51 protein-coding genes (1 of these 51 running past the window's edge) are annotated in these 57,671 nt (G+C 42.2%); 24 read left to right on the top strand and 27 right to left on the bottom strand.

The genetic code is table 11. The features are described 5' to 3' along the window. The 3 genes from M917_RS09855 to M917_RS09845 form a co-directional block, all read left to right on the top strand. Positions 1-322 carry the 3' end of a HesA/MoeB/ThiF family protein gene (locus M917_RS09855; RefSeq protein WP_040642690.1) on the top strand. The gene continues 473 nt to the left of window position 1, outside the view, so the window shows 322 of its 795 coding nt (coding positions 474-795); its start codon lies beyond the left edge, outside the window; the stop codon is at positions 320-322. Between the two features lie 76 nt (positions 323-398). Then, positions 399-1,751, top strand: a complete 1,353-nt coding sequence (locus M917_RS09850; protein WP_021814681.1) for an ABC1 kinase family protein — start codon at positions 399-401, stop codon at positions 1,749-1,751. A gap of 131 nt (positions 1,752-1,882) precedes the next feature. Continuing rightward, entirely contained in the window at positions 1,883-3,133 is a 1,251-nt protein-coding gene (locus M917_RS09845; RefSeq protein WP_021814680.1) for a YbfB/YjiJ family MFS transporter, read from the top strand. Positions 3,134-3,138: 5 nt separating this feature from the next. On the opposite strand, the gene M917_RS09840 is transcribed toward M917_RS09845, so the two are convergent. Next, positions 3,139-3,627, bottom strand: coding sequence for an Lrp/AsnC family transcriptional regulator (locus tag M917_RS09840; protein WP_021814679.1), 489 nt, complete (start codon positions 3,625-3,627; stop codon positions 3,139-3,141). Between the two features lie 218 nt (positions 3,628-3,845). Here M917_RS09840 and leuA point away from each other — a divergent pair, with 218 nt between their 5' ends. Both leuA and M917_RS09830 read left to right on the top strand, forming a co-directional pair. After that, the gene (gene leuA / locus M917_RS09835; protein ID WP_021814678.1) at positions 3,846-5,630 is read left to right on the top strand and encodes a 2-isopropylmalate synthase; all 1,785 of its coding nucleotides are present in this window, start codon (positions 3,846-3,848) and stop codon (positions 5,628-5,630) included. 328 nt (positions 5,631-5,958) lie between these two features. Beyond that, the gene (locus M917_RS09830) at positions 5,959-6,585 is read left to right on the top strand and encodes a hypothetical protein (RefSeq protein ID WP_021814677.1); all 627 of its coding nucleotides are present in this window, start codon (positions 5,959-5,961) and stop codon (positions 6,583-6,585) included. Positions 6,586-6,831: 246 nt separating this feature from the next. Here the strand turns inward: M917_RS09830 and accC are convergent, their stop codons facing one another. The 4 genes from accC to M917_RS09810 all read right to left on the bottom strand — a co-directional run bounded on the left by accC (position 6,832) and on the right by M917_RS09810 (position 11,186). Then, positions 6,832-8,193 carry an acetyl-CoA carboxylase biotin carboxylase subunit gene (accC, locus tag M917_RS09825; RefSeq protein ID WP_021814676.1) on the bottom strand — a complete coding sequence of 454 codons (1,362 nt, stop codon included), beginning with the start codon at positions 8,191-8,193 and terminating at the stop codon, positions 6,832-6,834. A 127-nt stretch (positions 8,194-8,320) separates the two neighbouring features. Next, positions 8,321-8,749 carry an acetyl-CoA carboxylase biotin carboxyl carrier protein gene (gene accB / locus M917_RS09820; RefSeq protein ID WP_021814675.1) on the bottom strand — a complete coding sequence of 143 codons (429 nt, stop codon included), beginning with the start codon at positions 8,747-8,749 and terminating at the stop codon, positions 8,321-8,323. Positions 8,750-8,991: 242 nt separating this feature from the next. Further along, complete coding sequence (locus M917_RS09815; RefSeq protein WP_021814674.1) at positions 8,992-10,359, bottom strand: MATE family efflux transporter; 1,368 nt, start codon at positions 10,357-10,359, stop codon at positions 8,992-8,994. A 335-nt stretch (positions 10,360-10,694) separates the two neighbouring features. Further along, the gene (locus M917_RS09810; RefSeq protein WP_021814673.1) at positions 10,695-11,186 is read right to left on the bottom strand and encodes an EVE domain-containing protein; all 492 of its coding nucleotides are present in this window, start codon (positions 11,184-11,186) and stop codon (positions 10,695-10,697) included. A gap of 350 nt (positions 11,187-11,536) precedes the next feature. On the opposite strand from M917_RS09810, the gene hemW reads away from it, so the two are divergent. Further along, complete coding sequence (gene hemW / locus M917_RS09805; protein ID WP_040642688.1) at positions 11,537-12,856, top strand: radical SAM family heme chaperone HemW; 1,320 nt, start codon at positions 11,537-11,539, stop codon at positions 12,854-12,856. 84 nt (positions 12,857-12,940) lie between these two features. On the opposite strand, the gene M917_RS09800 is transcribed toward hemW, so the two are convergent. After that, positions 12,941-13,081, bottom strand: a complete 141-nt coding sequence (locus M917_RS09800; RefSeq protein ID WP_021814670.1) for an entericidin A/B family lipoprotein — start codon at positions 13,079-13,081, stop codon at positions 12,941-12,943. A gap of 256 nt (positions 13,082-13,337) precedes the next feature. Between M917_RS09800 and M917_RS09795 the strand changes: the two genes are divergently transcribed. Further along, on the top strand, positions 13,338-13,898 hold the full coding sequence (locus M917_RS09795; protein WP_021814669.1) for a tRNA (cytidine(34)-2'-O)-methyltransferase: 561 nt from the start codon (positions 13,338-13,340) through the stop codon (positions 13,896-13,898). A 69-nt stretch (positions 13,899-13,967) separates the two neighbouring features. Here the strand turns inward: M917_RS09795 and M917_RS09790 are convergent, their stop codons facing one another. The 4 genes from M917_RS09790 to tusD all read right to left on the bottom strand — a co-directional run bounded on the left by M917_RS09790 (position 13,968) and on the right by tusD (position 15,575). After that, positions 13,968-14,282 carry a TusE/DsrC/DsvC family sulfur relay protein gene (locus M917_RS09790; RefSeq protein WP_040642686.1) on the bottom strand — a complete coding sequence of 105 codons (315 nt, stop codon included), beginning with the start codon at positions 14,280-14,282 and terminating at the stop codon, positions 13,968-13,970. Positions 14,283-14,332: 50 nt separating this feature from the next. Beyond that, entirely contained in the window at positions 14,333-14,662 is a 330-nt protein-coding gene (locus M917_RS09785) for a hypothetical protein (protein WP_021814667.1), read from the bottom strand. Between the two features lie 104 nt (positions 14,663-14,766). Further along, on the bottom strand, positions 14,767-15,090 hold the full coding sequence (locus M917_RS09780; RefSeq protein WP_021814666.1) for a hypothetical protein: 324 nt from the start codon (positions 15,088-15,090) through the stop codon (positions 14,767-14,769). 71 nt (positions 15,091-15,161) lie between these two features. Then, positions 15,162-15,575, bottom strand: a complete 414-nt coding sequence (tusD, locus tag M917_RS09775) for a sulfurtransferase complex subunit TusD (protein WP_021814665.1) — start codon at positions 15,573-15,575, stop codon at positions 15,162-15,164. A 216-nt stretch (positions 15,576-15,791) separates the two neighbouring features. On the opposite strand from tusD, the gene glnE reads away from it, so the two are divergent. From glnE to M917_RS09750, 5 genes are all read left to right on the top strand, one after another. Then, positions 15,792-18,659 (top strand): bifunctional [glutamate--ammonia ligase]-adenylyl-L-tyrosine phosphorylase/[glutamate--ammonia-ligase] adenylyltransferase, encoded by a 2,868-nt coding sequence (gene glnE / locus M917_RS09770; protein WP_021814664.1) that lies wholly within the window; start codon positions 15,792-15,794, stop codon positions 18,657-18,659. A gap of 235 nt (positions 18,660-18,894) precedes the next feature. After that, positions 18,895-19,824 carry a branched-chain amino acid transaminase gene (locus M917_RS09765; RefSeq protein ID WP_021814663.1) on the top strand — a complete coding sequence of 310 codons (930 nt, stop codon included), beginning with the start codon at positions 18,895-18,897 and terminating at the stop codon, positions 19,822-19,824. 104 nt (positions 19,825-19,928) lie between these two features. Further along, entirely contained in the window at positions 19,929-20,765 is an 837-nt protein-coding gene (locus M917_RS09760) for a hypothetical protein (protein WP_021814662.1), read from the top strand. Positions 20,766-20,892: 127 nt separating this feature from the next. After that, on the top strand, positions 20,893-21,759 hold the full coding sequence (locus M917_RS09755) for a glycosyltransferase (RefSeq protein WP_021814661.1): 867 nt from the start codon (positions 20,893-20,895) through the stop codon (positions 21,757-21,759). A 67-nt stretch (positions 21,760-21,826) separates the two neighbouring features. After that, positions 21,827-22,909, top strand: a complete 1,083-nt coding sequence (locus M917_RS09750; RefSeq protein ID WP_021814660.1) for a glycosyltransferase — start codon at positions 21,827-21,829, stop codon at positions 22,907-22,909. A gap of 14 nt (positions 22,910-22,923) precedes the next feature. Here M917_RS09750 and M917_RS09745 read toward each other — a convergent pair whose 3' ends face one another. From M917_RS09745 to M917_RS09735, 4 genes are all read right to left on the bottom strand, one after another. Beyond that, positions 22,924-23,691 (bottom strand): hypothetical protein, encoded by a 768-nt coding sequence (locus tag M917_RS09745; RefSeq protein WP_021814659.1) that lies wholly within the window; start codon positions 23,689-23,691, stop codon positions 22,924-22,926. Positions 23,692-23,804: 113 nt separating this feature from the next. Further along, a complete protein-coding gene (locus M917_RS14540; RefSeq protein ID WP_264629462.1) occupies positions 23,805-23,936 on the bottom strand; it encodes a hypothetical protein in 132 nt (43 codons plus the stop codon). Between the two features lie 75 nt (positions 23,937-24,011). Continuing rightward, on the bottom strand, positions 24,012-25,178 hold the full coding sequence (locus M917_RS09740) for a nucleotide sugar dehydrogenase (RefSeq protein WP_021814656.1): 1,167 nt from the start codon (positions 25,176-25,178) through the stop codon (positions 24,012-24,014). A gap of 96 nt (positions 25,179-25,274) precedes the next feature. Continuing rightward, positions 25,275-26,282, bottom strand: a complete 1,008-nt coding sequence (locus M917_RS09735) for a glycosyl transferase (RefSeq protein ID WP_021814655.1) — start codon at positions 26,280-26,282, stop codon at positions 25,275-25,277. 282 nt (positions 26,283-26,564) lie between these two features. Here M917_RS09735 and M917_RS09730 point away from each other — a divergent pair, with 282 nt between their 5' ends. Further along, a complete protein-coding gene (locus tag M917_RS09730) occupies positions 26,565-27,698 on the top strand; it encodes a glycosyltransferase (RefSeq protein ID WP_021814654.1) in 1,134 nt (377 codons plus the stop codon). Here the strand turns inward: M917_RS09730 and M917_RS09725 are convergent. The 4 genes from M917_RS09725 to aspS form a co-directional block, all read right to left on the bottom strand. Continuing rightward, positions 27,695-28,552 carry an LPS glycosyltransferase gene (locus M917_RS09725; RefSeq protein ID WP_021814653.1) on the bottom strand — a complete coding sequence of 286 codons (858 nt, stop codon included), beginning with the start codon at positions 28,550-28,552 and terminating at the stop codon, positions 27,695-27,697. The genes M917_RS09730 and M917_RS09725 overlap by 4 nt on opposite strands. A gap of 141 nt (positions 28,553-28,693) precedes the next feature. Beyond that, complete coding sequence (locus M917_RS09720; RefSeq protein WP_021814652.1) at positions 28,694-29,488, bottom strand: hypothetical protein; 795 nt, start codon at positions 29,486-29,488, stop codon at positions 28,694-28,696. Between the two features lie 133 nt (positions 29,489-29,621). Then, positions 29,622-30,581 (bottom strand): lysophospholipid acyltransferase family protein, encoded by a 960-nt coding sequence (locus tag M917_RS09715; protein ID WP_040642571.1) that lies wholly within the window; start codon positions 30,579-30,581, stop codon positions 29,622-29,624. Between the two features lie 67 nt (positions 30,582-30,648). Beyond that, entirely contained in the window at positions 30,649-32,475 is a 1,827-nt protein-coding gene (gene aspS, locus M917_RS09710) for an aspartate--tRNA ligase (RefSeq protein ID WP_021814650.1), read from the bottom strand. Between the two features lie 357 nt (positions 32,476-32,832). On the opposite strand from aspS, the gene sohB reads away from it, so the two are divergent. The 5 genes from sohB to M917_RS09685 all read left to right on the top strand — a co-directional run bounded on the left by sohB (position 32,833) and on the right by M917_RS09685 (position 38,952). After that, complete coding sequence (gene sohB / locus M917_RS09705) at positions 32,833-33,813, top strand: protease SohB (RefSeq protein ID WP_021814649.1); 981 nt, start codon at positions 32,833-32,835, stop codon at positions 33,811-33,813. A 383-nt stretch (positions 33,814-34,196) separates the two neighbouring features. Then, positions 34,197-35,447: an acyl-CoA dehydrogenase family protein gene (locus M917_RS09700; RefSeq protein ID WP_040642680.1), complete on the top strand. Its 1,251-nt coding sequence runs from the start codon at positions 34,197-34,199 to the stop codon at positions 35,445-35,447. 201 nt (positions 35,448-35,648) lie between these two features. Continuing rightward, positions 35,649-36,944 carry a phosphotransferase family protein gene (locus M917_RS09695; protein WP_021814647.1) on the top strand — a complete coding sequence of 432 codons (1,296 nt, stop codon included), beginning with the start codon at positions 35,649-35,651 and terminating at the stop codon, positions 36,942-36,944. A gap of 55 nt (positions 36,945-36,999) precedes the next feature. Beyond that, a complete protein-coding gene (locus M917_RS09690) occupies positions 37,000-37,755 on the top strand; it encodes a histidine phosphatase family protein (RefSeq protein WP_021814646.1) in 756 nt (251 codons plus the stop codon). Between the two features lie 327 nt (positions 37,756-38,082). Beyond that, positions 38,083-38,952, top strand: coding sequence for an SDR family oxidoreductase (locus tag M917_RS09685; protein ID WP_084606227.1), 870 nt, complete (start codon positions 38,083-38,085; stop codon positions 38,950-38,952). Between the two features lie 99 nt (positions 38,953-39,051). On the opposite strand, the gene M917_RS09680 is transcribed toward M917_RS09685, so the two are convergent. The 5 genes from M917_RS09680 to M917_RS09660 form a co-directional block, all read right to left on the bottom strand. After that, positions 39,052-40,752, bottom strand: coding sequence for a long-chain-fatty-acid--CoA ligase (locus M917_RS09680; RefSeq protein WP_021814644.1), 1,701 nt, complete (start codon positions 40,750-40,752; stop codon positions 39,052-39,054). A 533-nt stretch (positions 40,753-41,285) separates the two neighbouring features. Continuing rightward, positions 41,286-42,977 (bottom strand): long-chain-fatty-acid--CoA ligase, encoded by a 1,692-nt coding sequence (locus M917_RS09675; RefSeq protein WP_021814643.1) that lies wholly within the window; start codon positions 42,975-42,977, stop codon positions 41,286-41,288. A gap of 518 nt (positions 42,978-43,495) precedes the next feature. Then, entirely contained in the window at positions 43,496-44,290 is a 795-nt protein-coding gene (locus M917_RS09670) for an ABC transporter permease (RefSeq protein ID WP_021814641.1), read from the bottom strand. A gap of 73 nt (positions 44,291-44,363) precedes the next feature. After that, entirely contained in the window at positions 44,364-45,185 is an 822-nt protein-coding gene (locus tag M917_RS09665; protein ID WP_051354268.1) for an ABC transporter ATP-binding protein, read from the bottom strand. Between the two features lie 66 nt (positions 45,186-45,251). Continuing rightward, positions 45,252-45,869 (bottom strand): acyl-CoA thioesterase, encoded by a 618-nt coding sequence (locus tag M917_RS09660; protein ID WP_227500832.1) that lies wholly within the window; start codon positions 45,867-45,869, stop codon positions 45,252-45,254. Between the two features lie 173 nt (positions 45,870-46,042). Between M917_RS09660 and xthA the strand changes: the two genes are divergently transcribed. The 3 genes from xthA to M917_RS09645 all read left to right on the top strand — a co-directional run bounded on the left by xthA (position 46,043) and on the right by M917_RS09645 (position 49,138). Then, positions 46,043-46,867, top strand: a complete 825-nt coding sequence (xthA, locus tag M917_RS09655) for an exodeoxyribonuclease III (protein ID WP_021814637.1) — start codon at positions 46,043-46,045, stop codon at positions 46,865-46,867. Positions 46,868-47,073: 206 nt separating this feature from the next. Further along, entirely contained in the window at positions 47,074-48,297 is a 1,224-nt protein-coding gene (argJ, locus tag M917_RS09650; protein ID WP_021814636.1) for a bifunctional glutamate N-acetyltransferase/amino-acid acetyltransferase ArgJ, read from the top strand. Between the two features lie 442 nt (positions 48,298-48,739). Beyond that, on the top strand, positions 48,740-49,138 hold the full coding sequence (locus M917_RS09645) for a DUF4377 domain-containing protein (protein ID WP_021814635.1): 399 nt from the start codon (positions 48,740-48,742) through the stop codon (positions 49,136-49,138). A gap of 144 nt (positions 49,139-49,282) precedes the next feature. On the opposite strand, the gene M917_RS09640 is transcribed toward M917_RS09645, so the two are convergent. Continuing rightward, on the bottom strand, positions 49,283-50,716 hold the full coding sequence (locus M917_RS09640; protein WP_021814634.1) for an L-serine ammonia-lyase: 1,434 nt from the start codon (positions 50,714-50,716) through the stop codon (positions 49,283-49,285). 526 nt (positions 50,717-51,242) lie between these two features. Between M917_RS09640 and M917_RS09635 the strand changes: the two genes are divergently transcribed. Further along, complete coding sequence (locus M917_RS09635; RefSeq protein ID WP_021814633.1) at positions 51,243-52,691, top strand: solute carrier family 23 protein; 1,449 nt, start codon at positions 51,243-51,245, stop codon at positions 52,689-52,691. A gap of 230 nt (positions 52,692-52,921) precedes the next feature. Here M917_RS09635 and M917_RS09630 read toward each other — a convergent pair whose 3' ends face one another. Continuing rightward, positions 52,922-53,854, bottom strand: a complete 933-nt coding sequence (locus tag M917_RS09630) for a DMT family transporter (RefSeq protein WP_021814632.1) — start codon at positions 53,852-53,854, stop codon at positions 52,922-52,924. A 471-nt stretch (positions 53,855-54,325) separates the two neighbouring features. On the opposite strand from M917_RS09630, the gene M917_RS09625 reads away from it, so the two are divergent. Continuing rightward, positions 54,326-55,330: a WG repeat-containing protein gene (locus M917_RS09625; protein WP_021814631.1), complete on the top strand. Its 1,005-nt coding sequence runs from the start codon at positions 54,326-54,328 to the stop codon at positions 55,328-55,330. Positions 55,331-55,454: 124 nt separating this feature from the next. On the opposite strand, the gene M917_RS09620 is transcribed toward M917_RS09625, so the two are convergent. Beyond that, complete coding sequence (locus M917_RS09620; RefSeq protein WP_021814630.1) at positions 55,455-56,516, bottom strand: alpha/beta fold hydrolase; 1,062 nt, start codon at positions 56,514-56,516, stop codon at positions 55,455-55,457. A 27-nt stretch (positions 56,517-56,543) separates the two neighbouring features. Next, positions 56,544-56,708, bottom strand: a complete 165-nt coding sequence (locus M917_RS09615; protein WP_021814629.1) for a rubredoxin — start codon at positions 56,706-56,708, stop codon at positions 56,544-56,546. A 361-nt stretch (positions 56,709-57,069) separates the two neighbouring features. Here M917_RS09615 and M917_RS09610 point away from each other — a divergent pair, with 361 nt between their 5' ends. Then, a complete protein-coding gene (locus M917_RS09610) occupies positions 57,070-57,636 on the top strand; it encodes an adenine phosphoribosyltransferase (protein ID WP_021814628.1) in 567 nt (188 codons plus the stop codon). Positions 57,637-57,671 lie beyond the last annotated feature (35 nt).

Below are 57,671 nucleotides of genomic sequence, written 5' to 3'. Positions count from 1 at the left end.
ATTATTGTCGGCATCGGCAATTGCGATGCAAGGTCAATTAGCATTGTTTGAACCCCATCTAAATACGGGATGTTATCACTGTGTGTTTGGCTCAGTAGTCATTGACGAAGCAGCAGATGAGCGCACTTGTGCCAATTCAGGTGTGCTTGCCAGCACTACCGCAGTCATGGGTAATCTACAAGCCAATGCCGCTTTGCAGTATTTGGGATTAACCAAAAATCCACTGACAAACAAGCTGCTATTATGGGATGGTAAGCAGATGCAGCAACGGCTAATGGGCTATCGCAAAGATCCCCAGTGTCCTGTCTGTAATGGTCATTGATCTTTATTAGTCCCTGACTGTTTAACGCATTTTTAGCTATTCCCAACCTTCCTTTTTATTACCATAGTTGTTTTTTATGAAGATTCATCGTCCGCATTTATTAAAGCATACATTTAATGTTGTCAATCGTGTTCGCCAAACGGCTAGCGTTGCTGGTCTCTCGGCACTAAGAGTCGCAAGAGGTGAAAAGCCTGATGCGATACTGCTCAAAGAGACTTTTGAGCAATTAGGGACGACTTATATCAAAATTGGTCAGTTTATAGCCAGTACGCCGTCACTGTTTCCGCGTGATTATGTTACCGCATTCCAGAGCTGTTTGGATCAAACCACACCATTATCTTACGCTTATATTGAGCAAGTATTAACAGAAGAGTTGGCGATTGATGGCATGACGCTTGATGATGTGTTTGCGCATATCGACTCAAAACCGCTAGCATCGGCCTCTATCGCCCAAGTTCATGCGGCACGTCTACACAACGGTGATGAGATTGTGCTAAAAGTGCAGAAGCCTGGTGTCGAGACCATCATGCAGACGGATTTGGGCGTATTGCATGGCGTCACTAAATTGCTTGAGCTGTTGATGCCATCGATGAAGTTTGCCAGTATTGCACCGATTATTGATGAGATTCGTCTGCGTATGCTTGCGGAAACGGACTTTATCGCTGAGGCACAAAATATTCGTGATTTTCAGCAGTTTTTGGCCGTATCAGGCAACACTCGTGTGGTGGCACCAGAAGTATATGAGGCGCTAACGACGAAGCGGGTTTTAACGATGAGTCGCTTATACGGTGTCTCTATGGTAGATGAGTCGTCGATGCGTCAGTACTGTGCTGATCCGGCTCAAGTCATGGCCGATACTCTGAATACATGGTTTGCCAGTCTCATGCTGTGCAATAGTTTTCACGCCGATTTGCACGCTGGTAATTTAATGCTGCTCACCGATGGCCGTATTGGTTTTTTAGACTTTGGTATTGTCGGTAAATTAAAAGCAGAAAGCTGGCGCGCGTGTATGGGTATGATGCAAGCGATGCAAGATAATGACTATCAAGCGATGGCGCGTCACATGGTTGATATGGAAATGACCCATGGTGGAAATCATGTCGATGTGGTGGCGTTGGGAAATGATTTGCAGCGTATGATGAAGACCATCATGGCAGAAGACAAAGCCTTTACCAGCGGTGTGCCTTTTAATAGCAAAGAGCAAGCCGATGAGCTTAATACCATGATGCTCGAAATTGTCGATGTTGGTAAGCGTCATGGTATTCATTTTCCACGTGATTTTGCTTTATTGACCAAGCAGATGTTATATTTTGATCGGTTCATGCGTACGCTTGCACCTGATATGGATATGTTCAGCGATCAGCGCGTTCAAATGCTCGGACAAACAGAGGCTGAGACGAATACAGCGCGAACGTTGCATGTTTCCTAATTTTTAATAATGTTTTAAATGATCTACTTGTTATTGCTTTCGACTGTTTTAACACAAAGGATTGTGTGCTAGGGGGTGTCAGCAATGTGCTAATTGATGGCACCCCCTAACTGCCACAAAATGGCTCTGTCATGATGACTGCTTTCAAAAGCCGTGCGCTTCCTACTATTACCAACGAAGTTGCGATTGCTTGTATAGGTCTTTACTGCATGGCAGTGGTCATGGGCTATGGGCGCTTTTTGTTTACCGCTACCTTGCCTGACATTATGGTGCAACTGTCGCTTTCGACGACGATTGCAGGCTGGCTCGCTTCGATCAACTATATTGGTTATTTTATCGGCGCACTCATTGCTATGTTCGTGCCTCAGCGCTCGACATGGCAAGCAATGATGCTGTGGACGATAGTGAGTGTCGTAACAACGATGCTGCTGGTTGTGCCCGATATGTCATTAAATGTGTGGTATGTTATTCGTCTGCTGGCAGGTATTGCAAGCGGGGTGGCGATGATTTTAAGTTCATCCTTTGTCATTCAAAGCTTAAGTCCTGCTCGCCGATCTGTGCTCTCAGCAGTACACTATGCCGGTATCGGTGTTGGGATCAGTGCCTCTGCTATCTTGACTTGGTGGCTGCTGGTATTAGGCTATCATTTCGATGTTATCTGGCTGGTGGCAGGGCTAAGTAGTCTACCGCTTTTATGGTTACTCTGGGCTATAAAGCCAAAAGATCCTTATCTTGCTGATTCAAATCATCCCAGCCCGCGCCTATCAATATATCAAACCTATCTGAGCTTTAAACAGGCCTTATATGAAGCCATAGCGGGTCATTATAAAGCCATTGCTTTGTTGTCAGCGAGTTATGTGCTGGCAGGTTTTGGTTATATTACGTCGGCGACTTTTTTGCCAGTCATGGCAGCCCAGCGGCTCACGATGCAGACTTATGCTGGGTTAATAATTTGGTTGGTTGTTGGTATTTTTGCGACGCTCTCTAATCCTTTGTGGGGCGCTCTTGCCAAACGAATTGGTGAAATAAAAACCTTAATGGGCTTGACCGTATTACAAGCATTGGGGATGTGCTTGCCTATATGGTTCGATGGTGCTGTAGGCCTATACGGCAATGCCGCCATATTAGGACTGACTTTCGTTGGTATGGTATCAATGACTCTGACCTTGATCAAAAATATCAATCCCGCTTACTCGAACTTGCTGATGGGACTTGCCACATTGGCCTATGCGTTAGGGCAGTTTTTGGGGCCATTGGTAACAGTGGCATTAGCAGGGGAGGACGGCAATTTTAATGCAGGGCTATTGGTTGCTGCTATTGGATTAATTATTGGTTTAATATTACTGTTACTATTTCGGCGACAATCAACGACAACTGCTTAACCTGCCTAAATCACACTACGACTGAACACTTCTCGCAACTCAAAGCTGGTATGTACTTGCGCGACGCCTTCGATACGATTTAGTCTGTGTAATAAAAACTCCTCATAATGCGCCATATCGCGCACCCGCACTTTAATGAGATAGTCTTCTGTGCGACCAGTGACAATACTACAGCTCACGACTTCATCAAAGCTTTGAACCTTTGTTTCAAATTGTTCAAAACGCTCGGCAGTGTGACGATCCATACTAATAGCAATAAATACTGCCAATGGGTAGCCCAGTTTTTGTGCATCCGTTTTGGTATGGTAGCCGGTGATAATGCCTGCATCTTCTAAACGCTTAATGCGGCGCGCGCAAGGAGTGGCTGACAGATTAACGCGTTCGGCAAGCTCGGTAATACTCATACGCGCCTGCGTTTGTAATAAACGTAATAACTGTCTATCGGTCTCATCTATATCGGCTAAAGATGCGCTATCAAAATGACCGCTGGACATGATTTGTTATCTTATTGGTGAATTCATCTAATTATAGTTGTTTATGCAAGTTTTTTCACTAAAATAATGTTAAATTTAATGGAATAAAGCTGATTTCTCTACTATAAACTTTGCTATTATAATGGTATAAACATGGGTTATCTCGTATGATAAATAGATGATCTAATCGCCCGCCACCAGCTAAAAATATAAATTCTCATATCATCTAAGGATTGATTATGTCTGACCAAGCCACAAGCCCTGTAGCCGCAACGACGGCAAAGATGACACCAAAAAGTGCCGCTTTTGATTTCCGTAAGTATCGCCCATTTGCATTTGCGCCATCGCTGCCAGATCGCACTTGGCCGAGCAAAACGATTGAGAAGTCGCCAATATGGGCAAGTGTGGATCTGCGTGATGGCAATCAGGCGCTGATTGATCCGATGACTATTGAACAAAAGATGCGTTTTTTTAACACTTTGGTAGACGTAGGTTTTAAAGAGATTGAAATTGGCTTTCCATCAGCAGCACAAGTTGAATTTGACTTTGCTCGTAAACTTATTGAAGAAAACCATGTGCCTGATGATGTAACTTTGCAAGTTTTGGTACAAGCTCGTGAGCATTTGATCGCCCGTACCTTTGAGTCATTAAAAGGCGTAAAACGTGCGGTTGTCCATGTCTATAATTCAACCAGCCGTGTACAACGTGAAAAGGTCTATGCGAAAGACAAAGCTGAAATTAAAGAAATCGCAATCACTGGTGCCAAGCTGTTACAGCAGTATGCAGCAAAATACCCTGAGACCGATTGGGTGTTTCAATATTCGCCCGAAAGCTTTAGCCAAACAGAAACGGATTATGCCGTAGAAGTCTGTGATGCAGTTTGTGAGGTATGGCAACCGCAGCAGGGGCAAGAGGTGATTCTGAACTTACCAGCGACTGTTGAAGCCTCTATGCCCAATGTGTTTGCTGATCAGGTTGAGTATTTCTGCCGCAATCTTGCCCACCGTGAGCATGTGATTATCAGCTTACATACACATAATGACCGCGGCTGTGCCGTGGCTGCCGCTGAACTTGGTGTGCTTGCTGGTGCTGATCGTATCGAAGGTACGTTATTGGGTAATGGTGAACGTACGGGCAACATGGATATTATGGTCATGGCCATGAATCTGTTTAGTCAAGGTATCGATCCTGAACTTGATTTTAGTAACATGAGCGAAATTGTACAGGTGGTGAGTGAATGCAATAATCTACCTTTGCATCCGCGTCATCCTTATGTGGGCGAGTTGGTCTTTACCGCCTTTAGTGGCTCGCATCAAGATGCCATCAAAAAATCGCTCGACTATAATGAGAAGCATCAAGACGAGACTGACAATGTGTGGGATGTGGCATATCTACCAATTGATCCGGCGCACATTGGTCGTAGCTATCAAGATGTGGTACGGATCAATAGCCAATCCGGTAAAGGTGGCGTCGCTTATATTTTGCAGCGCAATTATGGTTTTAACTTACCGCGCTGGATGCAGATCGACTTTAGCGGTGTGGTACAGAAGCAAGCGGAAACGGCTGCACGTGAATTGCAGAATGATGAAATTTTACAGACCTTTGAGACTACCTATCTACAGCAAGGCAAGTTTGAGCTATTAGATTATAGTGTCAATAATAAAGGCGGTGACGTCTATTTTAATGGGCAGGTGCAAATGCATGGTGACATCATCGATATTGATGGTACGGGCAATGGGCCGTTATCATCGTTTATCGATGGTCTTGCGCAGCATACCGGTAAGTCATTACACGTTATTAACTATGCTGAGCATGCGATTAATCCGCATCATAACAGCGGTAACGGTATCGATGATGATACCAATAATGATAACAAAACCAATGCTAACGCAGCGGCTTACATTCAGTTGAATATTGATGGTGAGGTCTACTCAGGTATTGGTACTTGTAGCAGCACCGTATCAGCGATGCTAAAAGGCGCGCTATCAGCTTTTGCTCAGGCAGTCGGCAAAACCGCCGCTTAAATTTAGAACACGCCCTAATGTAATTTGTTCTAGCAGCGCTGTACGCATTTTATAGTGTATTGACTATAGTGTGAATAGCGTTTATTTATAACGCCATCGCTTCTTGCTTTTAGTAAGCAAAGCGATGGCGTTATTTCTTGAGTAAAGAAAAACTCATTTGAGGCTGCAAAAAATTTATCCCAGTCCTGCTGTATCGTTATAAAGCCCATAATCTACCATGTGGTTTTTTATAGCATCACGACCAATAGCATAATGTTACTTGTGTTTTTAGTGTCTAAGACTTACGCTAATGTATATAACGCATATCATTATAAATAAAAGGTTAATTATGGAACCTATATCATTTGCTTCATTTTCATTGGCAGCGCTTTTGGCTTCATTGCCAGCGAATGGTGAAGTCATTAGTAAGCCAACTATTACCACCCATATTAGTCCCGCTATTGCTGGTCAATGGGAGATAGAGTTAGATAGTGGTATAACGATGACAAAAGAAGCGGCCGCTGCACAAGCCACATTAAAAGATGGCCCACAGATAAAGGTTGACGAGCCGAAAGTGACTGTTGGCACAGAGGGCGGTGTCCTTACTCAAACTGAAAAGCGCGTTCTTAATATTAATATTCAGCCAAATACCAATAAGCAATTAATGGCATCTACGAAACCATCTAACCAGTGCCGTGAATTATATAATTTTAGTGCCGACAATGAGATGTGGGCGGTCAGTGGCAAAGAATGGACGTACGGTCGCTACTTAATCACGCACCGTGAAGAAGGACTGCCTATTATCGCTCTCAAGACGATTTATGACAATAATGAAGTAGATTGCTCAGGTAACCAGATTGACCAAACTGATGAAGCGTTGATTGCGTTTTTAAGCCATGATAATAACCAAATGCAGTGGTGTGCTGATCCTGATGGAAAAGAATGCTTCATGACTTTTAATAGAGTTTTACCTTAAGATATTGTGTTAACCAAATTATAGTCGACTCTAAATAAAGTAGATACATTATATTCCGACGCTGAACTGGAATAAGTTTTTCTTGCTTGCTGTGCCTGCGCAGACAGAGGCTGCAAAAAATTCATTCCAGTCGCGTTGACTTATTTTTATACTGAACTCACTATACCTTGGTCGTTTAAAATTTAATAAACTCCCATAAAAAAACCGCCATCTGATAGCGGTTCTTTTATGGGAGTTGCTTTATTCTTAAGAGGGTTTTTTAGCTTTATTTGCAGTCAAAAGCTCTCTTTCCAAATAATGAATATTTTGGGCTTCATTGACAAAGTTGTCATCCGCCAAAATCACATCACGATGCAGAGGTATGTTGGTTTTGATACCTTCAATCACCAATTCATCAAGCGCATGCAATGTTTTAGAGATTGCTTGCTGACGAGTTTGCCCATGACAGATCAGCTTACCGATCAATGAATCGTAATATGTCGGTATCTCATAGCCAGGGTACAAATGTGAGTCAAAGCGAACGCCTGCGCCACTTGGAGCAAAGAGTTGGCTGACGGTACCAGGACACGGCATAAAAGTCGCGGGATCTTCGGCATTGATACGACATTCAATCGCATGACCTTGAATCTCAATCTCGCTTTGACGATAAGACAAGCCATAGCCAGCAGCGATTTTAAGTTGTTCAACGACCACATCAATACCGGTAATCATTTCAGTGACGGGATGTTCTACCTGTACACGAGTGTTCATTTCAATAAAGAAAAACTCGTTGTTTTCAAATAAGAATTCGAAAGTACCTGCACCGCGATATTTTACAAGCTCGCACGCTTTCACGCACGCTCTTAAGATAGGTTCACGCACATCATCAGGAATGTCAGGCGCAGGGGCTTCTTCTAGCACCTTTTGGTGACGACGCTGCAGCGAGCAATCACGGTCGTATAAATGAATGGCATTGCCATTACCGTCACCAAGCACTTGTACTTCTACGTGACGCGGGTTTTGTAGATAGCGTTCCATATAGACAGTATCATCACCGAACCACAGTTCAGCTTCTTGCTTGGCTGCTTGTACTTGTCCGATAACTTCTTCGAAGCGCTCGACCACGCGCATACCGCGGCCACCGCCACCAGAAGCTGCTTTAATCAACAGTGGAAAACCGATATTACGTGCTTGGTCTTCGGCATTATGTAATGTTACTGCACCCACCGAGCCTGGCACGGTCGGTACACCAGCTTTTTTCATCGCATTAATGGCTGAGACTTTATTGCCCATTAAGCGAATGTGGTCAGCGTTAGGGCCAACGAAAGTCAAACCGGCTTCTTCTACTCGTTCAGCAAATTCAGCATTCTCTGACAAAAAACCATAGCCGGGATGAATGGCATCAGCACCAGTGATTTCAGCAGCGGTTAAAATAGTATTGATATCAAGATAGCTTTGATTGGCATTGGGTTTGCCAATACAGATTGCCTCATCAACAAAGCGCAAATGCATTAAGTTTGCATCCGCCGTAGAATAGACGCCTACGGTTTCTATACCAAGGGCTTTGCAGGCGCGAACGATACGTAAAGCAATCTCGCCTCTATTGGCGATGAGCAATTTTTTTATCATGGGGTCATCCTTGTCGAAGCGGCAGTCATCGACTGAGTCCTGATAGATAGCATTGCAAGATTAAACGTTACAGGGCATAAATATCAAAAGACATCAGTCATAATGAAGTAGGGTGTGGCAAATATCGTTACGCTTTGTAGCGTATGACAGGTTGGCCAAACTGTACAACTTCAGAATTATCTACCAAGATTTCGTCAACGATGCCACTTTGAGTCGCCTCAAGGGGATTCATGATTTTCATGGCTTCAATGATGCCTAACGTATCACCCGCTTGAACTTTTTGTCCAACCTTTACAAATGGTGGGTCGTTAGGAGTTGGCGCTGAGTAGAAGACACCAACCATTGGAGATGTCTCAACACTACCAGCTTTTACCGCTGGTGTTGCATCAGCAGCAATGGGAGCCGCGCCTACAGAAGGAGCAGCCATCATCGTTGGGGCTGGGGCATCATAGTGACGAGTTAAACTGATATGTTCATCATCCGAGCTGATTTCTAAATTAACCAGTTCACTTTCTTCCATGAGTGCGATCAGGGTGCGTATTTTTTCAATATCCATAGTTTTAATTTTGCCTTGTACCAAATTCGAGAAATAGTGTAACTAAATATTGTGTAGATAATTGCTAATGATACCTATATTCATGGCAATGAGCAATCGATGTACAGTTGTTAACTGAATTTTTTTACATATTATGACGTAAGCTATCTTGCGAGTAGGAAATGCTAAATGATTTATCATAGTCTATGTGACCGTCTAGTGCCAGTAAATATCATCAGATATGGCGTTTAGATAAAGCCATATTAGCCCCACATCGCCAGTAAGCGCTTCTGTTGATAGCGTAGTCGCAATGTCAGAAGGATAGAAGACAAAAATAGCCCTGTGATTAATGCCATCCAAAACCCTTGTGCACCGACGTCGGTAAAGCGCACTAAATAAATACCCAGTGGTAAAGCTACCAGCCAATAACAGAAGAATGTGACCCACATCGGTACGGCAGTATCTTGCATACCACGTAATATACCCGCTACATTCACTTGCCAGCCATCAAACAGCTGATAAGCAAGTGCAAATATCAGTAGATGCATCGACTGAGCGATAACGGCTGGATTATCAGTGAATGCGGCTGCTAGTTCGGGTCTGAAGAGCCATATGCCAAGCATACAGATGATGGCAATCAATACAGTCCAGATTAAACCAGTGGCTTGTACTTGACGCAGCGCCATAAGGTTCTTTTCGCCAAAGCGATTGGATATCATGATTGTCAGCGCCATAGCGACCGATATGGGTATCATGAACAGCTGTGAGGTTACTGCTAATGCGACCTGATGCGACGCGGTTGCCAATTCACCCAATGGACTGATAACCAGCGCCCCTAAGCTAAATAGACTGGCCTCAAAAAAGATAGATATGCCAATAGGAATACCAAGCTTAAGAAGTTTTTTGATCTGTGCACGATTTGGGCGGGCAAAAGCATAAAAAAAGCGCGTGCGAGCAAATTGTTGGCGCTTAGTGAAGCTGGTATAAGCGGCCAATAATAGCACGTTTATCCATAACACCAAGGCGGTTGCAACACCGCAGCCTGCGCCGCCCATCTCCGGCATACCGAATAGACCGTGTATAAAGATATAATTGAGAGGGATGTCGGCAATTAAGCCAATAATACTAATAACTGTCACGGGCTCCGGTCGCCCAAGTGCTTCACAATAACTGCGTAGCACGGCATAGACAGCCAGAGCTGGGAAGCCAAATGATACACCATACAAATACTGCGTGGCTATTGGTTGGATGTTTTCAGGCACACCCATTAAACCAAGTACATTTGGGGCTAAATTAACCACAACAAAACCAATAATACCAAGCACGCCTGCCGTCCATAAAGACTGCTGCGTGATATGCGGCACTTTGTCATGTTGGTCTTGACCGATAGCCTCACCAATGAGCGGTGTGGTTGCAATCAAAATCCCTGTGGCTAATAAAAATAGGGGAAGCCAAATACCGGAGCCGACCGCCACGGCAGCCAAGTCAAGCGCGGAAACTTGACCTGCCATGATGGCATCGACAACCCCTAGTGCTGCTTGGCAAAATTGAGTGATTAAAATAGGAAGCGCGAGCACGCCTAAGCGAAAACTGTAACTTTTGAAATCTCTAAAAGATAATGGAAAAACCATAATGAGCAACTTTTTATTCTTTGCAGTAATTATTACTGATGAGCAAATACTGCCATCAGTAAGTTAATAGCGAGACGATAAGAGAGAAGTAGTGCCGATGATCATACTCTGATAAAGAATATGGGCAAGCCTATATAGACAGAGTATAAAAAATAAAAGGCACAAAAATGAAAATAACCCGTCAATCCAAGCGGAGGATTGACAGGTCATAAGTAAATAAGATGGTAAAGAAGCTAGGTCATGATGTCAACGCTTTACACACGTTTAATACCGTTAAACCCCTTCATTTATTAAGAGGGTCGTAAGTCATATTGCCGTGGTCTGAATCATTACTATTATAGCCTTTCCTCGTTTGGCAACAGATCAAGTATCTCTGCCATATCTATGATAGCGTGCCAATGTTTGGGTTCAAGTGGAATAACAGTGAGCTGCTCACAGCCTTTTTTAAGTAACAGTGAGTCTTCAAGAGCTGGCAGAAACTTAAGTTCTGATAAAGGTAAAACATGGTTAAAGGCTTGCTCAAAAGTCACGTCTACCATATACCATCGCGGTTCACCTTCAGTTGCGAGTGGATCATAATGACGATGTTCAGGGTGAAACTGACTAGGGTCAGGGTAGCTAGCCTTGCTGACAGTCATGATGCCAGCAACACCAGAGGGCTTGGCGCTAGAGTGGTAAAAGAAAACCTTATCCCCAACCTGCATATTATCGCGCATAAAATTGCGGGCACGGTAATTGCGAACACCATCCCAATTTTCCGTTCCCAAACGCTCTAAATCTTTAATACTAAAAAATTTGGGGTTAGATTTTATCAACCAGTAAGCCATATATTTTTACCCTTGTGTTATTCGCTGTTATAGTTGAAATACTTTAAAGTTGCACCAGCAGATGTGTTGTATCGATATGACTTTTCATCAACGATATAATAAATGTATATTCAATACGCTGCTGATATATTGCCTGTAAGCCATCAGCTTTAACATCCATTTTTGTAAATGGATTTATTGGTAATTTTATCGCCGCTATGCTTTTCTTTATGCCGTCTAGCCGTTATCCTAGCGCTACTTTCTGCTATGCCAGCAGTTATCCACTGATAGAAAATTCGTTTATGCCAAATACTAAAGATGTTAACTTTTCAAAAACACCGAGCGCCTTTACTCATTCTGCTGAGAGTGTGATGGCGGTGAGAGATATTCCACTGGCGCTCTACATTCATATCCCATGGTGTGTAAAAAAGTGTCCGTATTGCGACTTTAATTCGCATGAGCTACCGATAGATATGCAGGTGTCTATGTATGATGAGTACGTAGACGCGCTATTGTTAGATGCCACTATGCAGCAGTCATTCACTCAAGGGCGTGAGATTGGTTCAATATTTATAGGCGGGGGTACGCCATCATTGCTGCCCATTGTCCAGTATCAGCGTCTATTTTCTGGTTTGCGCCATATTTTTAGGTTCGCTGATGACATCGAAGTGACGATGGAGGCCAATCCTGGCACGCTAGAGCACGCACCTTTTGCGCAATATTTGGACGTGGGTATCAATCGTTTGTCAATTGGCGTACAAAGCTTTGCCGCCGATAAGTTAACAACGCTCGGCCGCATACACAATCCTGCTCAGGCAATATCGGCGATTTATGCCGCTCGTGCGGCTGGCTTTGAGCGAATCAATGTGGATTTGATGCATGGCTTACCGCAGCAAACCATGAGCGAGGCGCTGGATGACATTCAAATGGCGCATGATGCTGGCGCGACGCATATTTCTTGGTATCAGCTGACGATTGAGCCCAATACCGTGTTTTACCGTAGCCAGCCTATTTTGCCAGATGAGGACAGTTTGGCGAATATTGAGCAAGCAGGTCAGGCGCTATTGCAGCAATTGGGTTATCACAATTACGAAGTCTCCGCTTGGGTAGGTGCAGCAGATAAGCCTTGCCGCCACAATGTCAATTATTGGCAGTTTGGTGATTATTTAGCGATTGGCGCTGGTGCGCATGGCAAAGTCACAATTGGCAATCAGCTATCGAAAGCAGATGAAAAGATATGGAAACCATTAGAAGATGGTGAAGTACTAGAAAATGAATATTTAACAGAGGCAGGTATTTATCGCTTTAGTAAGTCACGTTTGCCTAAAGATTATATGTCTAAAGATTCTATGTCTAAAAATGACATATCTTCAGATTGTTTGCCTAAAAACGGTCAGGATTGTCAAGATGCTGAGCATGTTGACATTCACCAAAATGCACCAAAAATGGTTGGTTGGCAAAAGGTGGCAAGTGATGAGCTGGTTAGTGAGTTTATGCTCAATGCTTTACGTTTGCATGGCGGGGTTGATTGGTCATTGTTTGAAGCAAGAACGGGACTGAGTTATGGCGACATTGCGGTACAAGTAGATAAATTGGTAGCACAAAGATTGCTGATATACAGTGCTGAGCGGCTACAGCCAACGGCGCTGGGACAACGTTATCTTAATCAGATATTGCGAGCGTTTTTGTAGTTGAGAAATATCTTCTTTTTAGTGAACCAAAAAAGGGCTTATCAAATAATGATAAGCCCTTTAAACTACCTAAGAAATTGATACTTAGATTTTGTTTTGAACTTCTTGTGCTGTGCCAGTTACTGCATCACCAGCGCCAGATACGTCTTGGCCTAAACCTTTAAAAGTATTGCAACCAGTTAGAACAAACATAGCAGTTAAAGATGCGATGATTACTTTTTTCATAATAGTATCCTCAAAAATAAATAGGTGGTTATAAATAATAACAGTGATGCCAAGCGATAAGCTCAAGCTTCACTGAAGGTATTGGATAAAATAATAAGGTATACATATTATCTTGCTATCCGTTACCGACATCATAGTGAAAGTTAAAAACGCTGCACAGTATCAAAGTGTAATTATGAGCGTTAAACTGTAACTTTTCATTACAAATAATTCATAAATCTACATATAGCCAGTCCCAATTATTTAAGGAATCAGTATGACCATTCATATCGTGTTGGTAGCCCCAAAAATGCCCAGTAATACCGGTAATATCATCCGCTTATGTGCCAACACAGGCGCGCAGCTGCATTTAATCAGACCTTTAGGGTTTGAGCTGGATGACAAAAAGTTACGCCGAGCAGGCTTGGATTATCACGAATATGCCCATTTACAAGTACATGATGATTGGACAGCGGCAAGACAGGCGTTACAAGCCGCTGATTGCCATGTTATTACCGCGCTGACGACTAAGCTTAGTAAGCCCTTTTATGATTATGATTTTAGCGATCAGCAAGACGTTGAAACGACAGGCGACACTTTGATGCCTAATATTGCGCTGGTTTTTGGTTCTGAAACCGCAGGGTTGGCCGATGACATACGCGAAGATATTGGTGCGGATAATTGGTTGAGACTGCCAATGCTGGCTGATTCACGCAGTTTAAATTTGTCCAATAGCGTGGCAATCTGCCTATATGAGATATGGCGTCAGCAAGGTTTTATGGGTGATGAAGGACGCAGTATTGGTTATGAGACATTGACGGTCTATGACCCAAAATAATTGTTCATAGACTTTCTGGCTGTATGCTAAATGTCAAAAGCCTGAATAAAAATAGCAGTCAATAGCATCCTATAAACAATTGGGCGGCTTTGGTAGACCAGCCAAGCGATTCACATGACGGGCGACCAAACCCGTATTAAATAATTGCTGCAACTTTTGATTGCTAATATCATGCTCAGGTAAGGTTTTTTGCAACCATTTTATCAGTGGCCGCGTCGCTGGCGCGTGATTAAACTTAGTAAAAAATGCTCGTACTTGTTGCAAAATTTGTAGGTGCTCAGTATCTAAATTTACGTCTAAAGTATTGGCCAGTTGCTGAGCGATATCAGGTGTCCAAACAGTGTAATCACAGAGATGGCCGTCTCGATCCAATTCAATAGTCACTGCTGGTATAAAATTGGTAGTTACATTGTTTTTACTCACATTGTCGTTACTCATAAGGCAATCGTCACTACTTTATCAAATTGATTGTCTTGAGTCAGATGGACCCATTCTACGTCTGTCAAAACGCCACCTAATTTAGCGTTGAGATTTAGCTTGGCACTGGTGTTGGGTGTTAACTGCGCTACATCATCAGCTAGAGCATAGATACCTGCAATATCTTGAATCTCACTATCAGCGATGTAGGCATTGAACCAGTCAATAAAAGCGGCCGTTGTACCAAGTAAGACAATACTATCACCTGCACGCCACGTGCGCGACATCTCTTCGATACTGCGTTTGAGCGTATCCATCGTACTATGTAATTGATATAACGTTGCCATAACAGTGTCCAATTGCGGTAATTATTCTAGTTTTAAGCGTTTAAGCGAATATGTGTCTGTTTAATAATTTGTTTGATAGCTTATTTAATAAAGAGCATAGACTGTTAAAATCGTAGTATTTGCTCAAAGTCCTGTGAGCTCACAACTTCTGGTATCAACGTTAGTTGTGAAGCCAAATCAGTTGGCACCATACCTGTGACCCAGCCACTAAAGACATCGTTAGGCAGCCAAGCAGCTGGCATGTCGTATAGCTCAAGTGATTGAATCATGCCGTGCAAACGTGACTCAGATTGCATCAATAAGCCAAAGACTGGTGCGTCTAGATACAGCTGTACTTCATGACCAAAGGTCGCCAGCGTCAGCGCAAGCGCACAGCCTTCATAGCTAGCCATCTCAGTTGGCGTATGCAGCTGAATTAATAATTTCATGGTTGATTCCTAATCGGATTGGTCATTGACTGGCATTTATCCAATCTGCTACTTATCGAAGTTATATTTTATCAAAACTGCATTAAACGACTATTGTCTTGCATCATCATCGCAAGCTCGCTCAGTCCAACCAAGGTAAAACCTGTAGCAAGGTTACTTCCATCAAGCTGATGGCGTGTGCTATTGTCAGTATCGCTGACACCGCGACTGAGGGCGGTGCTGACGCAGACGGGCAGCGGTAACTTATACTGCTCAGCAAGACTTTGCCATTCTTTGGTTATGTTAACTTGATCGGCAGATTGCCAGCGTAAGCGATTGGCGATATGAGCCGCATCGCCATAAAAAAATACATTTAATGGGGCATTGTTGCTCTCGCCCTCAGTGGTGGCGCTTTGGAGGTATGCGCGAGTATAACGTAGCGCCAAATGCGCAAGCGGGTGACTGGGATCAGCAGTTATCAGAAGTAGTGGCGTGATGGTTGTCATAGGAATTCTTATCATTGATTCATACTAAAGTCGTTTATGCTACCATAAAGCCACTCAAAGCAACTAGATGCACTGTTATTAAACGTGGTTTTATACTGAATACCTTAATATTAACTGCTGTTGTGAAATCTGGTGACTGCCTCGTAAGAAAAAACAATAAACTTATGCGCTAGCTTCACGTAGTCTTATTATTCTATGCAAGGAGTTTATATCCCTATGTTACCTGCTATGCCTTCAAGTATGAACCATGGTACAGATGATCAGCCGACAGCCGAGCAGTTGCAAGTATTGCAAACGGCAAGCGAATTTGCGTATCAGATTTGGGAGAGCCGGACGGTTTCTTGTCAGACGTTTTTACGTAGTTATCCACTGGATCAGACCTTAACGCGTCAGCAAATCGATGATCTGATTCAAGACTATACGTTAGACGAAAACTACCAACTTGCTGATGAGCCTAAGGTGATGAGCGGTCTGCGACATCTACGTACCTTATTGATGATGCGCTGGATTTGGCAAGATGCTTTACAGATGATAGCGCTTGAACAGTTGACTGATGAGCTGTCTGAGTTTGCTGATGGCTGCCTCTCATTTGCCAAAGATTATACGTATCAGCATTTGATTAAAAAATACGGTGAACCGACCTTTATTAATGATCAAGGTAACGTGCAAATTGATGATATGGCGATTATGGCCATGGGGAAGCTTGGTGCGCAAGAGCTGAATCTATCGAGCGATATTGATCTCATCCTTGTCCATCAGGCACGTGGCGAAACCAATGGAGATAAAACCAAAGGTACCCGCAGCATAGACAATAAGCGCTTTATGACCCGACTTGGTCAGGGCGTGATTAAGTTATTGGATAATAAAACTGCCGATGGCTTTGTCTTTCGAGTGGATATGCGTCTGCGTCCGTGGGGCGACGGCAGCGATTTGGCCATTCATCTGTCAGCGCTCCAAAAGTATTTTTCGTTGCATGGCCGCGCATGGGAGCGTTTTGCTTGGTTAAAAGCACGAGTCGTGGGACAAATAGAGCAGCCGTTTTATGATGCACTGCAAGCACTCATTAAGCCATTTGTCTTTCGTTATTATGTGGATTACAGTGCCTTTTCAGCACTTAGAGAAATGAAGTCTCTCATCCAAAACCAAGTGGCTCAGCGTGAAGACTTGGACAATATCAAACTTGGGGCAGGCGGTATTAGAGATATTGAGTTTATCGTCCAAGCCTTTCAGTTGATCTATGGTGGACGACACCCACAGTTACAGGTCAAATCTTGTTTGCAAGCGATGCAGGTATTGCGCGAACTTGGGTACTTGGAGTTGTCAACTTATGAGCAATTACAAGCGGCCTATCGATTTTTACGTCGGCTGGAGCATGGCATTCAGGCCATCAACGACCAGCAAACTCAGCGCTTACCTCATGATCCAAGCTGGCAGCATAATCTAGCCATCACACTTGGATTTGACGACTGGAAAGCCCTGCTAAACACGCTCAATCATCATCGAAACACTGTCAATGTACCGTTCGGGCGGATGGTCACCGAGCGCCAAGTGCCAGATCAGGAAGACACCAATCTTGAGCCAGAACATCTGGACGAGCAGATTGCGCGGTTAAATAAAGTGCTCGTAGAAGAAAATCGTGAGTTATTACAAAATTTTTGGCAGTCAAAAATGGTTGCCAACCTAAGTGAGGAAGCCCGCGAGCGCCTGGATGACGCGTATCCTGTCATTGTGCATGCATTACTGGCGCATCAAGACCAGCAGCAACTGGCCAATACGGCTTTGCCACGTCTCATTGCATTACTGGAAGCTATCTGTCGCCGCTCGATATATTTGGTCATGATTGCAGAAAACCCCAATGCCATGATTGAGCTGATTCCGATGCTATCAGCCAGTCCGTGGATTGCAAAAGAGCTGGCACAGTATCCTGTGCTACTAGATACTTTTTTACAGCAGCGCTACCGTCATTTGCCTGACAAGCTTGAACTACATGACATCTTGCGCCAACAGTTACTGCGTGTCGAGCCTGATGACGAAGAGGAGTTGCTCAGCGTACTGAGACTGTTTAAAAAGAATCAAGTATTGGCTGTTGCTGCCAGTGATGTCTTGGCTGAACGCCCCATTATGAAGGTGTCTGACTCCTTAACTTATATTGCGGCAGTGGTATTAGAGGCCGCATTGGAGCGCGCTTTTGCAGAGATTGTCAAACGCTATGGCTATCCCATCGGTCAAGATGGCGATCCGGTTACGGAGGCTGATTGCGGTTTTGCGATCATCGGTTATGGCAAACTTGGCGGGCTAGAATTGTCCTATTCTTCAGACTTGGATTTGGTGTTTTTGCATAAGATAAAAGAGCAAGGCATGACCACCGGTGAAAAATCGGTGAGTGGTATGAAGTTTGCTGCGCGCTTGGTACAAAAGCTAATGAATTACCTCAATACCCAAACCCGAGATGGCCGTGTTTATGAGATTGATATGCGCCTACGCCCCTCAGGTAATGCTGGGATGATGGTCGTGTCGTGTCATGCTTTTGAGACTTATCAGTTTGATAAAGCGTGGTCTTGGGAGCATCAGGCGTTGGTTCGAGCACGAGCGATTTGTGGAGACAGACGAGTGACTGCGCGTTTTTGTGATATTCGCCGAGAGGTGTTGGCGCTGCCGCGTACAATCGAGCAGGTCCGCAGTGAAGTCACCAGCATGCGTATAAAAATGCAAAAACATCTGGGTACCAATCAATGGCAACAACAAGCGGGTAAATTTCATCTCAAACAAGATGCAGGCGGCATCGTCGATATTGAGTTTTTGGCGCAATTTGCCGTGTTGGCATATTCGCACGAGTATCCAAGTTTGACCAAATGGAGCGACAATGTGCGTATTTTTGAAGAGGTCGCTTTATTGGGCATTTGGGAGGCGCAAGTCTGTCAAGCGTTGACTGACGCCTATCTAAGAATACGTGCGGCCACCCATCAGTTGGCATTATCAGAGCAGTCATTACTGGTTGATGAGTCACTCTGGAAAGAAACGCGAGCGTTAGTGCAAGCTCAGTGGCGACATTTAATGGGTGTGGATTTAGCAGAAAATGAGTAATATTTTATTATAAATAAAAGCACTCTAAGCAAAAATCGAAATATTTTATTTACCTGTACAGCCAGTGATATAATCGGCCACACCTCATAATATTACTGTGGCCTGTGAGTAATAATGACGTTATATTTTTAATAAAAAAATGACGCGGCGATGTTATCATACGATGTTGATACATACTATCAAAAACAACCTACCTAAAAAAGTTAGACGTCAGCGCTAACATAAGGATTATAAAATGAACATGGCAACACAAGATGGCAAGCTTTGGATGAATGGCACGATGATTGAACAGCCAGATGCCAAGGTACACGTACTGACACATAGCCTGCATTATGGCATGGCGGTGTTTGAAGGAGTACGTGCTTATCAAACCGCTGATAAGCGCACGGCAATTTTTCGCCTAAAAGAGCATACTGAGCGCTTATTGGGTTCTGCAAAAATCTTTCAAATGGACGTACCTTTTGATGCTGCCACGCTTGAGCAGGCGCACAAGGATGTGGTCAAACAAAACAACTTGGCAGAAGCCTATATTCGTCCACTGATTTGGGTAGGCGCCGAGAAACTTGGCTTATCTTCGCGTGATAACAGTATCAATGCCATGGTTGCCGCTTGGCATTGGGGCGCTTATCTTGGTGAAGAAGGTATTAAAAACGGTATCCGCGTAAAAACATCTTCATTTACACATCACATGACCAATGTCACTATGTGCAAGGCAAAAGCCTCAAGCAACTATCCTGTGTCTATCATGGCCAACCAAGAAGTCACTCGCAATGGTTATGATGAAGCCATCTTGATGGATCCACAAGGCTACGTCTGCCAAGGCGCAGGCGAAAATTTATTCTTAGTAAAAGACGGTGTACTACACACACCTGACTTAGCAGGCGGCGCACTTGACGGTATCACTCGTCGCACTATTATCCAATTTGCTGCTGATTTAGATATTAAAGTGGTTGAACGCCGTATCACTCGTGATGAGTTTTACTTGGCAGATGAAATCTTTATGACGGGTACTGCTGCTGAAGTCACACCTATTCGTGAATATGATGACCGTATTATCGGTAACGGTGGCCGCGGTGAGCTGACAGAAAAGTTACAAACCTTGTATTTCGACGTTGTTCATGGTCGCAATGAGCAGTATATGGACTGGTTAAGCTTCATTGATTAAAAATAACATTATTTACACCTATCAAAAAAGCTGAGCGTAATCGTTCAGCTTTTTTATGCTAATATATTTGTCATATTTATTCATGCGATTAAAGTGAGCAGCCGATGCCAATAGATTCTAGTGCAGCAGATAATAAAAATATCAAACAAATCATTTGTATCAAATGGGGTACAAAGTATGGGGCTGATTATGCCAATAAATTATATGGCATGGTATCTCGTAATATCACACCACCATTTCGCTTTGTCTGTTTTACAGATGACACCACAGGTGTAAGGCCAGAAATAGAATGCCAAGAGTTGCCGCCATTAGATGTCACCATGCCTACGAATACGTTAGGGAAGTGGCCAAAATCGCGTTTGTGGGGAGAGAGGTTGGGGGACTTGACTGGCACAGTATTGTTTGTGGATTTGGATGTGATTATAGTAGACAGCCTTGACCCTTTCTTTGAGTATGGCAAGCCAGATGATGTTGTTTTATCTTATAACCCAAGTAATCCCTTGGAGCGTTTAGGTCAGACCTCTTGCTTTAGGTTTCAGGTAGGTGCGCTTGTCTCGTTACAAGAAAAATTTAAAGCTAATCCACAAGGTATCGCTGATAAATATCGTTTTGAGCAACGATTTGTAACTCGTAATGCACCTGGTGGCGTAAAGCTATTTCCAAAAGCATGGGTCGCTCACTTTAGACGTAAGTGCCGTCAACCATTCCCACTTAACTATATTAAAGAACCAAAAATTCCTAAAGGAGCTCGTATTGTTATATTTCCCGGCGATTTATACCCTACACATGCTATTGAAGGTAGATACAACAAAAACGCTGCTAACAATGCCAAAGATCATTTAAAGAGAATCACTGAACCAAAAAACTTAAAACGTCCTCTACGTCATTTGCGTCATTTTATTTTGCCAGTAGGATGGATTGAAAAGTACTGGAAAGAGTAAGTTCAATATTAAATAATGGTTTCAATGTGAGTGTTATTGATTAGCTTATAGCATCAAGATAAGTCATTATTGCTATAAGCTCCATGAGTATAAGGCTTAAAGCATCAATCAGTTAACGGATGGAGCTATGAAAAACAACGATATCATTAGAGTCTTTGTCGGTTGTGACCCTAATAATTGTGATCTAGAACAGATGATGGTATTAGATTATAGTATTCACAAACATACCAGCGTGCCAGTTAAAATAGTATGGATGCAATTATCGCATGACCCTGAGAGCTATTGGTATTCTAACCCTGAAACTGGGGAAGGATGGGATACTAGTAAGTGGTCAACGCCTTTTTCAGGATTTCGCTGGGCGATTCCAGAATATTGCAATCATTCAGGACGCGCAATTTATATGGATGCTGATGTTGTTATTTTAGATGATTTAGCAAAATTATGGCAGCACCCTATTGACAAGCAGGCTGTAGTAGCAGCTAAGACAAATACTGATATAAATCGGCTGTGCACTTGCGTTTGGGATTGTAATAAAGCGAAAGAGGTTATTCCCTCCATTGCCCAGCTCAGAAAAAACCCTGATAGTCATAAAAAAATGATGAAACTGTTTAAAGAAAGTAAAAAGCTTATTGAGCCATATCAGGACAGCTATAACTGTATAGATGGTGAAGACTTAGCGATAGCAAATATCAGAATTCTACATTATTCAGATAAGAGCACACAGTTTAGTCATAAACATTCAATTCCTAGAGTGAATGAAGAAGGTTTTGAGCATTGGTTTGATGGTGAGATAATGTCGCATCCTAGACAGGATTTAATTAAGCTTTTTGATAGGTATTATAACGAAGCACTTGTCGAAGGATACTGTTTAGATAATTATCGAGTTGAAGCTTTCGGAAATTTTCCGAAAAAATCTCAACAAGGCTATAATGGCAATAACGTTACTCGTCCCACTGTTTCTAGGTCATTTTTTTCAAAATTATTTAAACGTTAGTGAGTTTAATATAGTAAGCATCGTTTTTGTATTAAATGAGCAATAATTTATACATAGGTCAGCCTTTATGACGCAGCATAAGAAAGTAGTGTTACTTGTAATCAATTGTCTTCAAGGTGGTGGTGGAGAGCGTTTTGTACTTACTTTAGGTCAAGGATTTTATGAGTTGGACTACGAGGTACATATTTTAAGGTTTAAACCGTTAGTAGAGTATGATCTGAGTCCAAACCTTAATTACCATGTACTTAAATTTAAACCATATAAGCTTATACCAGGGTCAGAACGTCGTGATAAATTGTTTGTTAAGGCGGTTGATAGATATGTTTTAAATAAAATTGGTCAGCCTGACATCATTCTATCAAATCTATATCGGGCAGACAGTATTCTCTGTCATAGTAAGCTAAAAAATATTGCTTATGTGATTCATAGTACATTATCGTTATACCATAAATTTAACAAGGCAGATAATGTAGATAGGCTAAAGTTAAAGTTAACCAATATGTACTCTAATCACCCTTGCATATGCGTTAGTGATGGGGTTAAGATGGATTTTACGCATCATCTTGGCGACATTACTCCTATAACAGCCATACATAACCCAATTGATAAGAAAGGTATTCAAAAGCTGGCTGATGCTTTCGTTCCTGAATATCAAAATTATATCATCCATGTGGGCAGTTTTAAAGAAGCGAAACGACACGACATATTGTTAAGAGCCTACGCAAAAACAGATCAATCTATGCCTTTATTGCTTTTAGGTAAAGGTAAGCTTAAAAATGATATCGAGCAGTTGGTGATAGAGCTCAGCTTAGAAGACAAAGTAGTCTTTCTCGGTTTTCAGGAGAATCCATTCCCATTTATAAAACATGCACAATTTAAAGTATTGACTTCTGATAGAGAAGGCTTCGCTTTAGTAATCGCAGAAGCATTAGCGCTCGATGTTCCAGTTATTAGTACTGATTGCCAATCAGGACCAAAAGAGTTGTTGCCAGCACATTGTTTAATGCCAACCAATGATATTAACGCTATTTCTGAAAAAATAAGTCAAGCTATGAGTGATTCACAGCATTTTTATGCACCTTTTGATGAAGCAATACTTCCTGTAAAAATAGCCGGAAAATATGCTGAATTTATAGATCGTACTAAGTAGATTTGGTGCCGTGTTTAATCTAGCCACCATCTTGACCGCTCATCTTTATGCAGTAAACGTAGGGTATGGAAGGCATTGTCATGGGTTTGTAATTTGTCAAATACAGACAAGAGTATAGTGGTAGCTAAATAGTCGACCTCATAAAATTTCTCATAGCGTCTGCGCATATTTTTTAAACTATCATCGCCCCCAATACGAAAATAAGTCAGATCGTCATACAAAGGCAAATCTCCTTGGTATAGCATGGCGACTTTATCATCAACTAACGGTATACATTTTACTTGAGTAGGGAGCTGTAAAAAGTTTTTGGTTTCATAAGCTCTTAAAGTATTTATTAAGGTAACGACATTCATCAATATGGCAATTTTATTATTGTCATCTGAGTGATCGATAAAAGTGTCACAAGCAGAAACAATCCAGCGTAATGAAATATGCTCTAACAAATAATCGCTCTCTGCGTCCCATAACCTTTTAAATTCAGCAAACGTTTCGATTATTTTATACTTGCGCCGCAATAAGATGATTAAGGTATTGTGGTAGTAATAAAGTTCTGAATGCCCTCGCATTTGATATTTTAAATTGTTTAAATGACATTCTAAGTCCTTAGTTTTACGTTTATCTGTCAACGTTTCAAGATTGCACATAGATTCTGTGATTATTGTTGACTTCATTTCGTCAATACTTTTATTATTAAAAGTCTTAATAATTTTACCAGCGTTTAACCTTCTTTCACTTTTAACCAGTAAAACGAGTTTTCGTTGCCATTTTGAAAGTGTTGTCATTTCGATAAATTCCTATCAATAAATACTATAGTCAATCCACTATAAAAAAATACAGTGCTGTTAGGATAAATTTAAGCAGCCTCTATCGGTGCCAGCACAGCAAGTACTACCAACTATTCTATATCTGTATAAGTAATACATACATCATCTGTGGGTGTCGGCAGTAAATTTTCTTTGGATTTTTTGCCGAACTCATCTGCAATGGCTGTAATATTCAATACCAACAACAAAGTAGATTTTATCAAACATGCTTGTACCTAATAATGCTTTGATCAAATGAAAACCAATGAAACCTGCTACACCAGTCATTAAAATTTTCATTAATCACTTCCAAATAAATCTCGAGTAAACACTTTATGAGAGACATCCTGTATATCAGCAGATAAACGATTCGCGACAATAATATTACTTATGGCTTTAAATTCTTCTAAGTCTTGAATAACGCGCGAATGAAAGAAGTGTTTTTCTTTTAAGACAGGTTCGTAGACAACCACTTCGATACCTTTTGCTTTGATGCGTTTCATAATTCCTTGAATAGCAGATGCTCTAAAATTGTCTGAGCCACTTTTCATGACTAACCTATGTATGCCAACTATTTTAGGGTTTTTATCAATAATTTTTTCTGCAATAAAATCTTTACGAGTTCTGTTGGAGTCAACAATAGCTTTTATTAGATTGCTTGGTACTTCATCATAATTTGCCAATAATTGCTTGGTATCTTTAGGGAGGCAGTAGCCACCATAACCAAAGGATGGATTGTTATAATGGTTGCCAATTCTGGGATCTAGACCAATACCTTCTATAATCTGTTTGGTTTCAAGTCCAAATGTCTGTGCATAAGTATCCAGCTCATTAAAATAGGCCACACGCATCGCTAAGTAAGTGTTAGAAAACAATTTAATGGCTTCAGCTTCTGTCGGCTTTACAAACAGCAACGGAACTTCTTTTTTAATAGCGCCTTCAATTAGCAGATTGGCAAACAATTGAGCCTGTTCAGATTGTTCACCTATAATGATGCGTGAAGGATGTAAATTGTCATGTAGTGCTTTACCTTCTCGTAAAAATTCAGGCGAAAAAATAATATGATCAGTCAAATAACGTTGTCTTAAGCCTGCTGTATATCCCACTGGGACTGTAGATTTTATGATAATAGTTGCTTGCTGATTGACTAAAAGTACTTGCTCAATCACCGTTTCTACCGTTGAGGTATTGAAATAATTGGTCTTTGAGTCGTAATCAGTAGGGGTGGCGACAATAATGAAGTCAGCGTCCTTGTAGGCAGATTCGGCATCCAAGGTGGCGGTAAAATCAATGTGTTTATTTAATAAAAAATCTTCAATATCTGGGTCTTCAATAGGAGACTTCCCTGAGTTTAGTAGCTCAACCCTTTCTGCTACGATATCAACTGCTATGACGGTATTATGCTGAGCAAGCAACATCGCATTGGATAGACCTACATAGCCTGTGCCGACTACTGTTATTTTCATAAAAAATCCAAGTAATTTTAAGCGGTATACTGTAATTGATCTGCATTAAAATTGCGTAATGCTGAGAATAGTTCAAGTTATAATTAGAGCGTTAGTTTAGTTCAGCTGATTGGTGTTTTCTATTACTGATTTGGGTAGATAAGCTGCGAGTTTATGATTCATGGCTTGGCTAATTCTTTTACGCAAGTTTGGTTCAAGAAGATCCAAGCTTTGAATACAACCATATTTTATGGTGACATCTTCTAGAGCAGTTACAAAATGCGTAACACTCTTTTCATTTTTTAAATAATTAATGGCTATATCAGGCTCTAAATGCACTTCATTTTTTTGAATTTTCAAATGATTCATTAGCGTGATGGGATTTATTTGTGCGACATCCCTGAACTTATATTTGATTTGCTCTGTCAAAAAATTAGGGTTATTTAATAAATAGTTTTTTAAAATATTTTTATCTGCGATATGAGGATAATGATGAATCTCAAAAAACTGATTCATACCAAGGATTTTTGCGCTGAGCATTTGAGCAATGGTATGCTTGGGTTGAACGGGTTTGCCTGATAATTTTTGTAAAGATTGTCGATATTTAAGTTTGGCATGTAGAATGATATTTTTTCTCCAATGACCATGAATAATAATATTATCTTCATCCAAAAAATCTTCGATGTTTGCAGGCTGATTAAAAAAGAAGTCGTCATTCATGTAAATAAAGTAATCAGATAATTTTGGGATATTCCATAGCATGGTTTCAATCGATCGGGTGTTGAATGTCGGTAAGAACGTCTCATAGCCAGTAAAAATGTCTTTATGATCGACAATACGAATTTTATTTTCTGGACAAATATTTTGAGTAGCAAACTCGCTGATAAATTCTGGCTGCTGTTGATCAGTGACAATATATATGTATCGACAGAATGGCACGTACTTTATTATAGAAGCAATATTGTAATATATTTCATCATTGCTTGCGAAACGTGTGGAGGCTATTGCATCTGAAGCCGTGCTTTCTGTACTTTTATACTGCTCTCTTTTTAATTTGAGTGTTGGACTGGCACCATCTACCCAAGCGATGACGATATCTATTTTCTTTTCACCATGATGTTGCATGATTTTCCCTATCATTTTCTTACCCTAGCAGCACTATTTTTTACAATGAATTGACTATAGCTTGGTTTGTTATGGAAATACGCATGTTTGTATTGGCTGATAAGTGTGCGCACATATACTTCGGACGGATTTTCTGCGTCATTGTGAAAGTAGATGAGACTATCATATAAATCAAGATTGCTGCAATAACTAACAGAGTAGTTTATTAATGATAAATCTACTTAATATATTGACTACGTGTATGTATGAACCAACAATATAAAAAATGACACCAAGGCAGCTATGACTCAACCCATTATTTTATTGATATTAAAAGCGTTAGAAGGCCGCGGTGCCGAGCGTATGGTAACGACGTTAGCGCAGGCTTATATAACAATGGACTATAGCGTTCATGTGCTGTGCTTAGAAGATAGCCAAGAAATGCCATTGGATCCTCGAATAAAAAAACATATTGTTCCATATTATGAGGTTTTTGCTCAGCAGCAACTTGCTACAGCCTCTGAGCAAGCCAGTGCTTATAAGGCAGTTGCTGAGCGTATTGATTATTATGTTCTTAATCAAATAGGAGTGCCGGATCTAATACTGGCTAATATCTATAAAGTAAATTGGATAATGGCTTATAGCAAGCTACCTAATATCGTGAATGTGTTGCATACGGCAGTATCTAGACAATTTCAACATCAGTTGTCAGACGACGCAGTACAAACCATAGCCCATCTAAAAATGGTATATGGTGCTCATCCTTGTAGCTGCGTCAGTGCTGGTGCCCATCAGGACTTACTAGCACTGATCGGACAAGGGCTAAATAAAACAACAACGATATACAATCCGTGTGATGTTACAGCCATTAAACAGGCCGCCGTGGAGCGAGTAGATATCGAGAAATTTGGTCTGACCGATAAAGGCTATATGATTCATGTAGGATCATTTGATACGATGAAAGGACATCATGACTTATTACAAGCGTATGCCAAAACAGCACGAAAACTACCGCTAATATTGGTAGGTAAAGGCAAGCTTGAAAGTGAGATTAAACAGTTGGCGATTCAGCTCAGTATTGACAAGTGTGTTAAATTTTTGGGATTTCAGACCAATCCTTATCCGCTGATCGCATCTGCCGCGTTGATGGTACTGACGTCTAAATTTGAAGGGTTTGGTTACGTTATCGTCGAAGCGCAAGCATTGGGAGTTCCGGTAATTAGCACCGATTGTCCGTTTGGTCCAAGAGAGTTATTACCTGCAAAAAATTTGATATCCGTAGGTGATATTGATGGGCTTGCACTACTTATTGACCGAGCAATAGAAAATCTAACACATTATACAGTACCGCTAAATCAGCAACTTCTGCCTAATCACATTGCACAGCAATACTTATCATTTGGTTCGGTGTTAGAGTTAAAAAATAATGAGCATTAAAGGTTTTCAAATAATGCTTTGGATATAGGAGAGTGGTTTATAACACAGACCCCATGCTCTTTATAGACTTTACTCAATAAATTGAACGACGGCACAATACGGTCGCTGATGACAGTATTAAGAGTACTTGGGGCGCTGTTGTTTTTGTGTTCATAGAACCGCGGCTGATCGCTGTTGAGTAAATCGATTCCGTATAAATGAATGGTGGCAGCATGGCGCGAAAAAGCCAATTGTGCTGCCACATAAGCGACCGTACCTGCTTCTACAAACCCATAGGTAATATTAAGAGACACACCGATATGGGCAAACTTATGACTGTCTTCGACAATAAAATATGGGTGATTTATAAAATACGACAAGGGCTTTTTTTTATTCAGGAATTTTTTTTTGAGCATTAATTTACTGAAAAATAGCTTGTTTGACTTCACGCCCCATGGTCTATCTACTGGATATAACACACGCATCGCATAGTGATAAGTGCGCATAATATCAGGATGTGTTCGCGCCATTGCTTCAAAAACAGCCAACGTGGCATATAGGGGTTGACCCGTATAATGCCGTTTTAAAATTTCAGGCTGATGATTGATAAATTGAGCATCACTAATGACGTAACCGGCGATATCAGTAAAGTGATGCTGCTCCGTGAGACTAATGCTGCCATTAACAAAAATAGTGGGAGTATCTTGCAGTGCGGCAAAATCTACCCGAGCAATAGAAGGGCCAGAGGCAATAATATTGACCGATTTTTTATGCAAATGCTGTTCTGTTTCATTAGCATTAAAAGCATTGATACTAATAATTTGGGTTTCAATATCGAACTCAACGGTAGAAGGTAATCGTAAATTTAATACCATATGGATGTCCGTTAGTTGCTTCCACTTTTGCTTTTAACCACCAATTTTAATCATTGCATCCGATTGTTTTTTTTGTATAGTGGATTGACTGTTATTTAATTTTTTATGAGCTAAAGAGTTTAAAAAAATGTTTAGACAGATTTACTGCCAATAATTTTTCAGCCATGGACTGGGTTTAACGTGACGATACCATTTACCGCCGCCACCAATAATAGCATCTGGTGGGTTTATCTCACCATGAAAAATAACAATTTTTGCGCCATCAGGTAGCGTTGGTGCACGTACTAAGTTAAATGGAATAGGCGCGATACATTGGTATTTGAAACTGACACACCATGTCTTGTCCCAATACTCTAAATGGTGATGCTGGTGTAAATAGTTAGATAAGTAGGCTTGTTCATGACGAACCTGCTGACGAATGGTGTCAAAGTTACGCTCAAAGTTTGCCAATAAATCAGGGTAGGTGTTCATACCAATATGAAAGCGATATACCGAGCTATTGCCAATCATCCGCCATGGCTTTTTCCAATCACGAATAATTACGACGCTATCTTTATGCGCAGCTTTGTAGGTAAAAAAGGCATCGATATTATCGACAATCACAATATCTATATCTAAAAATAACGCGACACCTTTTAAGTCATAAAGCTCAGGTTTAAAAGTAGTGAGCTTCTTCCAGCCACGCTCAGGGCCAGCCGGTAGGTTCATCTCAGGTATGGGATAACAAGTAATAGCAGTATCAATACCGGTGATGTCATCAGTCAAGCAAACCATCTGAAAGTCTAGAGTTAGATGGCGGCTGACCATATTATAAAGACGGTTGACGTATTCAGCACCGTATTTATCACCCCATTTCATACAAATAATATAACGCTGTTCAGCAGTGTTCGTTTGTGCTGGGTCTATAGGTACGGTTTTAGTTACGTCAGATGTCATAATACACTCATATTGAGAGAATGAAGGAATTGTGATAAAAAACTAGCGGATGCAAAATTTAGTCAATGTTAGCATAACTGTGACTGATGATATGCCATTAATAGTTAATCAATGGTATGGTTATCACGCAAGATTATGGCTTAGCATGATCGTTAACGGGATTATCAGTACGATCAGAAGCTGTAGAATTGTGGGCTTGAATAAAGGCTTTTAAAGCCGCTTTGCTTTTTCGGTAAGGATTGCCTAGATTTGGTATATGCTTAAAACGACGATAGCCCCACATATAGTGACTGCAATGATCTTTAATCATCTGTTCCATGGCTTGGTTGAGCGCATAAGCCGCTGTTTCAGCATTCCGATCATACAAAGCTGAATCATCAAGTTTATAACAATAAATATCAAAACCGCAATTATCGTCACGGCGAATACAAGACAAACCGACCAACGCACATTTGGTTTTGCTAGCAAGTTTAGAAGCAAGGGTACTGGTTAAGGTTTTAACTCCAAAAAAAGGCACCACCACACCCCCTGAAGGGTCAGGAACATGGTCAGGCAGCACAATGCTAAAGCCGCCTTGTTTGAGCGTTTTGAACACGGCTTTGACGCCGCTACCATCCGTTGGAACTAAAGTCGCATTGAGACGCGCACGACCTTGAAGAATAAATTCATTAGCAAATTTGCCTTCCACCGGTTTGTACATAATAGTTGGTGAGCCAAACTGATTCAGCCACGCGTTCATCATCTCCCACGTACCCAAATGCGGTACGATTGCGAGCATGCCATTAGGATTGGCAAGTCCTGCTAATAAAACATCTTTATTATGAACGTCACGAATCTGACCAATGCTCCATTCAGGTGGCATTGCCCAGCTTTTGATAGACTCAATACTGGTTAAACATTGATGATAAATAATGTCTTTGGTTAGTACTTTTTTTTGAATGTCAGACAGGTTAGGAGCAATCAGCGCCATATTAATACGAATAGTACGCATGATACTTAAGCTTGGCATTTTAACGATTATCCAAGCGACAAAACGTGCCAGCATCTGTAGTACAGACAATGGCACGACTTTGAAAATATGATACGGATTCATGACCACTCGCATGGGTATGAATCACATAATAAGCAAGATAAAAAATACCTGTGCATCATCAGATCATTTATTGAGCAGGTTTGTTGGTGTCGGCTTGTGCTTTTTCACGCACACGAATACCAAGATCACGTAACTGCTTGCTGTCGACTTCAGCAGGTGCTTGTGTCAACGGACACTCAGCAGTTTTGGTTTTTGGGAAAGCGATGACATCACGGATAGAGTCTGCGCCTACCATGAGCATAATCAGGCGATCCAAACCAAAGGCCAAACCACCATGCGGAGGTGCACCGAATTTTAGGGCATCAAGTAGGAAGCCAAACTTGTCTTCAGCCTCTTGCTCACCAATACCTAGAGCATCAAGTACCGCTTGCTGCATATCAAACGTATTGATACGTAAGCTACCACCGCCGACTTCTGTACCATTCAATACCATGTCATAAGCGATAGATAGGGCAGATTCTGGATTGTTTTTTAACTCATCGACCGAGCCTTTAGGCTTAGTAAACGGATGATGCATTGATGTCCAGCGACCATCGTCAGTTTGCTCAAACATTGGGAAGTCAGTCACCCAAAGTGGCGCCCACTGACATGTAGTCATCTCAAGGTCTAGACCAATTTTCTGACGTAGTGCGCCGATTGCATCGTTCACGATACTGGCTTTATCCGCACCAAAGAAGATAATATCGCCATCTTCTGCTGCAGTACGTTCGATCAGGCTAACAAGTACATCATCAGTCATGTTCTTGATAATGGGAGACTGTAGGCCAGACTCTTGGTCAACGCCGTTATTGATGTTGCTGGCGTCATTGACTTTGATATAAGCCAAACCGCGCGCGCCATAAATGCCAACAAATTTGGTATAGGCATCGATTTGCTTACGACTTAATGAAGCACCACCAGGGATGCGTAAGGCAGCAACGCGACCTTTAGGGTCATTAGCAGGACCTGCGAACACTTTGAAGTCAACATCCTTCATCAAGTCTGCAACGTCAACCAGTTTTAGTGGAATACGTAAGTCAGGCTTGTCTGATGCATAGTCACGCATTGCTTCAGCGTAAGTCATGCGCGGAAATTGCTCAAACTCAACATCCATCATGGTCTTAAACAAATGCTTGATTAGACCTTCGTTGATGTTCATGATTTCTTCTTCATTTAAGAAAGAAGTCTCAATATCCACTTGAGTAAATTCAGGCTGACGATCGGCACGTAAATCTTCATCACGGAAGCATTTGGCGATTTGATAATAACGGTCAAAACCTGATACCATCAGTAACTGTTTAAATAGCTGCGGTGACTGCGGCAATGCGAAAAAGTTACCTGGGCGTGTGCGTGATGGCACAAGATAATCACGCGCACCTTCTGGCGTGGCACGAGTCAAAATAGGCGTCTCAACGTCCAAGAAACCATGATCGTCTAAGTAACGACGAATCGCTGATGTGGCTTTGGCACGGAACACCATACGCTCTTGCATTTGTGGACGGCGCATATCAAGGTAGCGATACTTTAGACGCAAGTCTTCTGATACGGTGGTTTTTTCATCATTCAATGGGAATGGCGGTGTTTCAGATTTGGCTAGTACTTCAATCTCTTTGCCCAATAACTCAATTTGACCACTGGTCATATTGTTGTTTTCAGTACCTTCATAACGGCGACGTACACAACCAGTGATTTTTAGTACGTATTCAGGACGTACCGCGTCAGCAGTGGCGAAGGCTTCTGGCGTATCAGGATCAACGACTACCTGCAAGATACCAGCGCGGTCACGCATGTCCAAAAAAATCACGCCACCGTGATCGCGACGACGATGTACCCAGCCTACGATGCTAATGGTTTGCTCAAGTAAGCTTTCGGTTACGGCTCCGCAATATTCGTCTCGGTATTCGCTATGCGTCATAATATAGTTATCCAGTTGTCAGCCCAATTCGAAATACAATAATGCAGCCATAATCGTGCGATTCAAGTGATTTGCAAAAAAAAGCACAAATAACGCGATTAAGACAAACAGTCATCACGTTGGCTACAGAGAATTTGATATAAACGCATATTATGCCTAATCTGCCATTATTATACAACCAGCTGAGTTCAATCAGAGTATCGGATCACTCCGGTATCGCCGTATTTATTCAGTAACATTTGTATTGGGTTAAATATTATTATTCTGCTTGAAAATGTGGCAAAGCGTGCGCATATCAACGTCACGCTAATAAAACCAGCTATATTGATATATTTACTGACTTGAGGATTTGTAATCATGCTATTTCATCCCCCTAAAAACCCTGTTGAGCTAAGAGTAATACACCTTAACGAAACACAAAAGCAGCGCCGCGAAGATTTGATGGAAGCGACCCAAGGCAAAGCTGCCCTCAAGCAATTCCAAAAGACCATGGCCAAAAAAGCCAAACAAGCACTAAAATCAAAGTCTAAAAACAAGAAAAAAAATACTGATAACAAATCACAAGTTTTCGTTTTGGATTTTGATGGTGATATCAAAGCCACGGCTGTTAAGCATTTACGTGAAGAAATCAGCACGCTAATCAGTACTGCGAATAAAGGCGATGAAGTCGTCGTGCGCCTTGAGTCAGGTGGTGGTTTGGTGCATGGCTATGGCTTAGCAGCAGCGCAATTGGTTCGTTTAAAAGAAGCGGGTTTGAAACTGACCGTTTGTGTCGACAAGGTGGCTGCGAGCGGTGGTTATATGATGGCCTGTGTCGCGGACAATATTGTCGCTGCGCCATTCGCCATTATTGGCTCAATCGGTGTGGTGTCACAATTGCCTAACTTTCATAAATGGCTCAAAAACCACGACGTAGACTATGAGATGTTTACCGCTGGTGATTATAAGCGTACGGTAACGGTATTTGGTGAAAATGATGAAGCGGATCGCGCTAAATATCAAGAAGAGCTGGAGCAGACGCATGCGCTATTTAAACATTTTGTCAATAAATATCGTCCAGAATTAGAGGTTGCTAAAGTAGCAACGGGTGAGCATTGGTATGGTGAAGATGCCTTAAAACTTCAGTTAATTGATAGCCTACAAACGTCTGATAGTTATATTTTAAATCTAATGGAAGAGAGTGAGGTCTATGCGCTACATTCCCGTCAGAAGCCGACATTAGCAGAAAAGCTGGGATTGGCACAAGCAGCAGAAGCGACCCTGAGTATGGCAGTTGACAAGCTACCGGATGCGCTGGCGCGTTTTGATTTGAATAGTCGTTTAAACATTTTAAAGTAGTTCTTTATCTAAAATCGCTGAGCATTTTGCGCTTAATCTATCCATTGTTTGTATTTTGTAAAAGGCGTGCCCTAACGGGTCGCGCCTTTTTGCTGTTTATTGATAACTGCTGTGTTATAAATATAGGATATGAAAAACAGTATACGCACGTACACTATAGTCAGGTCAATATAAAAGGAATACAGCAGAACTGGCATAAATTTTTTGCAGCCTCTGTCTGCGAAGGCACAGCAAGCAAGAAAAATTTATACCAGTTCAGCGTTGTAATGTATTCATTTTATTTAGTATTGATACTATCAGCTTTTTATTGGCAGTGTTTAATTGGAAATTGATTAAAATAATCAACATAGAAAAGGAAGTCATTTATGTCTAACAATATACTGATGTTTACCGCAACAGAACATGGTCAAGCCATGCACGCAAAAGTTAAAGCGTTCATCGAGACGGATATTGAGCCAATCGAAGCCCAGTTTTGGCAAGATTGTCATGAGCAAAACCCCGATGGCAATTGGAAGAACTGGCAGTGGCCAGAAAAATACGAGAGCCTGCGTAAACAAGCCCGCGAAGCTGGATTGTGGAATTTATTTTTGCCCGATGATACCTTGGGTGCTGGGCTTTCGGTCACTGACTATGCGCCAATTGCAGAGTTGACAGGTCGCAGTTTGCTGGCACCTTACGTGTTCAACTGTAACGCGCCTGATAGTGGCAATATGGAGCTGTTGTGGCGTTACGGCTCCAAAGAACAGCAAGATAAATGGATGATGCCTATTTTAGAAGGCAAAACGCGTTCTGTGTTTTGTATGACTGAACCGGATGTGGCATCAAGTGACGCGACCAATATGCAAGCGACGGCTGTGGTGGATGGTGATGAGATCATCATCAATGGCAGTAAGTGGTGGTCATCGGGTCTTGGTGATCCGGCTGTGGATGTCTTAATCGTTATGGCGTATACCCCTGATGAAAATAAAGATCGCCATCATCAGCATTCCATGGTGCTGGTGCCAGCAAAAACAGCAGGTGTCGAAATCGAGCGTATGCTCAAAGTGTTCGGTGATTATGATGCACCGCACGGCCATGGCGAAGTCAGCTTCAATGATGTACGCGTACCAGTGAGTCATTTTATTGGCGGGCCGGGTATGGGTTTTGAGATTGCTCAAGGTCGCCTAGGGCCCGGTCGTATTCACCATTGTATGCGCTGCATTGGTGCTGCCGAAAAGTCTTTAGAGTTGGCGGTTAAACGCGGTATGGAGCGCACCGCTTTTGGTAAGCCTTTGCTACAATTGGGTGGTAATTTTGAGCGTATCGCCGATGCCCGTATTAAAATTGACCAAGCACGGCTGCTGACCTTGTACGCCGCACAAAAAATGGATGCGCAAGGAACAAAAGCTGCCTTGACCGAAATTTCCGCTATCAAAGTCGTTGCCCCAACAGTATTGCAAGAAGTGGTCGATATGGCGATTCAGATTCATGGTGGCATGGGGGTGTGTCAAGATACAATGCTGCCAAACTTCTTTGCGCAAGCACGAGCATTACGTCTGGCGGATGGTCCCGATGAAGTGCATAAAACCATGATCGCCAAATTAGAATTAAAGCGTCAAGGGTTCAGTCGTCCGTCTAAACCTACAAAAGCTTAATCTCAATGATTGATTATGCGGATCATTCATAATGTCACCGCGACTGTTAACGAATAGTTTTAGCAATCAACAGTATCTATTTTTGAGTGTTCAACACGCCCTAATAAAAATTCACTATTAATGATTTAGTAGTGAATTTTTCATCAAATTTTATAACAATAAATTTATAGTAATAAATGACCACATGATAAGGAACATCTTATGGCAACTGACAAGCATGCCAGCCATACCGACGGCGAAAATACGGAAATTAATCATAAAATATTAGATAAAGGCGGTGAGGTCCGTGATGGTGAAGCGCTTGATACCAAAGCAGTGAGCACATGGTTGCGTGATCAAGGGATCGACATACAAGGCGAACCCACTGTTACTCAGTTTTCAGGGGGCGCCTCAAATTGGACGTATCGCTTGCAATATGAAGGTGGAGATAAAAGCCAAGATTTAATTTTGCGTCGCCCGCCAAAAGGCACCAAAGCCAAGTCCGCACATGATATGGTACGCGAGTATACCGTGCAAGACGCATTAAAAGATGCTTATCCTTATGTGCCGAAGATGGTGGCACTCTGTACGGATGAAGACATAATTGGCGCTGATTTTTATGTGATGGAACGCATGGAAGGCATCATTCCTCGTGCCAATCTACCAAAAGGCGTTAATTTAGACACAGCGCAAACGCGTGCATTGTGTACCAATGTCATCGATGCTTTGATCGAATTGCACCAAGTGGATTATAAGAAGCATCCTGATTTGGTTAATTTGGGTCGCGGTGAAGGCTATTGCGCCCGTCAGGTTAGTGGCTGGGATAAGCGTTATGTCAAAGCAAAAACACCCAATGTACCAAGCTTTGCACTGGTGCGGCAGTGGCTTGGTAAGCACGCACCGGCTGATAGCAAAACTTGCCTCATTCATAATGATTGGCGCTTTGATAACGTGATTTTGGCGGCGAATGACCCGACTAAAGTGATTGGCGTTCTCGATTGGGAAATGGCAACTCTAGGTGATCCATTGATGGATTTGGGTAGCGCCTTGGCATATTGGATTGAAGAAGATGACAACATTATTATGCAACAATCACGTCGTCAGCCCACACACCTAAAAGGCATGATGACTCGTGAAGAAGTAGTCACTTACTACCTTGAACAAACTGACTTAAAGATAGATAACTGGACTTTTTATGAAGTGTTTGGCCTGTTTCGCTTAGCCGGTATTGTCCAGCAAATTTACTACCGTTATTATAATAAACAAACGACCAATCCCACTTTTAAGAACTTTTGGATTATCGTGCATGTCCTGCATGCTAAGTGTCTTAAGTTGATTGCTCAGTACGAAGGTGAGGCGTTATTTATTAGCCGTGTGCAGCCACACTTACAGGATATGGGTGTCGATGCCGCCACCATTGAGCAATTACCAAGTCCTGTACAAGCTGTTATTAAAGGTATTTTGCCAAAAAGCTATTTTGTGCAAAATTCTCAGAAATCTGTAAAGCGTGAATACTGAACAGTAAATATCGAACAAACCGCATTTTAGAAACTACGATAAAAGGTAATATATTATGACAACCATACTGTTGGCGCGTCATGGTCAGGCGTCCTTTGGACAAGAAAACTACGATCAGCTATCAGAGCTGGGCGGCATTCAGGCACAAATGCTCGGTCAGCATTATGCCAGTACGCAGCGTCGAATCGATGCCATTTTTACAGGTAGTTTGGTCAGGCAACGCGACTCTGCCCAGCATTTCTGGGCGCGTTATCAATCATCTGTCGCTACTGAGAATAGTAATGGCACGCCTATCATCAATCTAAATGAGCCTGACAGCTACGTTTTGCCACAGTTTGATGAATTCAATCATAAAGACGTATTTGTGAAGTCTGATCCGGCTTTTAGCAGTCGAGCGGCGATTGTGGCTGAAATTGCTAAGTCAGACGTGCCAGATACACGTTTGGCTGAATTGTTTGATCAAGCGATGCAGCGCTGGCATGGTGGCGACAATGACCAAGATTATATCGAGAGCTGGCCAACATTTAATAATCGGGCGCAGCAAGCGCTTGAACAGGTACGTACAAAAGTGGTCAATCTGAACTTCGATCAAGACAGTACGGTACTGGTTTTTACCTCAGGCGGTGTGATTGCTGCTATTACAGCGCAGTTATTAAAACAAGGCAGCCAAATTGCCTATCAATTGAATAAAAGCTTAGTCAATACGGGTGTCACCTCTATTACACTAAAAGATCAAAGCACCCGTTTGATATCTTTAAATGAATATAGCCATTTGTTTTCTGAGGGAAAGCGTTTTGTCACTTGGCGATAAGCTGGCAATTAATAATAGGGCGTGTTTGATATTCACAAATAGACACTGCTGATTGCTAAAAATAGGCGTATAGAATGACTATACTCACTATTTTTACCATCGAATCGCCTAAAAAATAGTTTCTGTCAGTGTCATGGTCGAATTATCAAACACGCCCTAAGGATGTAGCGAGTTTAAAATAAAAGAGTAGCACAAAAAAGCAGTGCTACTGCTATGAATTTCTCTTGTGTGCTTTTGGTGTATTTTCATAACTATCAAACTCAATCTACAGATTTGCGATATCATAGACTACCGACTCTAGCCAATATTGATAAAAAAGGACTGTCCATGCAACGTAAATTGATACATTTGGTAACCAAAAATGCCCGTCAAGGTAAAAATCAAATATTTAGTGCCATTCAGCCATCACGCTACTTGCAGGATTTAAATAAACAGCAGGCTGGACGAGACAAAACCGTATTGATTACAGGTGCAAGCTCGGGTTTGGGTGAGGGGATGGCAAGGCTTTTTGCCAAGCTTGGCTACAATCTTGCCATATGTGCGCGCCGCACCGATCGTTTGGAACGTCTACAGTCAGAGCTTATGGCGCAATACCCTAGTATTCGTGTCGAGTACCGTATGCTCGATGTTAGCGATTATGAGGCGATATTTGAAGTATTTGACGCTTTTGTCGAAGATTTCGGTCATATCGATAGAGTGGTGGTCAATGCTGGGGTTGGCGATAGTCGGCGTATCGGTAAAGGACGTTTCGATACCAATCGCCGTACTGTTGAAATCAACTTTATATCAGCATTGGCACAATGTGAAGCGGCGATGAATATATTTCGCGCCCAGAATAGCGGTCATTTGGTTGTGATATCCAGCATGTCAGCCATGCGCGGACTGCCCAAGCATCTGACTGCCTATGGTGCGAGTAAAGCAGGATTGGCGCATTTAGCAGAAGGCATTCGTGCGGATATGCTTTTAACCAAACTGCCGATTCAGGTCTCTACGATTTTTCCAGGGTATATTCGCACTGAGATTAATGAAAACGCAAAACCACTACCATTCGAAGTAGATACCGATACTGGCACCAAAGCAATTGTTGCGGCGATTGAGGCTAGGGTAGATGAAGCATGTGTACCGAGTCTACCGTGGTCAATGGTCGGTCGGGCAATGAAGCACTTGCCATTGCAAATGATAAATAAATTCAGTTAATACGATCAACTTGATGAAAACGAATGAACAAAAAGCCCACTATATTTAATATAGTGGGCTTTTACTTTTGGTGCTTATTTTAAAATAATGATACATGTATTACATTGTTTGAGGATTATCTGATAGGTGTTGTTCACGCAGCTTTTGACGCAGTACTTTACCCACGTTACTCTTTGGTAGCTCGCTGACAAATTCGATATGGCGCGGACATTTGTAACCTGTCAAATTATCCAATGCAAACTCTTTAACCGCTTCTTTGGTGACATTGTTATCAGCAGGAATGATATAGATTTTGACGGCCTCGCCTTGATTGTCGTCAGGGATACCAATCACTGCACAATCAATGACTCCATCACAATCAAGCATCACAGACTCGATCTCATTGGGGAACACATTAAAACCTGATACCAATATCATGTCTTTTTTACGATCTAGTAACGTAAAGTAGCCTTTTTCATCCATACTAACAATATCACCAGTACGGAAATAACCATCGCTGGTAAAGATGTTCGAATTGTCTTTATTAAAGTAACCTGACATGACATTCGGTCCTTTAATACACATCTCACCCGCTTGGTTGAATCCAACACGCTTGCCATGTTCATCGACAGTAATAATATCGACACTAGGGACTGGTATGCCAATAGTACCATTGAACTTGCGATTGGTAACGACGTTGGCAGTACCAGCCGCGACTCCTTCGGTCATACCCCAACCTTCAATCATAGGACAGCCAGTCACCTCTAACCAACGTGCCGCTGTTTGCTCAGTTGCTGCCATACCGCCCGCTTGTGTGATGCTTAGCGAGCTAAAGTCTAAGGATTTAAAGTTTGGCTGTTCCAGTAAGGCTTTAAATAAGGTATTCACCCCTGGAAAAATATGGAATGGCTGTTTGGATAAGGTTTTGACAAAGCCTGGCATATCGCGTGGGTTTGGTACCAATATAAAAGTATAGCCCGAGCGCATACCTAGTAGGCTAAGTGAAAAAGCAAAGATATGATAAAGCGGCAAGGCCATGACCATATTGATATATACCTCATTAATTTCTGAGGTAATAGGTCGATACCACGCTTCTGCCATCATTGCAGAAGCCGCTATATTACGCTGAGTTAATATCGTGCCCTGAGATAGACCTGTTGTACCACCAGTATATTGCAATATGCCTATTTGATCTAAGTTCATTGCTGGGGTAGTGAAAGGTAAGTTTTTGCCTTTTTTGAGCACATCAGGGAACTTAGTGACATGATACTTAGGGTCATTAAGATTATATTTAGGTACTAAGCGTTTGACCTGACGGATAACCGTATTGACCAAGATGCCTTTTAAGCCCATCATATCGCCCATTTTTGATAAAACGATACGCTTAATACTTGTCTCTTCAATGACCTGCTCTAGGGCTTGAGCGAAGTTATCAACCACAAAAATTGCCTGAGCACCCGAGTCATTTAATTGATGACGCAGCTCACGACCCGTGTATAGCGGGTTGATAGGCGTACAGATATAGCCTGCTCGCAAAATACCAATCATCGTTGGCAAGTATTGAGGGACGTTTGGCATCATGAGTGCCACCACGCTGCCTTTAGGTAGGCTCTGAGCTTGCAGCCATGCTGCCACGGCAAGTGAGGCTTTATCAACATCACCATAAGTATGAGTAACGCCCATACAGATAGTCATTGGGTGCATACGAAAACGCTCAAAGCACTCTTCATACAACTCTATAAGGCTTTTGTATTGATCGGGATTAATGGTCTTGGGTACGTTTTTTGGATATTGAGCGAGCCAAGGTTTATCTACTGTCATGTGTAGCGTCCTTAAATTGAGATAAGTTAAGGGTCTATAAAAAGTTAGTCACATCCATGTCAACAATAAGAATCGTTGCTTTGTGAGCAAGGAATTGTCGAGTGCTATCCTGTCTATCCACATACTGCTTAAATACAGAAGCCTTTATAAGATTTAATTTAACCACTTTAATTTGACCACAAAGAAGCGAACACATAAGTAGATTAAACGGTTGGTTCAATAGTATTAATGCCTAAGAATTGTTACTTTTAAACGATGTTAGTTAACTAAAAGTATTAGTAATTTACATCAAGAAAAATTGTCGTAACACGTTTTGCGGTACATTAGCATAAGTATGATTTATTTAGTTAATCATATACAAGAACTTGGGAGTTCATAATTCAAATTGATAAATCAGAGAATATATGGTGTAAGTAACAAGGCAATTAATAGTGTATATGAAGATATGAACCGATTTTTTTAAGAAAAGACTCATAAATATAGCAATGATATTTAATCCAAAGATTTTTTAATCATCAATGTTTGATCCAGTATTAAGAGTGGTCTAATTGATGCTTTTCACGTAGTTTTTGACGCAATACTTTACCCACATTACTCTTGGGTAACTCACTAACAAATTCGATATGACGTGGGCATTTATAACCCGTCAAATTGTCTAAGGCAAATTCACTAATGACTTCTTTTGTCACATTGTTGTCAGCAGGGACGATATAGATTTTAACGGCTTCACCTTGGCGTTCATCTGGGATACCAATCACCGCACAATCGATAATACCATCACAATCCAGCATGACCGATTCGATCTCATTGGGGAAAACATTAAAGCCTGAAACTAATATCATGTCTTTTTTACGGTCTAATAAAGTAAAGTAGCCTTTTTCGTCCATGCTGGCGATATCACCAGTACGGAAGTAGCCCTCGCTGGTAAAGTCCTCATTACTATCTCTGTTTAGGTAACCAGAGGTTACGTTTGGCCCTTTGATACACATCTCACCCGCTTGATTTAAGCCCACGCGTTCACCATCTTCATCAATGAGAATGATGTCAACACTTGGTACTGGAATACCAATCGTACCGTTGAACTTGCGATCAGTAATAAGGTTAGCTGTACCACCAGCCACGCCTTCAGTCATGCCCCAACCTTCCACCATTGGGCAGCCAGTGACTTCTAACCAACGGGTCGCAGTTTGCTCAGTTGCCGCCATACCGCCTGCCTGCGTGATACGTAGTGGACTAAAGTCCAAAGACTTGAAGCTTGGTTGCTCAAGTAAGGCTTTAAACAAAGTATTGACCGCTGGGAAAATATGGAACGGCTGTTTGGATAAGGTTTTGACAAAGCCCGGCATATCACGTGGGTTTGGCACTAATATAAATGTATAGCCCGAGCGCATACCCAGTAAACTGAGCGAAAACGCAAAGATATGATAAAGCGGTAGTGCCATGACCATATTGATGTAGACCTCATTAATCTCTGAGGTCACAGGACGATACCACGCTTCTGCCATCAAGGCCGCTGACACGATATTGCGCTGAGTGAGTATAGTGCCCTTAGACAACCCAGTCGTGCCGCCAGTATATTGCAAGATGGCCAACTGATCTAAGCTCATTTTTGGCGGATGGAAGGGCAGGTTTTTACCTTTTTTTAGGACATCAGGAAACTTAGTCACTTCATGCCGTGGGTCGTCGAGCTTATATTTAGGTATCAAGCGTTTGACTTGGCGAACAATGGTGTTTACCAGCATTCCTTTTAATCCCATTATATCGCCCAATTTGGACAATACAATTCGCTTAATAGCGGTCTCATCCACTACTTGCTCAAGTGCTTGAGCAAAGTTATCAACCACAAAAATAACCTGAGCACCCGAATCATTCAATTGATGACGCAGTTCACGACCGGTATACAATGGATTGACTGGGGTACAGACGTAGCCTGCTCGCAAAATACCAATCATCGTTGGCAAGTATTGAGGGACGTTTGGCATCATGAGTGCGACGACGCTGCCTTTAGGAATGTCTTGTGCTTGTAACCATGCCGCCACGGCAAGTGAGGCTTTATCAACATCACCATAAGTATGAGTAACGCCCATACAGATAGTCATTGGGTGCATACGAAAACGCTCAAAACACTCTTCATATAGCTCCATGATGCTGCTATATTTGTCGGGATTGATTGTCTTAGGTACACCATTAGGATAATGGTTGAGCCAAGGTTTATTCAGCGTCATAGTCAGCGTCCTTGAAGTTTAAAATAGGTTGGGATTTGTTAGTAGAGCAGTCATATCCTTGTCAAGAAAATACTTCAGCGCTGACGTAGATCCTGTATCGCTGAACATCTTTATCTATTGACTGGCTGCTAATTTTTTGCTGCTTTATACAATTATTCTTAACTACTATTAATGAGAATAATTAAGCAGAGTAAATAAATAGATGGCTCAACCATAAAAGCATGCTTGCTATTAAATAAGCGATATCAGTTATTTACCATTAAATTATCAAAAAATCGATACATTTGAGCAATACCTTAGCATGAATCTCATAGAATGTAATACTAGTATGCAACACTGAGCAGTGCATAAATAAAGCTGAAAAATAGAGTATATCTATGATGCAAAAGTAACAAAGCCATCATGCATCTACCGTTTGATGAGATAATGGTTGTTTTGGTGAAGGGTGGTCTTTATCGACGTCGCGTTTTTAGAATCTTCTTTTTTAAAATACTCTGACGATAGATTTTTCTTAACCGTCATTGAGGTAGGATTAATTGCTTTTTTTTGTTAAAGAAACGTCGATAGATAAGCAAGGCGCTTATCGTGCAGCCGAGGGTGCTGCTTACACAGATCAAGAACATGGTTATTATCTGATAGCGGACTGCTTGAGTGGGATCTGCGCCAGCCAGTATTTGACCCGTCATCATGCCGGGTAAGCTGACAATACCAACGACTAGCATAGAATTTAGTGTAGGGGTCATGCCATTAACGATGGCGGTACGTATAGGCTCGTGTACCGCCTCAAACGGTCTGGCAGCTAGGCTTAGCATCATTTCAATACGGCCTTGCTGCTCATGAAAGGTTTCAATCAGCTGGTTGCTCGTCAAGGAGATGGCAGTCAAAGAGTTACCTAGTATCAGACCCAATATAGGAATAATAAATTGCGGCGTATACCAAGGCTGCACTTTTAAAATCATGACGATTGCTATCGCTGTGACCAATACAGCTGAAGCACTGACTGCGAGAAGGGTGTCAGTCAATAAGCCTTTATAAGTGCGTTTGACTCGGTTTTTGGCAGCACTCCCTGCAATCAGCGTCATAATGGTTAAAATCAATAGCACTTCGTACCACTGTTCACGTGCAAAAATCCATGCCAGTATCAAACCGATAAAACTCAGTTGGACGACTGTACGAATAGCAGCGATCAACAGTGTCTTAGTCAGTTGCAAGCGCAATTTCCAAGAGACGATAAGGACGATGACGATTAGGCTGCTGGCGAGGGCAATATCACCGTAAGTTAAAAATACTTGCATATCATCCATACCACTCATAAGTGCTCATTATAATCGTGACTGTCAGGTAGGGTTTAACGAGACTGTGTTAAGGATTTTATTATGTTTGGTATTAAGACAATTCGGTTAATACGCCTGCTTGCATATGCCAATGGTTATCAGCTAATGGCATGATGTCTTGTGTATCATGAGTCACCCATAATAATGTGCGCGGCGTATCTGCTCGCAACCAATTAATAAGCAACTGTACCAATTGGGCTGAGGTTTCACCGTCTAAAGCAGCGGTAGGTTCATCCAATAGTAATACGCGCGGCCTCAGCTGTAAAAGACGTAAAGTATTGACCAACTGCCGCTCACCACCAGATAGGTGAGTGGCCGCTTGATGTAAAAAGTCAGCACCACGCTCTAAATGAGCAAGCTGTGCAATATGCCACTCCCTATCGAAACGACGCTGCTGATGCGCTTGCAAACGATATGGCATTTGTAAATTGTCTAGCACACTGCCTTCTAGCAATTGTGGATGCTGTGCGAGTAGAGCGACTTGGGTGCGCCATTGTATGGGTGCAGTATTATGAATACTATGATAAGTATCATGATAGGTACGACTATTTGGCTCGCCAGCACTTTGCAAACAGACATCGCCACTGCTCATGGGTAATAAACCCGCCAGCACACGTAATAATAACGACTTACCACTGCCAGATGCACCCGTCAAAACCGTGATTTGTCCGGATAACAATTTGCCATTGATACCTTTTATTAATGCGTTTTTAGAGAGAGATAAATCGTTGTCTTTAATGTCATCTTTCTTTATTCTTTTGAGCCATTTATGGGCCGTGCTAGATAAAAGCGGTGTAGTAGTAGAAGGTAAGTTTTGACTTGGGTTTATGATAGAACGGTTACTGTGCACCCAGATATTTTTGAACTCTAGCATAACGTTCTTCTTATGAGTGCCAATGTATGATTGATCCTAAATACAAGCCGTATAATCCTGATAATGTTACGACTCATCAGCGTTTTGGGTGATTACCTGCTGGATTGCGTTGCGTAGTGCTTGAGGAACACGAATAGGTCGCATGGGTGCGGTATTAGTATCGGGCTTATTATCAGATACCCGTTCTGATGTGACTTGGTTTTTCACGCAGGCAATAACAATTTTGGCATTACTTAACAATGTCTGATTGAATAAATGATTATTCGCTTTGGTGTTATCATCAGAATCGCTAGAGCTGCTATCTGGTGTACGACGATGAATACTTTGATAAAATATAATGCTGGCAGGCTTTAGCTCGACTTTATCGATGCGCACATTGATGACTTCATCCAACAAAATGGCTCTTTTGTATTGCAAGTCTGCCTGACTCACGACAAAATGCTGTACGTCACCATCATCATCTTTGAGAAAATAACCGTTTAACCCAAGCTGCCCAAACCAGTCGCGACGGCAGTTTTCGAAGAATACCAAATGGTTGGCATGATAAACTATGCCACCGGCGTCAGTATGATTAATATAAACGTTATAATCAGTCGCAAACAGTGGCGTAGGCTTTTGATCAGATTTTGCCTTATTAGACTTTGCTTTAGTAGAGATAGTTACTGCGTTTGTATTTTTACTCATGGCTGTTGTCATAGTGATACTCAATAAAAAACGATGTATGTGATCATAAGCGTTACTCTATCTTAAGATACAAAAGCACGCAACACATAGGACGGACTGACGTCTGTTATCATCGTTTTTTATCAGCACCATATTTTCATCAATTAGTTTAATCAATCAGTATAGGATGGTTTATGTCCCGCTTTGTCAGTTTTAATATCAATGGTATTCGCGCCCGTCAGCATCAGCTTGAGGCCATACGAGAGGTCATCGATCCTGATGTCATGGGTCTACAAGAAACCAAAGTTCATGATGAGCAGTTCCCACTCACAGATATAGAAAGTTTGGGCTATCACGTAGAGTACTTTGGCCAAAAAGCACATTACGGTGTGGCACTATTGTCTAAGGTTGCACCTATATTTGTCCAAAAAGGCTTTCCTAGTGAAGACGTGGAGGCGCAAAAGCGTTTTATTCATGCGCGCTACGAGTTTGAAGGTCGCGAAATCGATGTGCTTAATGGGTATTTTCCACAAGGGGAAAGTCAAGATCATCCGACCAAATTTCCGATGAAGCGGGCGTATTATGCGGACTTAATGGCTTATATCGATACCTTAAAAGCAGAAGGGCGCTCGCTCGTTGTGATGGGCGATATGAATATCGCTCCAGAAGATATCGATATTGGCATTGGTGAAGTCAATGCTAAGCGTTGGCTAAAAAATAGAAAGACGTCATTTTTGCCAGAAGAGCGCGAATGGTATAGTGATTTAATGGGACGTGAGTTGACCGATACTTACCGTTTGCACTATCCAGAGAGTACAGAGTTGTTTAGCTGGTTTGATTATCGCAGTCGCGGCTTCAATGATGATCCTAAGCGGGGCTTACGTATCGATCATATTTTGTGTACCTCTGACTTGGTTGAGGCGTGTGTCGATGCAGGGATCAGTTATGAGCTGCGTGCCATGGAAAAACCCTCTGACCATGCACCCATTTGGTCGGCATTTGATTTAAGTAAATTGTAAGATTCAGATAGTATTTATAGTCGATGCACTTTAAAAAGAATACAGTACTGCTGGGATGAATTTTTCGATGCCTCTGGCATGCAAAGCGCACAGCAAGCGAGGAATATTTATACCAGCAGAGCGCTATTTTTGCTGACGCTCTTTTATCTTGAAATGATTGTATTAAATGATGTTCTATAAAAATGCTAAAAAATAAGGATTTATCTATGGCTGTCGGAAATATTGCAGTACCCAACACTATTTACCCTATCGAAGGTATCAAACTAAGTGCGACTGCGGCAGGCGTACGCTACAAAGATCGCGATGATTTGGTGGTGATTGAGATAGTGGAGACGGCCACCACTGCGGTGGTAACGACCAAAAATACCTTTTGTGCCGCGCCTGTACGCGTACTGCGTGAGCATTTTGTCAAGGCCAGTCCACGCTATTTAGTTACCAATACGGGCAATGCCAATGCAGGTACGGGCGCTGATGGTAAGCGCCGTGCTGTCGAGATCTGTAACGCTTTGGCAGATAAAACAGGCGTAGATGTCAATAGCATATTGCCGTTTTCTACTGGCGTCATTGGTGAGCCATTAAACAGTGACGCGGTGATTGCGGGTTTAGATGCGGCGTTAGCGAACCTTGCTGCTGACAATTGGCTGGCAGCGGCTAATGGTATTCGTACCACTGATACCGTTCCCAAGCTTGCCAGCCAAAAAATCGATGTGGACAATAGCAGCTATCATATTACGGGTATGTCAAAAGGCTCAGGTATGATACGCCCAAATATGGCGACCATGCTGGGCTATGTGGCAACGGATGCCAATATCGCTGCTGATTTATTACAAGAGATGCTTATTGCTATCAATGAGCAGTCTTTTAACCGTATCACTGTCGATGGGGATACATCGACCAATGATTGCTGCGTGTTAATAGCGACAGGTGCGGCCAGCTCAGATATTATCGACAGCCCATCTCATCCGCATTATCAGCCAGTCTTTACGGCTTTAACGGCAGTCTTTGTCCGTTTGGCGCAATTGATTGTACGTGATGGAGAAGGTGCCACCAAGTTTATGACAGTGAAAGTCACGGGCGGTAAGACGACGCAAGAATGCTGCGATGTGGCCTATGCAGTCGCGCAGTCGCCTTTAGTGAAGACAGCGTTTTTTGCCAGTGATGCCAATTGGGGTCGTATCTTAGCGGCAGTAGGCTACGCTGGTATCGAGGATCTCGACACAGAACAAGTCGATGTGTATTTGGATGAAGTGATGATTTGCCATAATGGTGGCGTTGCCCCAGATTATACGGAAGAGGCAGGCAAAACGGTCATGAGTCGTGCTGAGATTACCATTCATATCGATCTTGCCCGTGGGGACGCCAGCGACACGGTTTATACCTGTGACTTATCCTATGACTACGTCAAGATTAATGCCGATTACCGCAGTTAAGTATTTTTGGCTCTCATAATTGTTCGAGATGTATTCATTTATAGCAAAAAGCCAGAGCATATATCGTTCTGGCTTTTTGCTATTTAGCCTTCAGTGATTATCAATTTAGTCTCGCATTCAATACGTTTTATTAACATCAGTTGCAAAATCTGACGTTACTTTACAAAGCAGTCATAGAGAAGCAGGAGGTAGACGACCTATACTAGTTCCAGTAAACAATAGACGACATTGTAGATATCCTAATGAATGTCTTAAGTTTAAAGCTATTCAGAACTTTGACCTCATCTCGTGCTAATGAATGAGTTACAAGTTTTGTATTGGTGGTAATATCACGACAGTTGCCAAATATGCCTTGAATATTCATTAACTATTGCAGGTCGTTTACAACAATAAATTTAAGCAAGCACTACACAATGAATACCAATTAACTGAGGATTGAATAATGAAAAAATTAGCACTTGCAGCATTAATGACGACTTTCGCCTTGTCAGGTTGTTCTACGATGGGTATGGATAACGAGCGTACGATGGTCGTTGAAGGGCAGACCATGAACGTTAAAGTGGTTAACATTCCAAGCTTTGAAGTAGAGATTGCCCCACGCAAGGCGGTTTGTGATCTTACAGCAACGGATGGCACCAAAGTCGAATCACAGTGCCTACAGTATCGTCAGACGTATCAAAAAAACTATAATACCTTAAATGGTAATATCCAAGGCTTTACTTATGAGCCAAACTACCGCTATGTGCTTGATGTACGTCAAGAAGCAGTAACGGCTGAGGGTTCTAACATGGTACAACCAATTTGGATTCTAAATGAAGTGATTTCAAAAACGGCTGAATAATGTCAGTTTTATAGGCTTATATTTATAAGTTGCTCATAATTGCCTAACAGTAGTCACCTAAAAATAATCGCATAAAAAAGGCCTCTAATTCGTTAGAGGCCTTTTTGCTTTAGCTACTTTGAACAACGAAGCCAATCCATTAAATCAACACTGACTATAATTGACACTAACGCCGTGAGTCGCCGTTGGAATACGATTGTCAGCATAGACGGCAAGACCACCACGAGCCGTTTCTTTGTATTTGTCGGACATGTCTGCACCGGTTTGTTTCATGGTCTCTATCGCTTTGTCTAAAGAAACAAAATGCTGACCATTGCCTCGGCAGGCGAGACGCGCGGCATTAATGGCTTTTACCGCGCCCATGGCGTTACGTTCGATACAAGGCACTTGTACCAACCCACCAATAGGGTCACAGGTAAGCCCTAAATTGTGCTCGATACCAATTTCAGCTGCATTCAAACATTTGGCGGGAGTGCCATTCATGATTTCTGCTAATGCAGAGCCTGCCATAGCGCAAGCAGAACCGACCTCACCTTGACAGCCAACTTCAGCACCAGAGATTGAGGCATTTTGTTTGATGAGGCTACCAATTGCGGTGGCATTTAATAAAAATTTACGCACGCCGTCTTGGCTATAATGGGGTAAAAAGTCACGATAATAATGCAATACTGCCGGAATGATACCCGCAGCACCATTGGTCGGGGCTGTAACCACTTTTCCGCCATTGGCATTTTCTTCATTGACGGCGAGCGCGTATAAATCAACCCAATCCATGGCTGCTAATTTATCAGTTTGTGATATTGGCTGATCTTTTTCAGCCGAAAGCTGTTGGTGCAAATCTTGCGCACGGCGTTTGACATCTAGGCCACCAGGCAAAATTCCGCCATTTTCACAGCCTTGTTTGACACAGTCCTGCATCACATCCCAAATACTATCTAAGTAAGCAAACACCTCTTCTTTATCATGAAAATGGCATTCATTGGCCAAAACCAAATCACTGATACTCAGTTCATGCTGATGACATTGCTCAAGCAGCTCTGCCGCATTATTGAATGGATAAGGAACCTTATCAATGGTTGGGCTGGCATGATCTTCGTCTGGATCAGTGGCATCTTCTTCATTAATCACAAAGCCGCCACCAATTGAGTAGTAGGTTTGCTGATAACGAGTATCGTCTGTCAATATGGCTCGAAGCGTCAATGCATTAGGGTGATAGGGAAGAACGGTATCATCATACCAATGAATATCTCGCTCTGTGTCAAATTCAATCACATGAGTGCCTGAGATATTGAGCTGTTTATCCGCAAAAATAGGAGACAGATAGTCGCTGGTCAATCGCGTATCGATGGTGCTTGGCGTGTGTCCTAGCAATCCTAGTAATATGGCGGTGTCTGTTGCGTGCCCTTTGCCTGTCGCTGCCAAAGAGCCATAAAGCTCAATTTCTACTCTGTCAACAGCCGTCAATGCTGACTGTTTGGTTAATGACGCTAAAAATAAATTGGCAGCCACCATCGGTCCTACCGTATGCGAGCTTGATGGGCCAATGCCAATTTTAAATAAATCAAAAACACTAATCATAATAAGCTACCGAAAATTTTAAGCGCTCTAGCATGTTATCTGAACTGCTCTAGGCGCTATGACTGAGAATATAATAGACAGCCATTACTCATGATGCCAAAAAACGGGCATATAAAGCATGATTGTCCAAAGTATTAAGGTAAAGGTGTACAAACGGTGACTGAATAATAACTTTTATTTATTTTGAAACTCCGCTATCATGCTCAAAGCCAGTGACTATGTAACATCCTGTAAGTTTGTTGTCACTATATATCACGTCAAAGCATAGATAGCCATCACTGTTTTTAGTAAAACATATCTGTTTCAATACAGCCAGCAAAACCTAAGCATCATACCAAATAACACTTTCGGTTTGCCACATTACAACATAAATGAATGAATTGAAACGACATATTATAAATGGGGAAAATTAGAGTGGCTATTTATAAAAATCTCTCGTCATACATTCCTATTCACTGACTTCCTGCTTGAATCAATTTTTTATTTTATTCGTTATTTTAGCTCAGCTCACATAGGACAAGCGCGCATGCCAGCTCAAAACGATCACTCCTCACATTCAGAAAACAGCGCCAACAATCAGCCAGCTCAAAACACTTTAGAGACGGCAGGGGTTCATTCGGCAGCTATCAATTATCCGCACAATCCAGACTTTGAAAATGGTCACTGGTTTCCGACATGGCGACCATATAAGGGTGACTTAGATCGTGATCCGGTCGGTATCAACGAATATTTACCACCATCAAAAAGTATATTATTGGGTGTGCAGCATACATTTGCAATGTTTGGTGCTACCGTGCTTGCGCCGTTATTGATGGGATTTGACCCTAACTTGGCCATCTTAATGTCAGGTATTTGTACCGTGATGTTCTTTATGATCACTGGTGGGCGTATGCCTAGTTATTTGGGTTCAAGCTTTGCTTTTATTGGCCCAGTCATCGCTGTGACAGCCTATGCAGGTGCAGGATTCAACGATAATTTAAATGTCGCATTAGGTGGCATTATGGCTTGTGGCATTATCTATGCATTGATTGGCCTGCTAGTGATGAAGACTGGCACGGGCTGGATAGAGCGATTAATGCCGCCCATCGTGACTGGTGCTATCGTCATGATTATCGGTCTGAATTTAGCGCCTGTGACCATCCAAGGGGTGTCTGCCAATCAGTTCGATGCTTGGATGGCGACATTGACAGTACTACTTATCAGTGGTGTGGCAGTTTTTACACGCGGTATGCTACGTCGTCTACTATTACTGGTGGGCTTGGTACTATCATACATTGCCTATTTTGTGATGACAAATATTATGGGCTTTGGGTCAGCCATTGATTTTAGTAGTGTGGCAGCGGCGTCATGGTTTGGCTTGCCAAGTATTCACACTCCAACTTTTGAGATGAGCGCGATTGTCTTAATTGCACCTGTGGCCTTTATTTTGGTTGCTGAAAACTTAGGGCATTTTAAGGCGGTCGAAGGCATGACCAAGGCACGTGTGACCCCTTATATGGGGCGAGCATTTTTTGCTGATGGTTTGGCGACGACTTTTTCAGCAGGTTTCGGCGGTACGGGTGTCACCACTTATGCCGAAAATATTGGCGTGATGGCCGTTACCAAGGTCTATAGTACAACGATCTTTGTGGTTGCTGGTTTGGTTGCTATCTTATTGGGTCTATCACCAAAATTTGGTGCGATCATTCAAACGATACCAGCGGCACTATTGGGCGGCGCCTCTATCGTAGTATTCGGTCTCATCACTGTGGCTGGGATAAAAATCTGGATAGACAGCCATATCGATTTTAGCAAAAACAGCAATTTAATTATCGCTGCTGTAACCGTTATCATGGGTACGGGTAACTTTAGCTTGCACTTAGGTGGTTTTGATTTGGGCGGTATCGGTACGGCTACTTTGGCAGCTATCGTACTAAATGCCTTATTTAATCAAGGCGCTGAGGCAAAGGCGGCCAAAAATTCATTGGTTAAATAATCAAGTTCGATTGAGTTTTTACATCTTAAAAAGCGCCCATTCTATCACTGTGTAGAAAGGGCGCTTTTTATTAGCCAACTGTAGTTAGGTCAACATAAAAAGTCAGCGAGACTGGTATAAATTTTTTGTAGCCTCTGGCAGCAACGGCACAATAAGCAAGAAAAATTTGTACCCGTCTTGCCCTATAAGGTTGTGTATCTATCTTATGCAGTATTGACCATATATCAAGCTTACTTGTATTTGCGTTTATAGAATCGTGCAAAAAACCGATAACGGCGTAGGGCACGAGGTTTAGGCTTTAATGAACCCAAATAAATGGCAAACATAGTGAGTAGCGCGCCGCTCCATTGTAAAGTATCAATTGGTTTGTCCAGCCAGCTATAGTCAATGATCAACGCGGCAATGGGTTCTGTCAACAGTAACAATCCAGTCAACGCCAAAGACAGCTTAGGTATAGAGTAGGCGATTAGACCCCATGCCAAGCACTGCATCACTGTGCCATAAACCAGTATCCAGCCAATCTCAGACCACGTATTAGGTAAAATATTGCCCATATCAAACACGAGCATCGGAATAATCATCGCCAAAACTCCGCCAATACTAATCAGCTGCATCAGCATAAATATCGGCGTCGGTTCTGTATCATGCGTTTTACGAATAAAAGTCATGGATGCGGCCAGCATCGCACCCGATATAATCCCAGTGACAAAGCCCCACGTAGCAGCAGTATTGTGAGCAAACTCAGGACTGCCAATCATTGCCACACCAAACATGGCCAAAAACAAACTGATGAGCTGCAAAATAGATTGGCGTTCATTAAAATATAAAAAGCCAATCGCCGCTAAAAAGAAAATCTGGAGGCTATTTAGCAAGGTTGAAATACCAGGGCCGACAGCATAAATACTCTCATGCCAAAGCGCCAAATCTAAACCTAAAAACGCGCCTGACAATAAGCTATAAAAGATCGCGCGTCTTGAGCGGGGTAAACGCTGCCCCATGAATCTGGCTAAGACAGCAAAGACGATACCTGAAATAGCCAATCGCCAAAATGACATTGCCCATCCACCGACATCAACGTGAGCGACAATCAAGCTACCTAAACCGAATATGACACAACCAATGACTAAGCCAATAGGTGCAGAGCGTGAAGAAGCGATAGCCATAAATGACCCTTATAGCAGTATTATTTTTTATTTGATTATAGTCAATTCAACATAAACGACATACGTTTTGAATCGTACTTTGCTGTGATAAATTTTCCTCGCTTGCTGTGTGCTTTGCACGCCAGAGGCTTCGGAAAATTCATCTCAGCAGCACTGTATTTTTTTAAACTGAACTGGCTATATATTAACGTTGATGCTAGCACAGGCCATATTGTCAAGGTTTTAAGACTAAAAAGAAATGGCTATGCCACAATTTATTCTCATTATTATTCACGAATTATGGCATGCCTACATAGTTGCGTTACACTCTTACAGGAATGATATTGGCGGCGATAAACCTGTCTGCTACTCTAGCGACTTATAATGGTCAACTCATATACATCATTATATTCTTAGATTAAAAATCTCAATGTGACTGGCTTAGGTTTACTTATGTTTCGACGCTCATTATCAAAACGACAACGATTCTTAATGGGTGAATTATCACCGACAGTGCCTCGATACGGTTTGGCTATTGGCATGTTATTTGGTGCATGGTTTGTGATGCCAACGGCACAAGCCGCCAGCTGTAAAATTCCCAAAAGTTATTATAAAAATGTGGCTTGTACGGCAAACAGCAGCTATTTTTTGGCAACGAAAGATTTTGGCGCGCCCGTGGCTTTGATCAACAGTAAAGGCAAAATCGTTGTTGATTTATTACGCTATCAAAAAGTCGATGTCAGCAAGTTATCAGGTGGTTTGCTCCCTGTGCAACGCTATAGCAAAGTCGGTTATCTCAACATGCAAGGTCAAGAAACCGTCCCTACGATGTATGACACACTAACCGGAAGTCAGGGCTGGGCGCGTCCAGTATCTAACGGGCGTATCGTAGTAAAAAAAGACGGTAACTACGGAGTGATTAGCCCCTCCAATCAAACCATCGTGCCATTCTCATCTACGATCAGTGACATCGATAATTATCAAAATGGCGTCACACGTGTTCGTAAAAATAACGCGATCAGCTGGCTGGATACAAACGGTAAAACGACAAATGATCCAAACAGTAAGAACAATGACAAAACCGTAGCACAGTCTGCTGCTAATGACAGCGCCAACGCATCAGACTCTTCAAGACAAACAGCATCAAGACAAACAGCGCCCAGTCGTTTTACAACGTTATCACCACGTCAGCAAGATGGTAAATGGGGGTTTGTTGATGACAACAATGTGACCATGATTACCTATTCTTTTGACGAAGTGAGCGCATTTTCTGAAGGGCTGGCGGGCGTACGTATTGGTACAGACTGGGGTTTTGTCAATCTTGGCGGTGAGCTTGTGATTCCTTTTCGTTTTTCTAATAGCGGTGTGTCAGCTGATGGTGATTATCAAGGCAAGTCAGCGTTTGTATTTACAGATGGTAAGGCTTGGATCGGTAATTTACAAAATGGGGATAAGATGTGTATCGATAAAGAAGGCGCTGGTGTTGGTTGTGATTGAACCTATTATTTAAATCTAGCATTTAAGACAAAAATTGATATTTAACATAAGAAAAAAATGTAAACCCTATCGCAGGGTTTACATTTTTTTATTGCCAGTCAGCCAAGTAATGAGAGTGGCAAAATTACTGGTCTGATAAATGATTGCGAATCAAGTCGACCATATAAGGTTGATAGTACTCAGGAATATCATGGGCCATGCCTTCGATTAAGTGAAACGTCGCATTCGGAATGGTCTTGGCAACCACACGCCCTTGAGAGGCAGGCAATAGTCCATCTGCGCTACCGTGCAGCACGATAGTGGGGGCTTTTACTTGTTTGCTAAACCGGCTAATAGAACCTGATGCCAAAATAGCATTGAGCTGTTGTACAGTACCAAGTGGGTGAAAGTTGCGCTGATAACGAAGTTTGGCAATCTCACGCACCATGCGTACGTTTACATGCCCTGGTGTACCAACCGTCTTCATAAACCAGACGCTATGCCGCACAATATCGCGTTCAGAATGGCTTTCTGGACGATTGATCAGTGTGTACAACTGCTTAGGCTTTGGCGGTCTTAAAAACGCACGGTTGGTTGTGGTAAACATCAGTGCCATGCGCTGCACAAGGCTGGGATAACGGGCTGCTACAATTTGTGTAATCATCCCGCCCATAGAGGCACCAAGCAGATGTGTTTTACCAAGGTTAAGGGCTTTGATCAAACGCGCGGTGTCTTCTGCCATATCGGTCAGATTATAAGCGACGGGCGCGCCTTTATTTGAGAGTCCAGTCTGTAAACGCATCATCATTTTGAGTTGGCTGATGCGCGGCAGACCATCAATCTGAACCTTAGAGGACAAACCAATATCGCGATTGTCGAAGCGAATCACAAAAAACCCTGCATCAATAAGGCGTTTAACAAAATTATTTGGCCAAAACACCATTTGCGAGCCAAGCCCCATTACCATCAGCAAGGGTGGATGATTGGGATTACCGCCAGCCTCAACACAAAGCTCAATACCATCACCAATATCGATCATGGCTTGGTAGAGGTGTTCACTAAGGTCAGAGTCACACCATTGATGTTCACCGAATTTTTGCCACTCAGGTGTTGGATAATGACTGGAGTCGGATGCTGGAGAGTTACTTGAGTTTGCAGCCAAGCTCTCAGACAGTTCGGAGTCATTGATGTCAGTTGATTTTGTCATGAAGTGTCCTAATTAGAGGGTCGGCTACTAAATTTCAAGCATTTCAAAATCAAGCTTGCCGACACCGCACTCTGGACAAGTCCAATCATCAGGAATGTCTTCCCACTTGGTGCCAGGAGCGATGCCTTCTTCAGGACAGCCGAGCTCTTCGTCATATATCCAGCCACAGACGATACATTCATAACGTTTCATAAATAATCCTATCGATCATTACCAGTGTTGCAGTAAGGGGTTAACGCCTATATTTAGAGTCACAGTCCGTATATTCGACTGCAAAAGCGCACGTAGTTTAGCATATAACCATGATTTTCATAGTTAAGTTTACACTTGTATATTGAGATTGATTGGCTTTTATCAAGGTCAGTCTAGGCTGCATTTTGCAATGAGTAACGCCATTCTTATCTCGCAAAACACAACATTTCTGTTAGCTATGATATAATTGCCAACGCAAAATCCATAGTGACATTCATGAATCTTTATCATCATCGTGACTCACGACCGTTATGTTATTATCTATACACTGTTATCTAAGCCATATAAACTAAGGGTTATTATGAGCAGCAATGCCACCATATCCGCTAACAACGCCGCCGAACCGTCTCATATACTCAATACAGATCATCGGTTTTGGCAAATTATTCGTACAGTACCAGACTTCCCAAAAGTCGGCATTGATTTTTATGATATTACTCCGTTACTGCGCAGTCATATTAATGAGGTGATTGATGCATTGCTTGCTGCATTGCCAGACGGGTTGATGGATGAGGTAGACTGCCTAGGAGCTGTAGAAGCGCGCGGGTTTGTATTTGCCAGTTTGCTGGCAGGTCGATTGGGTAAGGGCATGATTTTGCTGCGTAAGCCCGGTAAGCTGCCCCCACCTGTCGCTAATAAATCCTATGCATTAGAGTATGGTAAAGACACGCTTGAGATGCAAAACAATTTACCACCTGAGCGCGTATTGTTGGTTGATGATATTTTGGCTACTGGCGGTACATTGACAACTGCTTACGAGCTTTGCCAATCAGCAAGTCATACCGTGGTCGGTGTTTTGGTACTGCTGGATTTGGTCGATTTGCATGGCGAGTTTCCGGTACCAGTTTATACGGTATTAAAGGCTTAACACCTGTTTTAGGCCAGTTCTATAACATAAAAAAG

The sequence above is a fragment of the Psychrobacter aquaticus CMS 56 genome (assembly GCF_000471625.1).
GTDB lineage: Bacteria > Pseudomonadota > Gammaproteobacteria > Pseudomonadales > Moraxellaceae > Psychrobacter > Psychrobacter aquaticus.
This window is presented reverse-complemented; position numbering and strand designations above follow the sequence as displayed.

Excerpts from the sequence above, each read along its gene's own strand:
- sohB (WP_021814649.1), top strand. The coding sequence starts at position 32,833 with ATGCTATTTCATCCCCCTAAAAACCCTGTTGAGCTAAGAGTAATACAC.
- M917_RS09610 (WP_021814628.1), top strand. The coding sequence starts at position 57,070 with ATGAGCAGCAATGCCACCATATCCGCTAACAACGCCGCCGAACCGTCT.
- aspS (WP_021814650.1), bottom strand. The coding sequence starts at position 32,475 with ATGACGCATAGCGAATACCGAGACGAATATTGCGGAGCCGTAACCGAA.
- M917_RS09735 (WP_021814655.1), bottom strand. The coding sequence starts at position 26,282 with ATGCAACATCATGGTGAAAAGAAAATAGATATCGTCATCGCTTGGGTA.
- M917_RS09720 (WP_021814652.1), bottom strand. The coding sequence starts at position 29,488 with ATGACATCTGACGTAACTAAAACCGTACCTATAGACCCAGCACAAACG.
- M917_RS09730 (WP_021814654.1), top strand. The coding sequence starts at position 26,565 with ATGACTCAACCCATTATTTTATTGATATTAAAAGCGTTAGAAGGCCGC.
- M917_RS09675 (WP_021814643.1), bottom strand. The coding sequence starts at position 42,977 with ATGACGCTGAATAAACCTTGGCTCAACCATTATCCTAATGGTGTACCT.
- M917_RS09630 (WP_021814632.1), bottom strand. The coding sequence starts at position 53,854 with ATGGCTATCGCTTCTTCACGCTCTGCACCTATTGGCTTAGTCATTGGT.
- leuA (WP_021814678.1), top strand. The coding sequence starts at position 3,846 with ATGTCTGACCAAGCCACAAGCCCTGTAGCCGCAACGACGGCAAAGATG.
- M917_RS09745 (WP_021814659.1), bottom strand. The coding sequence starts at position 23,691 with ATGACAACACTTTCAAAATGGCAACGAAAACTCGTTTTACTGGTTAAA.
- M917_RS09800 (WP_021814670.1), bottom strand. The coding sequence starts at position 13,081 with ATGAAAAAAGTAATCATCGCATCTTTAACTGCTATGTTTGTTCTAACT.
- argJ (WP_021814636.1), top strand. The coding sequence starts at position 47,074 with ATGGCTGTCGGAAATATTGCAGTACCCAACACTATTTACCCTATCGAA.
- tusD (WP_021814665.1), bottom strand. The coding sequence starts at position 15,575 with ATGACAACCATCACGCCACTACTTCTGATAACTGCTGATCCCAGTCAC.
- hemW (WP_040642688.1), top strand. The coding sequence starts at position 11,537 with ATGGCGGTGAGAGATATTCCACTGGCGCTCTACATTCATATCCCATGG.
- xthA (WP_021814637.1), top strand. The coding sequence starts at position 46,043 with ATGTCCCGCTTTGTCAGTTTTAATATCAATGGTATTCGCGCCCGTCAG.
- M917_RS09740 (WP_021814656.1), bottom strand. The coding sequence starts at position 25,178 with ATGAAAATAACAGTAGTCGGCACAGGCTATGTAGGTCTATCCAATGCG.
- M917_RS09685 (WP_084606227.1), top strand. The coding sequence starts at position 38,083 with ATGCAACGTAAATTGATACATTTGGTAACCAAAAATGCCCGTCAAGGT.
- M917_RS09640 (WP_021814634.1), bottom strand. The coding sequence starts at position 50,716 with ATGATTAGTGTTTTTGATTTATTTAAAATTGGCATTGGCCCATCAAGC.
- M917_RS09780 (WP_021814666.1), bottom strand. The coding sequence starts at position 15,090 with ATGAAATTATTAATTCAGCTGCATACGCCAACTGAGATGGCTAGCTAT.
- M917_RS09715 (WP_040642571.1), bottom strand. The coding sequence starts at position 30,581 with ATGAATCCGTATCATATTTTCAAAGTCGTGCCATTGTCTGTACTACAG.
- M917_RS09815 (WP_021814674.1), bottom strand. The coding sequence starts at position 10,359 with ATGGTTTTTCCATTATCTTTTAGAGATTTCAAAAGTTACAGTTTTCGC.
- M917_RS09810 (WP_021814673.1), bottom strand. The coding sequence starts at position 11,186 with ATGGCTTACTGGTTGATAAAATCTAACCCCAAATTTTTTAGTATTAAA.
- accB (WP_021814675.1), bottom strand. The coding sequence starts at position 8,749 with ATGGATATTGAAAAAATACGCACCCTGATCGCACTCATGGAAGAAAGT.
- M917_RS09750 (WP_021814660.1), top strand. The coding sequence starts at position 21,827 with ATGACGCAGCATAAGAAAGTAGTGTTACTTGTAATCAATTGTCTTCAA.
- M917_RS09830 (WP_021814677.1), top strand. The coding sequence starts at position 5,959 with ATGGAACCTATATCATTTGCTTCATTTTCATTGGCAGCGCTTTTGGCT.
- M917_RS09845 (WP_021814680.1), top strand. The coding sequence starts at position 1,883 with ATGATGACTGCTTTCAAAAGCCGTGCGCTTCCTACTATTACCAACGAA.
- M917_RS09680 (WP_021814644.1), bottom strand. The coding sequence starts at position 40,752 with ATGACAGTAGATAAACCTTGGCTCGCTCAATATCCAAAAAACGTACCC.
- M917_RS09695 (WP_021814647.1), top strand. The coding sequence starts at position 35,649 with ATGGCAACTGACAAGCATGCCAGCCATACCGACGGCGAAAATACGGAA.
- M917_RS09665 (WP_051354268.1), bottom strand. The coding sequence starts at position 45,185 with ATGCTAGAGTTCAAAAATATCTGGGTGCACAGTAACCGTTCTATCATA.
- M917_RS09755 (WP_021814661.1), top strand. The coding sequence starts at position 20,893 with ATGAAAAACAACGATATCATTAGAGTCTTTGTCGGTTGTGACCCTAAT.
- M917_RS09645 (WP_021814635.1), top strand. The coding sequence starts at position 48,740 with ATGAAAAAATTAGCACTTGCAGCATTAATGACGACTTTCGCCTTGTCA.
- M917_RS09635 (WP_021814633.1), top strand. The coding sequence starts at position 51,243 with ATGCCAGCTCAAAACGATCACTCCTCACATTCAGAAAACAGCGCCAAC.
- M917_RS09795 (WP_021814669.1), top strand. The coding sequence starts at position 13,338 with ATGACCATTCATATCGTGTTGGTAGCCCCAAAAATGCCCAGTAATACC.
- M917_RS09615 (WP_021814629.1), bottom strand. The coding sequence starts at position 56,708 with ATGAAACGTTATGAATGTATCGTCTGTGGCTGGATATATGACGAAGAG.
- M917_RS09690 (WP_021814646.1), top strand. The coding sequence starts at position 37,000 with ATGACAACCATACTGTTGGCGCGTCATGGTCAGGCGTCCTTTGGACAA.
- M917_RS09670 (WP_021814641.1), bottom strand. The coding sequence starts at position 44,290 with ATGAGTGGTATGGATGATATGCAAGTATTTTTAACTTACGGTGATATT.
- M917_RS09765 (WP_021814663.1), top strand. The coding sequence starts at position 18,895 with ATGAACATGGCAACACAAGATGGCAAGCTTTGGATGAATGGCACGATG.
- M917_RS09660 (WP_227500832.1), bottom strand. The coding sequence starts at position 45,869 with ATGAGTAAAAATACAAACGCAGTAACTATCTCTACTAAAGCAAAGTCT.
- M917_RS09840 (WP_021814679.1), bottom strand. The coding sequence starts at position 3,627 with ATGTCCAGCGGTCATTTTGATAGCGCATCTTTAGCCGATATAGATGAG.
- M917_RS09760 (WP_021814662.1), top strand. The coding sequence starts at position 19,929 with ATGCCAATAGATTCTAGTGCAGCAGATAATAAAAATATCAAACAAATC.
- M917_RS09625 (WP_021814631.1), top strand. The coding sequence starts at position 54,326 with ATGGGTGAATTATCACCGACAGTGCCTCGATACGGTTTGGCTATTGGC.
- accC (WP_021814676.1), bottom strand. The coding sequence starts at position 8,193 with ATGATAAAAAAATTGCTCATCGCCAATAGAGGCGAGATTGCTTTACGT.
- glnE (WP_021814664.1), top strand. The coding sequence starts at position 15,792 with ATGTTACCTGCTATGCCTTCAAGTATGAACCATGGTACAGATGATCAG.
- M917_RS09620 (WP_021814630.1), bottom strand. The coding sequence starts at position 56,516 with ATGACAAAATCAACTGACATCAATGACTCCGAACTGTCTGAGAGCTTG.
- M917_RS09725 (WP_021814653.1), bottom strand. The coding sequence starts at position 28,552 with ATGGTATTAAATTTACGATTACCTTCTACCGTTGAGTTCGATATTGAA.
- M917_RS09700 (WP_040642680.1), top strand. The coding sequence starts at position 34,197 with ATGTTTACCGCAACAGAACATGGTCAAGCCATGCACGCAAAAGTTAAA.
- M917_RS09850 (WP_021814681.1), top strand. The coding sequence starts at position 399 with ATGAAGATTCATCGTCCGCATTTATTAAAGCATACATTTAATGTTGTC.
- M917_RS09785 (WP_021814667.1), bottom strand. The coding sequence starts at position 14,662 with ATGGCAACGTTATATCAATTACATAGTACGATGGATACGCTCAAACGC.